Genomic DNA, 55,447 nt, shown 5'->3' with positions numbered 1-55,447 from the left:
TACAAGACCTTTTCGGTCGACCTTCGGGAGGATGGCTTCACTCCGATGAAGGAGGCCTTCGACATCATCTTCATGTTTCAGGTGTTCGAGCACATGGACCGGGTGGATGACGTCTTCGCGCGATTGAAATACCTTCTCAAGGCGCAGGGCTCTGTCTTCATCGCCGTGCCGAATGATATCCGAACGCACTACATGGAGGGCCACAGATCGCTCATCGACATGCCGCCGAACCACATTGGCCGCTGGACGAAGGAAGCGTTTGACGCGGTATGTCGACGACATGGCCTGCAATTGAGCATTTGCGAGCGGGAACCATTCAACCTCCTGAAGTTTCTCAGGGAAGACATCGTGGACAGCTTTTTGCGCAGGGCGGAGAAACCGGGCAGCGTCAGCGAGTTCGTGCGCGGCCTGCCGCGAAGCCAAGCGCAGCGGATTGGGCAAGCCGTGATCGCACTTGCGCTTGCGCCATCACGCTTGCCGGCATGGGCCTACGCGGCCAGGAACTGCTCGACGCTGGGCAGTGCGCTCTGGGTCAAGATCGACAAGGCCGCGTGACGGGCGGCCACGGTCGAACGGGCCGCTCGCCGCCGCAGCGCCTGCTGACTCATCACCTGCTCTTCGGTCTGATGGCATCAACAGTTCCCTGTATGAAGGCCTGAAGTTTCCCGACGTCCCCTTCCGTCAACTTGCCGCTGAAATCCGGCATGCCCTGGTCGCGGAATGGACCGTGGAAGAGGATATGCCTCAGATTGGTGATCTCTTCGGCGCTGACGTAGCCGAGATTGATGATGTTGCCGCCGCGGCCGACGCCAGGCACGCCGTGGCAGGCGACGCAGGCTGCCGCGACATAGATCTCGCCGCCTTCCCTGATGTCCTTCGGATCGTACTTCACGCCCTGCAGCAGACCTTCGGTCTGATATTTGACGAACGCTGGCAGCTTCGCCGTGCCGCCGAGTGCGTATGTGTAGATCGTTCCCGGGTTCTGGTACTCGGTCGCGCGGTGCGTCAGGCCGTAGGAGCCGCCCCAGCCGACCGCAATCGAGATGTATTGCCTGTCGTCGACGATGTAGGTTGCGGCGGCCGCCACCGCGCCGGTGCCAGTCGGCATTTCCCACAGCTTGGTTCCGTTTGCCGCATCATAAGCGACGAAGCGGCCATCCGCCGTCCCCTGGAAAACCAGGTTGCCGGCGGTGGTCAGCGTCCCGCCGTTCCACGGCGACACGTGCTCGACGCGCCAGACCTCCTTTTGATGCACCGGATCCCAGGCGAGCAGACGTCCGAATGGGGCCGACTTCGGAGGGTTGAAAACGAAACCGATATTCCCGCCCAGCAAGCCGCCGAGCTTGCCTGGCGCAGCAGCATTCTGCACGAACGACTTTTCCGGCGACAGATTGACCGGGATGTGCTGCGCCGGAAGGTAGACGAGGCCGGTCAGCGGATTGAACGACATCGGCTGCCAATTGTGAGCCCCGTCCGGTCCCGGAATCGACTCGTATTGATCTGCGTCGCGCGCCGCCGGCAGCTCGATCGGCCGTCCGTTGGCGTCGTATCCCGTCGCCCAGTTCACATCGACAAAATTCTTCGCCGAGATGAACTTGCCGTTGGTGCGATCGATGACGAAGAAGAAGCCGTTTTTCGGCGCGTGCAGGATCACCTTCCGCGGCACATTGTCGATCTTGATGTCGGCCAGGATCATCGGCTGGGTCGATGTATAGTCCCAATTGTCGCCGGGCGTCTCCTGATAGTGCCAGACATACCGGCCCGTGTCGGCGTTGAGCGCGACGATCGAGCCCAGATAGAGATTGTCGCCACCCGACGGACTGCGAAGCTTGCGATTCCAGGGACCGCCGTTTCCCGTGCCGACATAGACCATGTTCAGATCGGGATCGAACGTGATCGAGTCCCATGGCGCGCCACCGCCGCCGTTGATCCAATACTTCCCGGCTGGATCCCAGGTCTTCGCCGCGGCTTCCATCGAGGCGTCTTCAAATGGCTTCGATGGATCGCCGGGCACGGTGAACCAGCGCCAGAGCTGATGACCGGTCTCGCTGTCGTAGGCCGTGACGTAGCCGCGCACACCATATTCGGCACCGCTCTGGCCGATCACGACCTTGCCGTTGAAGACGCGCGGCGCGCCGGTGATCGTGTAGGAATGATCGTGATCGATCAGCGTGTCCGTTTCCCAGAGCTTGGCTCCGGTCGCGGCATCGAGCGCGATCAGGCGCCCGTCATAGGCGGCTTCGAAGACCTTGCCCTTGTAGAGTGCGAGGCCACGGCTGACAGCGTCGCAACACCCGCGATAGGTCTTTGACCGGTCAACACCCGGATCGAACGACCAGATTTTTGTCCCGGTCCGCGCGTCAATGGCATGGACCACATTCCAGGGGGCCGACTGATACATGATGCCGTCGACGACGAGGGGCGTTGCCTCGATGCCGCGCGATGATTCCAGATTGTAACTCCAGACGAGCCCGAGATCCCTGACGTTGTCAGTGTTGATCTGATTGAGCTTGCTGAACCGCGTTTCGGCGTAGTCGAGGCCGACGGTCGGCCAATCCCTGGATCTCTTCGTATTGGCTTCAATGAAGGCGCTGTCGACTCTCGAGATATTCGCCTTGATGCGGTCCGGCTTCGCGTCGGTCCCACTCTGCGCCCATGCACTGGAAGGGAGAGAAAGACCCAGGAGAGCAGGAAAGAGAACAAGAACGGCACTGATCTCCCGGAAGGCAATCTGAATCCTGGACCGATTGCTCGACTTTTTTTCAGGCCATTGGCACTCTGTGTTGGATCGTCCCATGCCTCACCTTCCTCCGTGCATGTTGAGACCACGATGCGTGCGCATGCCTGCGCCCGCTTCCGTTGATATGAAGTCTCAAACCTGCCTCGACGGTGCTACTGAAGCATTTCAGTCCTGACATGCCCGATTGCAGTTGTAAGAAAGCGTCCCGCTTGGCCCACCGGCCCACGGCCGTCATCGGCGGAAATCTTTTCAACCCTCGGCAGTCAGGATCGGGCGTTTCGGCTAGCATTTGGCGGCGTGCAAGCATCGGGACGGAATGTCCGTCCTTGAAAGGACATCGCGAACGCCAATCGGACCGGAGTCATCTATGCGATCAGCGACCTTGCCGCAGCCGAGATCATCACCAGCCCGCCGGTGATGACAGCGACATCGAGGATCGCCGTGTGGATATGCACCGGCATGCGCTCGACGAAGGCTTTTGCCAGGAACGCGCCGGGGATCGCGATCGCGCCGATCAGCAGCGCAAAGGCCAGCACCTGCGCGGTGACGGCGCCGGCGAGGCCGAACACCGAGATCTTGATGAGGCCGGTGCCGAGCGAGATCATCGCATCGGTCGCGATCACGGCGGCGCCTTCGAGGCCCGCGGCCATCAAGAGCGAGAGCAGGATCACGCCGGAGCCGGAGGTGCCGCCGACCAGCACGCCATAGCCGACGGAACCGGCGGCAAGGCCGGTGTCGCCGATCCTGACCTGGCGGCGGCGGAGCACGCGGCGCAGCGGCACGCTCAGGATCAGCATGGAGCCGATCACGAGCGCGGCGCCCGCATTGGTCAGCCGCGTGTAGCCGTAGGCACCGAGCGCGGTCGTCAATGCCGCGCAGGCGAGCACGATCAGCGCGCGGCGGCGATCGGCATAGCGCAGATAGGCGAGCGCGCGGCTCGAATTGGTGAAGATCGCGGAGATCGCGATGATCGGCACCACGGGCTCGGCGCCGACCAGCGGCACCAGCACCAGCGGCATCAGGGCGCCGGTGCCGTAGCCGGCGAGACCACCGATGATCGAAGCAAACAACGCCATCAACGCGACCAGCAGGAGCTGAAGGATCGAGATGTCGGCGAAGCCTGAGACGATGGTCACGTTCTCTCATCGCGGCTGACGCGTGCCGCTGCTTGATCGGCAATGGAAGCGAGCGCGGCTTCCTCTAGGGGAAAATCCGCCGCAAGCCAAGCGTCCTCGGCAAGCGTCAGCACGTGCCCGAGCGCGGGTCCTTCGGCCATGCCGCGGGCGATGAAGTCGGCGGCGCGAAGCGGAAATTTCGGCGCAATCCAGCGCTGCGGCAACTCGGCGAGCGCACGCCAGCGCGACGATCCGACGTCGCCGCCGGCCCGCGCCCAGCCAAGCAACACGCGATCGTGATAGCGCTCCGCGCCGAGCCGATAGAGCAACCGCCGCGCATTGGCCTCGTCCTTGGTGGCGAAGCGCCACCAGCGATGCCCCATCGAATCCAGCGCCTTGCTTTCTACATTGGAGAGCCGCAAGCGCGTGGCAACGCGCTTGGCATCTTCGGTCACGGCGACCGTCAGCGCGGCGAGCCGCCGCGTGCCGCTTGCCGGCAAGCCAAGCTCGCCCTCGATCGCGATCATGGCCGACAGCGGCCCGGTATAGACGACGCCTCCGCTCAGCACTTGCAGCAACCCGCCATCGGCCATCGCGACCGCAGCGTCGGAGGCACCGTGAGCGACCAGCAGCTTCAGCATCTCCATGCGCACCCGCTCGGCCGACAGGCTCGCAAGACCCGCGCGGCCGCGGATGCAGGCGAGATAGCCGTCGCGGTCGGGCTCGCCGGCCCCGAAGGCGGCGTGGATGCGGAAGAAGCGCAGGATGCGCAGAAAATCCTCGGCGATGCGCTGGTCGGGATCGCCGATGAAGCGCACGCGCCGCGCGGCCGCATCCGCGATCCCGCCGACATAGTCGTGGACGACGCCCATCGCATCGGCCGAAAGTCCATTCATGGTGAAGTCGCGGCGCTCGGCGTCCTTCACCCAGTCGCGGCCGAACGCGACCTTGGCCTTGCGGCCGAAGGTCTCGGTGTCCTCGCGCAGCGTCGTGACTTCGTAAGGCGTGCTGTCGATGACCAGCGTGATGGTGCCGTGGTCGATGCCGGTCGGCACGCTCTTGATGCCGGCAGCCTTGGCGCGCCGCATCACCTCGTCGGGCCGCGCCGTGGTCGCGATGTCGATGTCGCCGGGCACGAGACCGAGCAACGCATTGCGCACGGCGCCGCCGACCACGCGCGCTTCCTCGCCGTTGCCGTTGAGCAGCGTCAGGACGCGCGCCGTCCCGCCGGAGGTCAGCCAGGGCGCATTGGCGAGTAACGGCTCTGCGCTCATGGTCCAGCCCCTATTTTTCCACGCCCGGCACGAGCCTGCCGTTCTCGATATGGGCGGGAACGTAGGTCGAATCCGGTGCGGCGCCGGAGAAATGCGCGAAGCCGATCAGCCCCGCGATGACAAGCACGAGCGCGGCCAGGACCAGGCGCGCGACGACGGTGACCGGCCAGGACGATCGCGCGAACAGGCCGGAGCGGGTGGCGGCCAGGAACAGCGCATAGACGGCAAAGGGGATGAGGAAAATTCCGATCTCGGTCAGAACCGGCCGGATCATGATGAGTAGATCCGCTCATACAGCACACGCAACATTCCGGCCGTCGCACCCCAGATGTAGCGTTCCGCGAACGGCATCGCGTAGTAAAAGCGCTCCATGCCGCGGAATTCCTTGCTGTGCACCTGGTGGTTCACCGGGTTCATCAGGAAGGATAGCGGTACCTCGAAGGCATCATCAACCTCCGAATGGTTGATGGTGAGCTCGAAGCCGGGCCGCACTTTGGCGACCGTCGGCAGGATGCGGAAGCCGAAAGCGGTGCCGTAGAGATCGAGATAGCCGATCGGCTCGACGAAGTCTCTGGACAGGCCGACCTCCTCCTCGGCCTCGCGCAAAGCCGCATCGAGCGGCGAGGCGTCGGTCGCGTCGATCTTGCCGCCGGGGAAGGCGATCTGGCCAGCGTGGTCGTTGAGATGCGCCGAGCGCTGCGTCAGCAGGATGGTCGGCTCGGGACGGTCGACCACGGCAATCAGGACCGCAGCCGGCCGCACCGGCTGTTCGCGCGCGACGATCTCGAGCATCTTATCGGTGCCGGGATCGCCCGAGGCGGGGATGACGTTCGGGTCGTAGAGGCCGGGCGGCACGTCGAAGCCGAGCCTCGCCCGGGATCGGGCGAAGAAATCGGCCGCGCCGATCACGACCGGACCACTCTTCAGGATAGGCTTGTTCAAAGTGCGGCCCTCACCTGCTCCGCGTCGGCCATGGCGAAGAATTCGCCGGCCGACTCGACGCCGAACATCGGCTGGCCATCGACCATCCGCTCCTCACCCATGTCAACCAGATCGTAGTAGAGCGCGCGGGTGACCTTGGCCCAGAGATCGGCGCGGACATGCAGATATGGCGTCAGCCCGCCCTCCCTGGCCTGCTCGAAGCGCAGCCGGTGCGCGGCATCGCAGGTGACCCAGTCGTCGACATTGGTGCGGAAGCGGAGCACGCGATGGTTGTCCTCACCGTCCTTCTGCATCTCGACCGCCATGAACGGCGCGTCGTCGACGCGGATGCCGACCTTCTCCACAGGCGTGACGAGAAAATGCTTGTCGCCCTCGCGCTTCAGGACGGTCGAGAACAGGCGGACCAGGGCGTGTCGTCCAATTGGCGTGCCCATGTAGAACCAAGTACCGTCGGAAGCGATTCGAATGTCGAGATCGCCGCAAAACGGCGGATTCCACAGATGCACCGGCGGCAGGCCCTTCTTGGCGCCTTCGGCATTGGCGGCACTTTTGGCGGCGGCAGTCAGCCCCTCAAGACCTCGATCGGCGCTCTGCCCTTGGTTCGCCATGGTTTGCCCTGACTTTGTCTGTTGGCACGATTGGTGCAGGTTTTACGTTGTACCCGGGTGCGCGGTTCCACACCGGATTAACCCGGTGTGGAGGTCGCCACTTCGTGATGCCCTACATATCCCTAAGCCGATAAGGTGGGGATAGGTTAATTCAACGAATACATGGCCTTCCTGCAAGTCTAGCATAGGGCCCATGTGCGACTTGTGATGATCTGACGACGCAAGCGGGCCGCGTGGCGGACTTAAGGAGCTGACGGATGGCGGAAAGTGTCGAGAAACTGGAAGACGGAATCGTCCGTTCGGCCGAGCAGGTGTCGAGCCAGATTCGCGCGGCGAAAGACGCAATCGCGTCCGTCATCTTCGGCCAGGATCGGGTGATCGAGAACACGCTCGTCACCATCCTCTCCGGCGGTCATGCGCTGCTGATCGGCGTGCCCGGCCTCGCCAAGACCAAGCTGGTCGAGACGCTCGGCATCACGCTGGGCCTCGACGCCAAGCGCATCCAATTCACGCCCGATTTGATGCCGTCGGACATTCTCGGCGCCGAAGTGCTCGACGAGAGCACCGCCGGCAAGCGCTCCTTCCGCTTCATCTCCGGTCCCGTGTTCGCGCAGCTGCTGATGGCCGACGAGATCAACCGCGCCAGCCCGCGCACGCAGTCGGCGCTGCTCCAGGCGATGCAGGAGCAGCACATCACCGTCGCCGGCGCGCGTCACGACCTGCCGAAGCCGTTCCACGTGCTCGCCACGCAAAACCCGCTGGAGCAGGAAGGCACCTATCCGCTGCCGGAAGCCCAGCTCGACCGCTTCCTGATGGAGATCGACGTCGACTATCCCGATCGCGACGCCGAGCGCCGCATCCTGTTCGAGACCACGGGTGCCGAGGAGACGCTGGCGAAGGGATCGATGAACGCAGATGCGCTGATCACCGCGCAGCGGCTGATCCGCCGTCTGCCGGTCGGAGATTCCGTGGTAGAGGCGATCCTGTCGCTGGTCCGCTCGGCCCGTCCAGGCGAGGAGAGCGGCGAGACCGGCAAGTTCATCGCCTGGGGTCCCGGCCCGCGCGCCAGCCAATCCTTGATGCTCGCCGTGCGCGCACGTGCGCTGATCGACGGACGCCTGGCGCCCTCGATCGACGACGTGCTCGACCTCGCCGAGCCCATATTGAAGCACCGCATGGCGCTGACGTTCCAGGCGCGCGCCGAAGGCCGCACGATTCCGGACGTGATCAAACAATTGAAGGCTCGGATCGGTTGATGGCCGCAGACAACGGGCACACAGCGAAGGAGATCATCGCGATCCGACGTGCCGATGGCGAAAGCCGTACGCTCGCCGCTTCGCTGCCGCGCCTGGTGCTCGAAGCCCGCCGTATCGCCGCCAACGTCATCCACGGCCTGCACGGAAGGCGCCGCGCCGGTTCCGGCGAAAATTTCTGGCAATACCGCCGCTTCGTCTCCGGCGAGCCGGCGCAGAACGTCGACTGGCGCCGCTCGGCGCGTGACGACCATCTCTATGTGCGCGAGCTTGAATGGGAAGCCTCGCACACGGTCTGGATCTGGCCCGACCGCTCGCCCTCGATGGCGTTCGCTTCAAAGCAGGCGCGCGAATCCAAGCTCGAGCGGACGCTGATCGTTGCCTTCGCGCTGGCCGAGCTGCTGGTCTCGGGCGGCGAACGCGTCGGCATTCCCGGACTGATGGCGCCGACCGCGAGCCGCAGCGTCATCGACAAGATGGCGCAGGCGATGCTGCATGACGATGCCGACCGGCTGAGCCTGCCGCCGTCCTTCGTCCCTTCCGCGCTCGCCGAGATCATCGTGCTGTCGGATTTCTGGTCGCCGATCGCGGAGATCAAATCCACGCTCGCGGGCCTGTCCGGCTCCGGCGCGCATGGCACGATGGTGCAGGTGGTCGATCCCGCCGAAGAGTCGTTCCCTTATTCCGGCCGCGTCGAGTTCGTCGAGCCCGAGGGCTTCGGCGTGATCACGGCGGGCCGCGCCGAGAGCTGGGCGCAGGACTACACCGCGCGGCTCGCGCTGCACCGCGACCAGATCCGCGCCGAGACCAGCAGGCTCAACTGGCTGTTCACCACCCACGCGACCGACCGCTCCGCCGCCGAGCTCTTGCTGTTCCTGCATGCCGGCATGCAGGTGAGCAAGTCGGGCACCCGCACCACGACGATCAAGGTGGGGCCGGCCGCATGATGGGATTGCCGCTCGCCTTCACCGAACCGCTGCTCCTGATCGGCCTCGTCAGCCTGCCGGTGCTGTGGTGGCTGCTGCGCGTGATGCCGCCGCGGCCGCGCCGCATCGAGTTTCCGCCGACGCGCCTGCTGTTCGACATCGCGCCAAGGGAAGAGACGCCCTCGCGGACGCCGTGGTGGCTGACCGCGCTGCGGCTCCTGGCTGCGGCCCTCGTCATTTTCGCCGCCGCCGGCCCGATCTGGAATCCGCAAACGGGCGCCGCCGGCAGCAAGGCGCCGCTCATGATCATGTTCGATGACGGCTGGAGCGCCGCATCGCACTGGGATGTCAGGGTCAGGGCCGCCGACGAGCTGATCGCCAATGCCAACAACGACCGCCGCGCCATCGCGCTGGTGCCGCTGTCCGAGCCGAACCGCGACATCACCCTGATGCCGGCGGGTGCGGCGCGCGTCGCATTGCGCCAGCTCGCGCCAAAGCCCTACTCGATCGATCGCGTTGAAACCCTGACCGCCATCGACCGTTTCCTGAAGGCCACCGGCGACTGCGAGATCGCCTGGCTCTCGGATGGCGTCGATACCGGCCGTGGCGAGGATTTCGTGCAGGGCCTTGGCAAGACCATCGGAGATCGCAGCTTGACGGTGTTCGAAGGCGGCACGTCCTCCCCGCTGGCGCTCGTCGCCGCCGAGAACGCCGCCGCCAAGATGACGGTGAAGGTGCTGCGCACCGACAGCGGCATCGCCGTCGGCACCGTGCGCGCGCTGGACCAGAAGTCCTCACCGATCGGCGAAGCGCGTTATTCGTTCGGCCCGCAGGACAAGGAAACCGAAGCCTCGTTCGACCTGCCGGTCGAGCTGCGCAACGACATCACGCGGCTCGATATATCGGGCGAGCGTTCGGCCGGCGCGGTGCAACTGCTCGACAAGCGGTGGCGCCGCCGCGCCATCGGCATCGTCACCGGCACGACCAGCGAGACCGCGCAGCCGCTGCTGGCGCCGACCTTCTACCTGACCCGTGCGCTGGCGCCGTTCGCCGACGTGCGGCTCGCCGACCGGGGCTCGCCGCAGCAGGGCATCACGCAATTCCTCGACCAGAAGCTGCCGATGATCATCCTCGCCGATGTCGGCACCGTCGCCCCTGAAATCCGCGAGCGCCTCAACGCCTGGATCGACCAGGGCGGCGTATTGGTGCGCTTCGCCGGTCCAAGGCTCGCGCAGGCCGAGGACGATCTCGTGCCGGTCAAGCTGCGCAAGGGCGGCCGCACGCTCGGCGGCAGCCTGACCTGGGAGAAGCCGCAGCATCTCGCCGCCTTCGCGGCGAACGGCCCGTTTGCCGGCGTCGCAGTCCCCAAGGACGTCACCGTGAACCGCCAGGTGCTGGCCGAGCCCGACGCGGTGCTCGCCACCAAGAGCTGGGCCTCGCTGGAAGACGGCACGCCGCTCGTCACCGGCGAGCATCGCGGCAAGGGCCTGGTCAGCCTGTTCCACGTCAGCGCCGACATGCGCTGGTCTGACCTGCCGATGTCGGGCACCTTCGTCGAAATGCTGCGCCGGGTCGTCGACATGTCCGGCTACACCGCCAAGCCCGGGCCCGGGGTCGCTGCCGAGGCGAGCACCGAGACGGTGGCGCCGCTGCACATCCTCGACGGCTTCGGCGCGTTCGGTCCGCCGCCGTCCACCGCAAAGCCGCTGCCCGCGGATTATCGCGACCGCGCTACGCCTGATCATCCGCCCGGCTTCTATGGTCCGGCAGAAGGACCGCTCGCCGTGAACACGCTCGCCGCTTCCGACCGCATCGCCGCGCTGAACACCGCAGGCCTGCGCGCCCGGCACGCGACCTACACCAATGCCGAACCGCGCGACCTGCGCGGCTGGCTGCTGTCGACGGCGCTCGCGCTGTTCCTGATCGACGCCATCATCGTCGCGGTGCTCGGCGGCGGGATCGCCGCGCTGCTGCGGCGGCGCGCCGCGACAGCCATGATCGTCGTCGGGCTGGCGCTTGCAGGCCTGGTGTCGCTTGCGCCCGCGCCGTCGCGCGCCGATGGCGCGTCCGACGAGTTCGCCATGAAGGCGGTGTCGCAAACCCGCCTCGCCTATGTCGTCACCGGCAATGCCGACGTCGATTCCATCGTCAAGGCCGGCATGTCCGGTCTGACGCAATTCCTGGCGCAGCGCACCGCGCTGGAGGCCGGCGATCCCGTCGGCATCGATCCCGGACGCGACGAGCTCGCCTTCTTCCCACTGATCTACTGGCCGATCGTGCCGGGCGCGCCCAAGCCGCCGCAGGATGCCATCAACAAGATCGACGCCTACATGAAGCAGGGCGGCACCGTGCTGTTCGACACCCGCGACGCGATCGAGGCGCCGCCCGGCGAGAACGGCGCCGCACAGACCCCGGGCATGCAGACGCTGCGCGAGATCCTGTCGTCGCTCGACGTGCCCGAGCTCGAACCGGTGCCGCGCGAGCACGTGCTGACCAAGACTTTTTACCTGCTGCGCGACTTCCCGGGCCGTTTCAGCACCGGCCAGACCTGGGTCGAGGCCTTGCCGCGCGATGAGGACGACGACAGCGCGCAGCGGCCTGCCCGTGGCGGCGACGGCGTCTCGCCCATCATCATCACCTCGAACGATCTGGCCGGCGCCTGGGCGCAGCGGCTCGACGGTCAGTTCATGCTGCCGATGTCCGGCGGCGACGCCCGCCAGCGCGAATTCGCCTACCGCGCCGGCGCCAACATCGTGATGTACACCCTGACCGGCAACTACAAGGCCGACCAGGTGCACGCACCGGCCCTGATCGAACGGCTGGGGCAATAGGATCGACATGAATTACGGCATCGCGTTCACGCCGCTTGTTCCCGCGATCGTCCTGTGGCTCGCGCTCGCCGCGATCGTCGTCGTTGCGCTCGTGCTGCTGGTGGCGCGTGCGCGCGGCGCAGCCGTGCGCGTGGCCGCGCTGGCACTATTCCTGCTGGCGCTCGCCAATCCCTCCTTCACCCGCGAGGACCGCGATCCCCTCACCTCGGTCGCCGCCGTCGTGGTCGACAAGAGCCCGAGCCAGAATTTCGGCAACCGCAATCGCGAGGCCGCGCAAGCGCAGGAAGCGCTGGTCGACAGCCTGAAGAAGATCAAGGGCCTCGAGGTCCGCGTCGTCGACGCCGGACAGGCCGATGGCGAGACCGACGGCACAAAACTATTCGGGGCGCTGGCCACCGCGCTGTCGGACGTGCCGGTCGACCGCGTCGCCGGCGCGTTCCTGATCACCGACGGCCGGGTCCACGACATCCCGGCCAACACCGCCGGGCTCGGCTTCCAGGCGCCGGTGCACGCGCTGATCACCGGGCAGAAGGACGAGCGCGACCGCCGCATCGCGATCACGGCCGCGCCGCGCTTCGGCATCGTCGGGCAGACCCAGACCATCACCTACCGCCTCGACGACCAGGGCGTCTCCGGCGAGCGCGCCAAGGTCACGATCCGCAGGGACGGCGAGGTCCTGGGCGAGCGCACGCTATCGAGCGGCCAGAGCGCAAGCGTCGACGTCGACATCAAGCACGCCGGCCCGAACATCGTCGAGATCGAGGCCTCGCCGCTCGAGAAAGAGCTGACGCCGGTGAACAACCGCGCGGTCGTCGCCATCGACGGCGTTCGCGACAAGCTGCGCGTGCTGCTGGTCTCGGGCGAGCCGCATTCCGGCGAGCGCACCTGGCGCAACCTGCTGAAGTCCGACGCCAGCGTCGACCTCGTGCACTTCACCATCCTGCGTCCGCCGGAGAAGCAGGACGGCACGCCGATCAACGAGCTGTCGCTGATCGCGTTTCCGACCCGCGAGCTGTTCCAGCAGAAGATCAACGAATTCCAGCTGATCATCTTCGACCGCTATGCCCGCCAGGGCGTACTGCCGATCGCCTATTTCGACAACATCGCGCGCTATGTCCGCGCGGGCGGCGCGGTGCTGGTCTCGGCCGGCCCGGACTATGCTTCCAACACCAGTATCTGGCGCACGCCGCTGGATTCGGTGCTGCCGGCTGAGCCGGTCGGCGTGACGGAAAAGCCGTTCTATGCGCATCTGTCGGAAATCGGCAAACGCCATCCGGTCACGCGCGGCCTCGAGGGCTCCGCGAGCGAACCGCCGCGCTGGAGCCGCTTCTTCCGCACCGTCGACACCCGCAATGCGGTCAACCCGCCGGTGATGACGGGCGTCGACGGCAAGCCGCTCCTGTTCCTGTCGCGCTTCGGCGAGGGCCGCGTCGCGCTCTTGCTCTCCGACCATATCTGGCTGTGGGCGCGCGGCTATGAAGGCGGCGGCCCGCATCTTGACCTGCTGCGGCGGATGTCGCACTGGCTGATGAAGCAGCCGGACCTCGATGAAGAGGCACTGCGCCTCCAGGTGCAGGGCAAGGACATCGTCGTGGTGCGCCAGACCATGTCGGACAGCGTCCAGCCGGTCAGCGTGACCTCGCCGTCGGGCGTGTCGCAGGACCTGACGCTCGCGCCTGCCGATCCCGGCGAGTGGCGCGCCAGCCTGCCGGCCAGCGAGCTTGGCCTGTGGCAGGCGACCGACGGCACGCTGAAGGCGCTGATCAATGTCGGTCCGACCAATCCGAAGGAGTTTTCGGAAGTCACCTCGACGACCGAAACGCTGAAGCCGCTGACGCAGGCGACCGGCGGCAATGCCGTGCGCGTGGTCGACGGCACCAGCGTCGAGCTGCCGCGCATCGTGCCGGTGCGTTCGGCGAGCGTCTTCGCCGGCGATGGCTGGATGGGCGTGCGGATGCGTGACGCCAGTGTCGTGAAGGGCGTCGGCGTGCTGCCGATCTTCGCCGGCCTGATCGGCCTGCTGCTGCTGCTCGGCGCGTTTGCCGCGACCTGGGTCCGCGAAGGGCGCTGAAGCATGGGTCGGCCCTCAACTACGTTCTGGTCGCATTTCGGCATATCGCCCCGATCCCTGACAGGCGGCCAACAGCAGCATGGAGCCGCGCTCCGCGCCCAGCGTGATGGCGTTCGAGCTTTATCTCAGCTACGTGGAGGCTCGACCGCGGAGTAGAACACCTGTCCTGAAGCGTTCAAAAGCTCTAATTCGCTTTGAGGGCGACGACTTTGCTGTCACCCGCAGGCTTCTTCTGTTGAAGGAACTGTTCGTCCTGGTTGAGCGTTGCGCCGCTCCTCTGCTCCTCACCCCGGGCGAACTTGAAGGAATGGTTGTAGGCAAATACTTGCCGGGAAGCACCGGCGATGATCTGATCATTTATCTCTGCGACCATCGCAGCGTCAGCAGTTACCACGCCCTCTGCGCCCTCTGGGCGGCCCCGAAGAGTCAACATAGTCGACAGTGGGAAGACAATCTCAGAATTGGGATCGGCAATGCCGGGCCGGTCAGCGTGCTCTTGCCCATCCGTCCAGCGAATGGTGACCGGATCATCGGTCGTTACGAACCCGCCGGAATCATCAGACGCGACCATCACCTGCCACTTCTTATTCCACAGTAGCTCGGTCACATGATCATGTTGATCGATCTCGGCAGCCATGATTCCTTCCTTCGACGGAGCAAAGTTCGTGTTCTTCAGTTCGTTGCGCAATTCTCGGAGGGAAAATTCCGGCTGTTTTCCGGCAGCTTTCATCTTGGCGACGTAGGCGTCGTACCGTTCTGTCTTTCCGAGCAAATGGCGCGTCGCTCGATCCATTGCGCCACTCATCTCCTTCCTTCGCTTCGGATTGCGTATCGTCATTGCAGCCATCAGATTAACGATTGCTGACCGGTCCTTTTCATCTGCAAGAGACATTCTTTCTATGACATTGGTCAAATGAGGAGCAGTCTCCCCCTCGAACTCCGCCATTAACTTTTCGACGGCGTTGACTTCCAAGCCCTCGACTTCAATCCGGTTGAAATCGCGCTGTGCCGCGACGCCATGAGGCTTGGAGCGGTACGGCTCTTTGGTCTGTCGGTCAAAGACGAGCAGCATATCCTTCTCGCCTACAAAATTGCGCAGATAATACTGCGGGACATAGTGATGCTTCCTTGGCTCGGCTTCCTTCGCCACTATCGGTAGCCCTTCGTTTCATTCAGGCGAGATGTTACTGCATTCCCACAGCAACTGGTAATCAGTCTAATGCCGCGTGCGGCGCGAGTGCCGGTTGAAGAGCTGCCGCTCCGTATCAAAGTACTGGACGCTCCAAGACTAATGAAAACGGGGGGCCCTTAATGAGGACCCGCCGATTCGTCGAGATACTAAGATCAGTCCTTGCGTTGAAGTCCTGTGATCTTCCAGCCAAGCGCGTCAATTGCGGCAAGGTGGTGGTCCAACGTCTGCTTCTCGTCAAAAGCGGGCGCATGCGGTGCTGAACCGTTCTGATGCTGGGGCTTGTTCAGTCCCAATTTCTTCGCGTGCTTCACCTCGCCTTCCTCGATCGCGCGGACAATACGCTCGATGTGCTTACTGTCCACACGTGCGGGGTTTTTCTCGTTGAGGAGTTGACTGACGAACGGTCCACTGAATTTTAGGGTGTCGCCAATTTCAGCCAGCGTGAAGAAGCTACGGAAGCGCCTAAGACGATCGCGCAGGTCCTTTTTCAAGGGACCGTTCTTTTCGTCCTGATACCTAGAGTCAAAATCCATTCAATTTTCCTTTCGTTCTGAAATCGCGTCGGCCAGTCCGAAGCGTGATTCATATATAATCCAACAATCCTAACATTTCAAGCAAAATCTCGTAAATATTATTGAAAATATTTGTGACGCCGGTGCACTAACCCTCCGGCAGCCCAGTCGCGACATACGCGCGTCGATCCACTCGGAAGTTGCCAGAAATGTCGTGCTCGCTTTCTTCGGCGGGAGCGCGATACTGGCGAGACTTGAATCAGGCCGCAGAGGGGTGTGACCCGCAGCTACGCGAGCAAAGGGACGGCTCGTTATGCGTGGTGAACTGGGATGCTCTCGAGTGCTGGTGATGAAGCGATGCAATGCGGAGTGCCGGGAGCATGGTCGTCGTTTTATCTCGCCGCCCTAGTCAGGCGCTGTGGGTGCTATTAGACCGTTGCCCGAACGACACATCGGTTCGGCTGCCTGCGCGCGTTGGTCCGCTCGCTGTTGACATCCGCTGATCGATACTGCGATGTTACATTATAACATCGCGAGATCAGGGGAATTGATCCTCGCGATGTGGGGTGGCTTTTCCAGATGAAGTGGTTCCGGTCGAATATCAGGCACGGCGCCCGGCTCGCGTTGTTCGCGATGCTGGTGCAGTTCGCGTTGACGTTCGGCCACAGCCATTGGTTCGCCCAGGCCGCGCCCCTCGCACAGTCCTCGCTCCAGCAGACCGACAGCGGCAAGAGCATCGCTTCGATCGACCGCGCCGCGGTCCAGAAGCAATCGCCCGCCGGCCCCGACCGGGAGCAGCCGGGAGAGGACAATTGCGCGATCTGCGCCGTGGTCGCGATGGCGGGTACCGTCGTATCCGCGACGCCGCCTGTGCTCCTGCTGCCGCAGGCGATCGAGCTGCTTCAGCTCACCACCGATGCCGAATTCGTCCATCTGAAATCGGCCGGCACGGCGTTCCAGCCCCGCGCCCCTCCCGCGTCCTGACTCCAGACATCACTTGATCACGCCCGGCTCGCCGCTTTCAGGCGAACGCACGGGAGAAGTTGAAGTCGAATTCCGTCGCGCTGCGACGGCAGGCTGCCTCCGATCAGCACCAAATCTTGCGGACGGCGCCTGACTGGAATCAGGACTATGTCATTTGAATTGCGACGCGCGCAGCGTCTGGGTGGAGCAAGCCTGCTCCTGCTCGGCGCCGCCGCCACATCGGCGCTCGCCCAAGAGCCGGTACAACAGCCTGCGCAAGATAAATCATCGACCGAGATCCCCGCCGTCACCGTGACGGCGCCGAGCCCGATCGTGCGCAGGGTAGTGCCGACCCGCAGCCCGGTCCATGTCGCGCGCACCGGACGGTCGCGCGGCCAGCAACGCGCGGCGGAAGCAACGCCGGCGGCGCCAGCGACGGCCGCCACGCCCCAGCAGGGCGTGCTGCCAATCGTCACCAACCAGTTCGCCACCGTCACCGTGGTGCCGAACGAGGAGATCCGCCGCGAGGGCGGCGGCCAGCTCGGCGATCTGCTGTTCTCCAAGCCTGGCATCACCGGCTCGAGCTTTGCGCCCGGCGCCTCCAGCCGGCCGATCATCCGGGGCCTCGACGTCAACCGTGTCGGCATCGTCGAGAACGGCACCAATGCGAACGGCGCATCCGATCTCGGCGAGGATCACTTCGTCCCGATCGATACGCTCGCGACCAACCAGGTCGAGGTGGTGCGCGGGCCGGCCGCCTTGCGCTACGGCTCGACCTCGATCGGCGGCGTCGTCAGCGCGACCAACAACCGGATTCCGGACGCGCTGCCAACCTGCGGTGCCCAGCCGTTCCAGAGTTATGGCATGCCGGTGAAGGCGCCACTCGCAACCGCCGGGACATCGCCCTGCGTCACGGCCGAGACGCGTTCCGCGTTCAGCTCGGTCGATCGCGGTGTCGAGAGCGGCGTGCTGCTCGACACCGGCGCCGGCAATTTCGCGTTCCATGCCGACGTCTACGGCCGCAACACGACGGATTACGGCATCCCGAGCTACCCCTATTTGACCGACCAGACCCGGACCATCACAAACGGGCGCCAGCCCAATTCGGCGTCGCGCACGGACGGCGCCTCGATCGGCGGCTCCTACTTCTTCCAGGGCGGCTATATCGGCGCGTCGATCACGCAGAACGACTCGCTCTACCATATCCCCGGCATCGACGGCGCCGACCACAACACCCGGATCGACGCGCACCAGACCAAGATCAACGTCAAGGGCGAGTACCGGCCCGATGCCGCCGCGATCGACACCATCCGCTTCTGGGCTGGCGCCACGGATTATCGACACAACGAGATCGGCCTTGCCGATCCCGCCGATCCCAACACCGACGGCGTGCGGCAGACCTTCACCAACAAGGAGCAGGAGATCCGCACCGAGGTGCAGTTGATGCCGTTCAACGCGCGCTTCGCCGAGGTGACGACGGCGCTGGGCTTTCAGGTCGGCCATCAGGAATTGACCGCGCCGAGCCCTGACAATCCCGGTACGCTGTTCAACGGCCTGTGGGACCCCAACAACAACACCCGCGTTGCCGCTTACGCCTTCAACGAGTTCAAGTTCACGGACGCGACGCGAGCCCAGATCGCCGGCCGCATCGAGCATGTCGAGCTGCACGGCACGACGCCGAACTTCCCGCCGGATTATCTACCCGACGGCACGCCGCAGGTGGGCATCGCACGCAATCCGTCCTTCACGCCGAAGAGCGGCAGCATCGGCCTGTTGCAGGACCTGCCGGGCGGCATGGTCGGCAGCATCACCGCACAATATGTCGAGCGCGCGCCGAAGCCGGCCGAACTGTTCTCGCGCGGTGCGCATGATGCGACCGCGACGTTCGACATCGGCAATCCGAACCTCACGATCGAGACCGCTGAGTCGGTCGAGGTTGGACTGCGCAAGGCGACGGGGCCGTTCCGGTTCGAGGCGACCGTCTACTACACGCATTTCGACAATTTCATCTTTCGCCGCCTCACCGGCGTGATGTGCGACGACAGTTTCGCGTCCTGCGGCACGCCGGGCGCCGAGTTGAACCAGGCCGTCTATTCGCAACGCAATGCCAATTTCCGCGGCGGCGAATTCCAGTCGCAGCTCGACGTCGGCGCATTCCAGGGCGGCATCTGGGGCATCGAGAACCAGTTCGACGTGGTGCGCGCCACCTTCACCGACGGCACCAACGTGCCGCGTATTCCGCCGCTGCGGATAGGCGGCGGCGTGTTCTGGCGCGACGACAACTGGCTGATGCGCGTCAACCTGTTACACGCTTTCGCGCAGAACAACGTCGCCGTGATCGCGGAGACGCCAACGCCGGGCTACAATTTGCTGAAGGCCGAGGTCAGCTACAAGACCAAGCTCGATCCGCGTCTGTTCGGCGCGCGCGAGATGACGGCCGGCATCGTCGGCAACAATCTCCTCAACGAAAACATCCGCAACTCGGTGTCCTACACCAAGGACGAGGTTCTGATGCCCGGCATCGGCGTGCGGGCGTTTGCAAACTTCAAGTTCTAGCCTTTTCAAGTTCTAGCCTTGCGACAGCCGGGGCCCGCGGGCCCCGGCAAAGGCGCGTTGAGTGAGCCGTAGCCCGGATGGAGCGGAGCGAAATCCGGGCTACGGGCTGCGCGTCAGCCGCTTCTCGAAGCGCCATTGATCGACGGGGAACGGCCCGTTCGAGGTGTCCGTCATCATCACGAAGGTGCCGGCGTTGCGCCAACCGCTCTTCTCGTAGAACCGCGCAGCGCGCGCGTTGCCGACGGCGCAGGCCAGCCACGCCAGCTCCACGCCGCGCGCAGCAAGGCGGGCCTCTGCGTCGGAGATCAGCGCCGCGGCCACGCCCGCGCCGTGCGCCTTCGGCGATACGAAGAGCTGATACAATTCGTCAGCCCTGACGACGCAGAAGCCGAGCGGCGCGCCGGCCGGGCCGACGACGCGGATGTCGGGAAGCATGACCGCCAGCCGATCGCGAAAATTCGGGAGCGTGCGGAGGCGGACCAGTTCTGGCGGTGCAAGCGAGGCATGCGACCCATGCCAGGCATCGTGCCAGAGCTGAGCGAGATGATCGACTTCACCGGGATCAGCGGGCCGCACCTGCATCATGGATACTCCGCAAGAGGTATCGTAGCCCTAGCCTCGCGCCTTGCTCCAGTCGGGCGTTACCTGCCCCGACACGCCCTCGAAAGCGCCGTCGACGAGCTCGAACACCAGCACGCGCGCGGCGTCGACCGGGCCCGGCATGGTGACGCGGCCCTTCGGCACCGGCTTGAAGCCGACGCGGCTGTAATAGGGCTCGTCGCCGACCAGCAGCACCAGACGGTGCCCCTTCTCCTTGGCGTCCTTCAGCGCGCGCTCCATCAGGAGACGGCCGATGCCGCGGTCGCGGAACGGCGGCTCGACGGTGAGCGGCCCGAGCAGCAGGGCCTGCGTCTCGCCGACCAGCACCGGCAACTGCCTGACCGAGCCGACCAGCAGCGTGCCGATGCGGGCCGTGAAGGACAATTCGAGCAGATGGTCGACGTGCTCGCGAATGCGGTAAGCGCTGAGCACGAAACGGCCGGGGCCGAAGGTGCGCTCGTGCAGCCGTTCGATCGCCTGGGCGTCGCCGGCGGCTTCCGGAAGGATGGTGAGCGAGAGATCGGTCATGTCGGCATGCGCGAAGTGGTTTCAGGTTCGCGTCAGGAAAACGCGTCAATGCGAGATGCGGGATAACATCTCAGACGGCCGCGGTCCATCGGCCTCGTGGGCGATAAAACCCTGTGCCGGGCCGCGGCTGAGGACGGCCGCGAACAGCAGCGTCCAGAGCGACAGCATCAGGATCGGGATGACGTAGTACTGCGTGAAGACCGGATGCGTGGCAAAGAACGCCAGATTCAGCGCGAGATTGCCCGCCACCAGCAACGCGAGTTTCCTGACGCCGCCAGGGCCGGCGAAGCGCCACAACAGCGCGGTCCCGACGCAGGCGATCACGATCAACGGGAACTGCGTGTCGCGGAGATAGGCCAACAGCACGGCCGGGTCGAGGCTCCGCGGGGCCGTATCCTGGCCGCCATAGGCCGAGACCAGCGGATTGCCTGAGTTGACCAGGTTCGCCGCGAACACCGGCAACAGCCCGACGAGGAACGAAAGGCCGAGCGCGAGTCCTGAAACGAACGTCTCGCGGGTACGCCAGATCAGGAACGACAATCCGAAGAACAGGAAATAGCCGGCCGACAGAACCACGTTGGCGATCCGAAAGCTCGCGGACAGGCCGAGCAGCACGCCGACGGCAGCGACCATCAGCAGGCGGCGCCGGCCTTCATCGACGAACAGTCTTGCGGTGAACAGACCCGCCAGCGCGCAGACGACCATCGTCGGCGCCATCGAATAGCTCGCCTTGGTCGGATTGATCATGAAGTAGATCGAGAGCGCGCCGAGCAACGCGGCGAGCGTCAAGCCGACCTTCTCCTGCGCCCGCCACAAGCCGAACAGCGCGAGGCCGGCGACGATCGCGTTGGCCAGCATATAGAGCGGAACGACCTGGAACCCCTCCGGGAACAGCGCCAGCACGAAGCCCGTGCCCGGCGGCGGCGTCATCACCCATTTGCTGCCGTCGGCAGTTTCGGTGTGGCAGGGTGCCCGCGTCGGTTCGTTCCAGTTCGGAAAATCGATACTGCGCAACTTGGCCGCGAGATAGCCGTCGGTTTCACGGGCGAGGCTGGTGTCGAGCCCTTGCCAGCCGAAGCGCTGGAACAGATGCGCCTGCCTGAGATAGCAGATGTCGTCATAGACGCCGCGGCTCTCGCTCCAATGCGAGGTCAGCCTGATGTTGCTGGCCAGAATTGCCAGAAACACAATTGAAAAAAATACTTTGACAGCTCTCATCGGCATTCGCCGGGCGGCCCCCGCAGCTTGAAATGGCCCGCCGCCTGTACAGGAAAAGCACCGGCAAGTATAGCAAAGTGGGGATTCTGGAGGTGAGGCAGACGTGGCCGATACGGGACTGGGCTTGGGTTCAACTGACACGTGCCGCAGCGGTGCTGCCGCACCGCAGCAGGGCACGTCGCGAGTCCTCATCATCATTCCCTGCTTCAACGAGGAGGCCTCGGTCGGCGGTCTCCTGAGCGAGATCGCAGCAACCGGCCGCGGCTACCACACCCTGGTCGTCGACGACGGCTCGTCGGACGCGACATCCGCGGTGGCAAGCTGCCGCTCGCCGGTCGCCCGCCTCGCGCAGAATCTCGGCATCGGCGGCGCCGTGCAGACCGGCATCAAATACGCGGCGCGTCAGGATTTTGATTTCTGCATCCAGATCGACGGCGACGGGCAGCATGATCCGCGCGCCATCGAGACGCTTCTGGAGGCCTATCGCAACGACCCGACCAACATCACCATCGGAAGCCGCTTCATCGACCATGCCGGTTTCTGCTCCACGCGCATGCGGCGCGCCGGCATCAGGCTGATCGTGCTCGCGCTCAACGGCCTCTTCAGCGGCGGCCGCATCACCGATCCGACCAGCGGCATGCGATTGCTCGACCGTTCCGCCATCGCCTTCTTCGCAAAAGCGTATCCGACGGATTTTCCGGAACCGATCTCGCTGGCCTGGGCCATGCGCGCAGGCCTCACGGTCAGCGAAGTTCCGGTCGAGATGCGGGCGCGGGAGACCGGCGTCAGCTCGATCGACGGATTGAAGTCGGCGAGCTACATGATCCGGGTCCTCGGTTATATCCTGCTCGCGCGCCTCGTGAGGGCGTCATGACGCCGAGCGTCCCCGCCCCGATTTGTGGTCTCATCATCTCGTCGAACATTCTGAGGAGGCAGCCGTGACAGATGCCCTTCCAAGTCCGGAGACGGTCGTCGTCATCTCCGCCTTTGCGCTGATCTACATGCTGGTGCTGCTGCGCAAGACGATGCAGGGCAAGTTCGATCTCTATGACTTCCTGATGCTGTCCATGGTGGCGATCATCCCCGCGGGCTTCACGCTGTTTCCAACACTGGCTTATCTCGTCAGCCATCTGACCGGCGTCGTGTTTCCGTTCGTCGTGATGTTCGGCGCCCTGTTCCTGGTGGTGTTCGCGTTCATGCACAACATGACGGCGCGACTGCACAGGCTGGAGCGGCAGAACTGCGCGCTGATCCAGGAACAGAGCCTGCTGGTGCTGGAGCTGCAGGCGAAGCAGGGCCGTCAGGGCGTCGAGTCATGACCGCGTAGCCGAAGAAATCCAGCGTCGTCGCGAGGCAAAGACAGGGAGAGCGGGCATGCTGAAGAACGCGAAAGTGGCAACCCGGCTTCCAGCCAAAGACCTCGACCGCGCGCGGGCGTTCTATTCGGAAAAGCTCGGGCTCGAGCCGGTCGAACAGCGCGAGGGTGGGCTCCGTTACGTCTGTGCGGCCGGCGAGTTTGCGATATTCGTCTCGGCCGGCACGCAATCCGGCACGCACACGCAGATGGGGTGGGAAGTCGAGGATATCGAGGCAACCGTTCGCGAACTTCGCACACGCGGCGTCGCGTTCGAGGACTATGATTTGCCCGGCTTGAAGACCGTCGATGGAATTGCGGAGATCGCGGGAAACTATCCGAGCAAGGGTACTGGCGAGCGGGGCGCCTGGTTCCGCGACAGCGAAGGTAACTTGCTGGGGATCGGGCAGCCGGTTCGGGCTTGAGGATTCGGCCAGGCCGCTTCGACGTCACATCGTTTCAACGTCACATCGCTAAAGTGGCAAATTCCTTTAACGCCACGTCGCGGTCGGCGTCTTGCCATCCAGCACTTCCGCGAGCCTTTGCCGCGTGCCGTGTGTGGTGCCCTCGGGCAGCGCATTGATCGCGAAGAATCCGCATTCGACGATCTCGTGGTTGGGCTCAGGGAGGCGATCCTGCTTGAACTGCCTGACGACATAGACCGCGACGTGGTCGCGGCGGGAGACGTGGCTGTTGAGGAAGATGCCGTGCAGCACCGCGTCACCGGTGAGATCGATGTCCCCCTCCTCCTTGAGCTCGCGCCGCATCGCCTGCTCCATGGTCTCGCCGAGATCGACGCCGCCGCCGGGCAGATACCAGCCGGTGATGTAGCTGTGCCTGACCAGGAACACCCCGTTCTCGGAATCCAGCACCACCGCGCGGACGCCGAGCGTCATGCCGCGGACAAGCAGGAAATAGGCGTGGAAGATTCGCCGCAGCAGCGGCTCGAATGTCCGTCGGACGCTGTTCAGACGATCCCCCATCAGGCTCCCAAAGAAACTCCCAAGAAAACTCCCGAGAAGACTCCCAAGAGGCCCCTGCCCGGGCCCCGCTTGCACAGTCCTCGCGACCTTGCCATTACAGCGGACGAATAGCGAGGCAATCGCGCGCCATGGCCCCCTTCACGCTCGCCCATCTGTCCGACCCGCATCTGCCGCCGTTGCCGAAGCCACGGCTGATCGAGCTCGCGGGCAAGCGCGCGCTCGGCTACGTCAACTGGACGCGCAACCGGCACAAGTACCAGCGCCGCGAGGTGCTCGACGCGCTCGTCGCCGACGTCCAGGCGCAGACGCCCGACCACATCGCGGTCACAGGCGATCTCGTCAATCTGGCGCTGGAGGCGGAGTTCGCGCCGGCGCGCGCCTGGCTCGACGGCGTCGGTCCGCCCGACCGCGTCACCACCATTCCCGGCAATCACGATGCCTATGTCCGCGCCACCTCTCACCGCTTCGGCGAGACGTTTGCACCCTATCTTGCGGGCGACGACGGCAGCATCGGCTTTCCGGGCGTACGCCGGCGCGGGCCGCTCGCGCTGATCAGCCTGTCCACGGCGGTGCCGACCCTGCCGCTGATGGCGACGGGCACGCTCGGCCGCGATCAGCTCGCGTCCCTCGAGGCGGTCCTCGACCGCCTCGCCGCCGAGGACGCCTTCCGCGTGCTGCTGGTACATCATCCCCTGAAGTCCGGCGCGCGCCAGAAACGGATGACCGATGCGGCCGCGCTGCTGGCACTGATCAAGCGTCACGGCGTCGAGCTGATCCTGCACGGGCACGACCACATTCATTCGACCATGTGGTTCGAAGGCCCCAACGGCAACATCCCCGCGGTCGGCGTGCCGTCGGCCTCCGCGCTCGCCCACGGGCGTTACCCGGCGGCAGCGTATAACCTGTTCACGATCGAGAAAGACAATGCCGGCTGGCGCTGCGAGCAGACGGTGCGGGGCCTCGGGTCCGGATTTCAGATCCGACAGATCACGCAGGCAAGGTTGATCTAGTTCGCCATCATTGCGAGCCAACGGGTCCGCGCGAAGCGCGGCCCGATGACAGGCTCCGCGAAGCAATCCAGAGTTTCTCCGCGGAAAGATTCCTGGATTGCTTCGCTGCGCTCGCAATGACGACGGCGAGCGTCTCACCAGCTCCGCAGGGCCGCCAGCACGGCGAGGCCGAACAAGGCGGCCGCGCCGAAAATGAATCCGAACACGAACGGCCAGAGGCGCGAGCGGCGCGGCGGCTCGGCGGCCGCGGGCTTCGGCTCTGATGGCACCACCATGGCGTGCTCGCGCTCGATCATGCGGCGGGCGACGTAGTCCGTCACGGCTTCGACGATCGCGGCGGTGTCGTGCGATTCGGCGAGCACGATGCGGCCGAAGCGGGTGTCCTGGACGAAGCGGTACATCCGCTTGTCGCGCCCCATCATGATGTGTGCGACGACATCGATCCAGAGTCTGGGCGTATCGCCCTGGCTGATGCCGCGATCGAACAGGTCGATCTTGTCGGGCACCTGCGCGAACAGGGGATCGAGCGCGTCGTTGAGGATCTCCAGCCGCGCCACCTCGGCATCGCGCAAATCGACGACCACACCGGTCCGGTCGGCGGCCTCGATCCGTGCGCGCAGCAGCGCGTCGCGCAGCCGCACCGGGCGCGGCTGGCTGGGATGGGTCCCGCTGGTCTCAGGCTCTGACATTGTCGGCCTCGTCCTCGACTTTACGCCATTAACCTATCAGCAACCACACCCTCCGCAAAGGGTCCACAATTCCAGAGACTTACGGCGCCCACAGCCGATTGACCTGTCCCAGAAACAGACGATCCCACCCGGCTTGCGCCGGATGGGACCCTCCGTCCTTGGACGTCTTCTTAGTTCAGATTGTCAGGCCGAAACCCGCGACGGCTCTTCCACGATCGAGAAGCGGACGCCGGCCTTGTGGCGGTTCTCTTCCGAGACCGAGCGCCAGGCATCCTCGGCTTCCTTGCGGGTCTTGAACGGACCCTGCACCTGGGCCGAGCCTTCCACGAGCTTGTGGAAGTTCATCGAACCGAACTCGCCGCCGATCACCCAGAAATTGCTGCCTTTGGTCATTGTCAGTCTCCTGTCGAATAGCGTGGTACGTTAGCCGAACTGGTTCATCGTATTGTGGGCGCCGCCCGCCTTCAGGGCAGCCTCGCCGGCGAAGTATTCCTTGTGGTCGTCGCCGATGTCGGAGCCGGCCATGTTCTGATGCTTGGCGCAGGCGATGCCCTGGCGGATTTCGGCGCGCTGCACGTTCTTCACGTAGCCGAGCATGCCCTGGTCGCCGAAATATTCCTTGGCCAGATTGTCGGTCGAGAGCGCTGCCGTGTGGTAGGTCGGCAACGTGATCAGGTGATGGAAGATGCCGGCACGCTTGGCTGAGTCGGCCTGGAAGGTGCGGATCCGCTCGTCGGCTTCCTTCGCCAGCGGCGTGTCGTCGTATTCCGGCTTCATCAGCTCAGCACGGTTGTACTTGCTGACGTCCTGGCCGGCTTCCTTCATTGCGTCGTAGACCTGCCAACGGAAGTTGAGGGTCCAGTTGAACGACGGCGAGTTGTTGTAGGCCAGCTTCGCGTTCGGAACCACCTTGCGGATCCGGTCGACCATCTTGGCGATCTGCTCGATATGCGGCTTCTCGGTCTCGATCCAGAGCAGGTCGGCGCCGTTCTGCAGCGAGGTGATGCTGTCGAGCACGCAGCGGTCTTCGCCAGTGCCGGGACGGAACTGGTAGAGGTTGCTGGGCAAGCGCTTCGGACGCATCATCTTGCCGTTACGGTTGATGATGACGTCGCCGTTGCGGGCGTTCTCCGGCGTGATCTCCTCGCAATCGAGGAAGCTGTTGTACTGATCGCCGAGGTCGCCAGGCTTGTGGCTGACGGCGATCTGCTGCGTCAGGCCGGCGCCGAGCGAGTCGGTACGGGTCACGACGACACCGTCTTCGATGCCGAGCTCGAGGAAAGCATGGCGGCAGGCGCGGATCTTCGCCAGGAACACCTCGTGCGGCACGGTGACCTTGCCGTCCTGGTGACCGCACTGCTTTTCGTCCGAGACCTGGTTCTCGATCTGGAGCGCGCAGGCGCCCGCTTCGATCATCCTCTTGGCGAGCAGATAGGTCGCCTCCGCGTTGCCGAAGCCCGCGTCGATGTCGGCGATGACGGGCACGACATGGGTCTGGAAGTTGTCGATCTTCTCGATCAGCTCCTTCTCCCTGGTCTTGTCGCCTTCCTTGCGCGCCTTATCGAGGCTGCGGAAGATGTCGTTCAGCTCACGCGAGTCGGCCTGGCGCAGGAAGGTGTAGAGCTCTTCGATCAGCGCGGGCACCGAGGTCTTCTCGTGCATCGACTGGTCGGGCAGCGGGCCGAATTCGGAGCGCAGCGCCGCGATCATCCAGCCGGACAGGTACAGATAGGTGCGATCGGTCTTGCCGCCGAAGTGCTTCTTGACCGAGATCAGCTTCTGCTGGGCGATAAAGCCGTGCCAGCAACCCAGCGACTGGGTGTACTTGGTCGGATCGTTGTCATAGGCCGCCATGTCGGCCCGCATCAGCGCCGCGGTGTAGCGAGCGATGTCCAGACCGGTCCTGAAGCGATTCTGCAGGCGCATGCGCGCGACGGCCTCGGCGGACACCCCGTTCCAGGTCGGCTGGGTCTTGAGGAGCGCCTGGGCTGCCTCGACCTCGCTCTGATACGAGGCCGGGCTCTGCAGGGCGTTGATGCCACGGGGCTGGTAATTCATCTGCTCGATCCTTTCGCTGATGACAACTCAACTTGTCATCGACATTTTTGACAGTGCATTGCGAAATGCGTGTCATGAGCTAAACGCCAGAAAGCGAAGTTCGTACAGAGGCCTTGTATTCAAATGGTGATGTCATGTAACATCAGAACATGTAATATATGTTATTTTGTAAATCTTGTAAAGAATATAGGTCAATAAGACTGTCCTTGATGCGCTTGTCGTACCCTTGGGAGATCAGAAAATGCCCGCCGTCTCGGGGAAAAAGCTGTTCGTCGGCCCGCGCTTCCGGCGGATCCGGCAGCAATTGGGGCTGTCGCAGACGCAGATCGCCGAGGGGCTCGGGATCTCGCCGAGCTATGTCAACCTGATCGAGCGCAACCAGCGCCCGGTGACGGCGCAGATCCTGCTGCGGCTGGCCGAGACCTATGACCTCGACCTGCGCGACCTCGCGACCGCCGACGAGGACCGCTTCTTCGCCGAGCTGAACGAGATCTTCTCCGATCCGCTGTTCCGCCAGATCGACGTTCCCAAGCAGGAACTGCGCGACCTTGCCGAGCTCTGTCCCGGCGTCACCCATGCGCTGCAACGGCTCTATGCCGCCTATGCCGAGGCCCGCCAGGGCGAGACCTTGGCCGCGGCGCACATGGCCGACCGCGACGTCGGCACGCGCTATGAGGCCAATCCCGTCGAGCGCGTGCGCGAGCTGATCGAGGCCAACCGCAATTATTTTCCGGAGCTGGAGCAGGCCGCGGAAACGCTTCGCGACGAACTGAACGTGCCGGCCGAAGGACTCTATGCCGCGCTATCCGCACGCCTGCGCGAAAAGCATTCGATCCAGACCCGCATCATGCCGGTCGACGTGATGCGCGAGACGCTCAGGCGTTTCGACCGCCATCGCCGCCAGCTCCTGATCTCCGAGTTGGTCGATCCACCGGGCCGCGCGTTCCAGCTCGCCTTCCAGCTGGGCCTGGGCGAATGCGCGCAAGCCCTGGAGACCATCATCGGCCGTGCCGGCCCGCTCGACGACGCGCCGCGCCGCCTGTTCCGCATCACGCTCGCCAACTATTTTGCGGCGGCCGTGATGATGCCCTACCCGGCCTTCCTCGCCGCGGCGGAGGCCTTGAACTACGACATCCACGTGCTGGCGCAGCGCTTCAATTCCGGCTTCGAGCAGGTCTGCCACCGCCTCACCACCCTGCAACGGCCGAACGCGCGCGGCATTCCGTTCTTCCTGCTGCGCGTCGACAATGCCGGCAACGTGTCAAAGCGCTTTTCCTCCGGCACGTTCCCGTTCTCGAAATTCGGCGGCACCTGTCCGTTGTGGAACGTGCACTCGACCTTCGACACGCCGGATCGCCTGTTGAAGCAGGTGATCGAGCTGTCCGACGGCACGCGCTATTTCTCGATCGCGCAGATGGTGCGACGCCCCGTCGCGCCGCATCCGCTGCCGCAGCCCCGCTTCGCCATCGGCCTCGGCTGCGAGATCCGTCACGCCGCCCGCCTCGTCTACGCCTCCGGCCTGGATCTGGAGAAAACGGAGGGCACGCCGATCGGCGTCAACTGCCGCCTCTGCGAACGCGAAAACTGCGCCCAGCGCGCCGAGCCGCCGATCACGCGCACGCTGATCCTGGACGAAACGACAAGACGGGTGTCGAGTTTCGCGTTCTCGAATGCACGGGAGTTGTGAGGCACACCGCTGTCATGCCCCGCGAAGACGGGGCATCCAGTACGCCGCGGCTTATCGGTTCGATCACAGCCGTCTCGGAGTACTGGATCGCCCGGTCAAGCCGGGCGATGACAGTTGAGTGTGAGGCGAGAGCGATCCGTCCAACTACGCCAGCGTATGCACGATCACCGGCCCGGCTGCGGCGCTCGCATGCCCTGCGAGCAGCGGGCCGAGATCCTTCTCGATCCAGGCGATCGCGCGCCGGTTCGCCTCCTCCGCCTGCTCGAACTTGTCGAAGATCGAGATCGCGGTGACCGTGTCGTCGCCGGCATAGACGACGTAATAGGCACGGAAACCGTCGACGTCGCTGATGATCGGAACGGCGCCGTCCTTGATGCGGCGCGCCAGCTCTTCGGCGCTCCCGCTTTTCGCCTTGGCCTGACGGATGGCGGCATACATGGCATCCTCCTCCGGCTATTGCTGTCGGGCATGTGCCCGGCTTCGATCCTACGCCGAAGCGCGCGACCAATCCACGCTTGGTTAACCCGGCACTAATCCATTCCCGCGATCTGCAACCAACGGTTAAGCACGCCTCAACATCGGTGCCTTAGTCTCGCCCCACTCACTTTTCGCAAACGGCGACGGCCTATTCTGCCGGGTGAAGTGACATCAGGGGGTTCATCATGCGCGTTGCGCTGCTGCTGACCGCGACCGTTGTGGGCGCGCTCTTCGCCAATCCATCCCATGCCGGAGCGCTCGACGCGTCGGCCGGGGCAGCGCAGGCGCTGCCGCCGGGCTTCCAGAGCTACCGCGGCTACATGTTCGACCTGACGGAGAATTCCGAGCGCAAGGACGTCGACAAGCTCACCGACAATCTGAAGCAGCAGATCGACGTCGTCGAAGCTTCCGGCCTGTCGCCGCGCGTGCTGCGCTTCTTCCACACCGTTCCGATCGTCGCGAGCGAGCTCGCCTGCCTCGACGAAGGCGCCGCGACCGCATGCTACGGCCGGGTCACGCCGGACATCCAGCGCACCGCACCCCGGACGCTGACGGTCTGGGACCCCGACAAGCAGCGCTGGACCAATCCGAACGCCGTCGACCTCGCGGTCGATTCGGGCCTCGGCGTGATCATGCTGCGGCCGGACATGATGCGCTACGAGAAGGAAGCCGTGCTGCTGCACGAGCTGCTGCACGCCTATCACGCGCGGCTGCTGCCGGACGGCTACGCCAACAAGGGCGTGATCGGCTATTTCGCCCTTGCCAAGTCCAAGGATATGTTACCCAAGGAATCCTATGCGATGAAGAATCCCATGGAATTCTTTGCCGTGACAGCCAGCATCTTCCTGGCCGGCAAGAGCGAATTCCACGACCCGAAGTCGCGCGAGGCGCTCAAGGAGAAGATGCCGGACTATTACAAATATCTGGTCGGCGTGTTCGGCTTCGACCCCGATCCGGCACCGGCGAGCGGACCGGTTGCCTCGCTGAAATAAGGCGTCTGCGCCAAGCCACCCCAGAAAGCCGCGCAAAAATGCGCGGCTTTTTTGGTTTGGTAACCGGAAGCTGCGGATGACGCACCGCCGGGAATTGCCAAGGCGGGGCCCGATCTGCATAGTCCCGCCCGCATCGATACCGTTTTAAGAGGATAGAACAACATGGCGGACGCCGACCTGGATGTCGTGATCCGGCAACTGGCCAGACAGCTGCATACGGGCCTTTTGACCCGCGCCAAGGAGCGCCGGGATCGCTTCAACGGCCTTGCGGCCAAGGCCAAGGGCAAGGAGACCGGCGACCGCTTCAAGATGATGGCCAAGGCCACGATGGAGCAGGCCACCGCCGCCGCCAAGCGCCTCCAGATGTCCGCCGACAACGTCGCCGACAGCTACGCCCGCTCGATGCGCCTCGTCGCCAGCACGCCGATCCCGGCGAAGGTGGAGAAGAAGGCGAAGGAGAAGCCGGTGAAAAAGGCGAAGAAGGCCAAGAAGGCAAAAGCCAAGAAGGCGAAGTAAGCGCGCACGCTTCACCTCGCCCCGCTTGCGGGGAGAGGTCGGATTGCATCGCAGATGCAATCCGGGTGAGGGGGTACAGGTACCGCGACAGTCGCGCATGTGGATAGAGCCCCTCACCCCAACCCTCTCCCCGGAAGAACGGGGAGAGGGAGAAGAGCTCCTCTACCGCCTCGGCGCCCTCACCCCAACCCTCTCCCCGGAAGAACGGGGAGAGGGAGAAGAGCTCCTCTACCGCCTCGGCGCGGGGGCCTGGTTCGGCTCGGCGCTCGCGAGCTCGGCGAGCTTGGCGCGGGCTGCGTCGCGGGTGCGGCCGTCCTTGCCGGCCGGCAGCGCGAGAGCCGCTTCGAAATCGGCGCGAGCGTCGTCGGCCTGGCCGCGGGCGAGGAATGCAAGGCCACGGTCGAGGCGGGCCTGCGCATCCGACGGGTCGAGACGGACCGCCGTGTTGTAGCTCAGGATGGCGCGATCGAGATCGCCGGTGGCGGCGAGCGCGAGACCGCGCTGGTGATAGGGCGCGGCGTGCCTGGGATCATGCGCGATCGCCTCGTCGTAATCCTCGATGGCAAGCTCCAGGTCGCCGTTCTGCCGGCGCGCCTGCGCCCGGTCGCGATACAGCGAGGCGCGGTTGGGATTGAGGTGGATGGCCTCGTCGAAATCCGCGATCGCCCGCCGCCAGTCGCCGTGGCGCAACGCGATCCGACCGCGCCCTTCATAGGCGAACGCGATCAGCGATCCCCGCAGCGGCGAGAATCCGATCACCGCCGAGCAGATGTCGGGCTCGTCCTCGTCCCCGCAATTGACGACCGTGTGCGTGGACAGGCCAATGAGCACGCCCAGGACGATCAACAATGGTACCGCAGCTTTGGTCATCTTCGACCGTGGCAGGCAGAGGACCGGCCACGCATCCCCTTTCGAAGGAACAGTCTCGCCATGGTGTTAACACCGGCCGGGACCATCCTGTGTGCGCCAGGTCACAAAAGCTGGCACAAAGCCGGGCGCGATTCCGGCCGGTTCCGCATCAGCCCCAAGGGCCACGGGAAGGACCAGGTGAAGGGCCGCGTGAGGACGACTGCCCCCACGGGCTCCGCGGCGGATAGTTTTCGTTGGCACCGACCGACGGAGATGCCTGCGCGCCGAGCTCGGCCGCGAGCTGTTGGAGCGCCGCGATGCGGTTCTGCGTCGAAGGATGGGTGGCGAACAGATTGTCCACACCATGGCCCGACAGCGGGTTGATGATGAACATGTGCGCCGTCGCGGGGTTTCTCTCGGCATCGTAGTTCGGGACCTGATGCGCGGCGCCTTCGATCTTCAGCAGCGCCGACGCCAGCCACATCGGCTGGCCCGCAATGCGCGCGCCGAGATTGTCCGCGGCATATTCGCGGGTGCGGCTGATCGCCATCTGCACCAGCATGGCGCCGATCGGGGCGAGGATCATCATCAGGATCGAGCCGACGATGCCGGGGCCGTTGTTGTCGCGATGGCCGCCGAAGAACATGCCGAACTGCGCCAGCATCGAGATCGCGCCGGCAATGGTCGCGGTAACAGTCATCAGCAGCGTGTCGTGATGCTTGATATGCGCGAGCTCGTGCGCAATCACGCCGGCAAGTTCCTCGCGGCTGAGCTGATGCACAAGGCCGGTGGTGACGGCGACCGCGGCATTCTGCGGGTTGCGCCCGGTCGCGAACGCGTTGGGCTGCGCCTCGTCCATTACGAACACACGCGGCATCGGCAGCGAGGCGCGGCCCGCAAGCTCGGCGACGAGCCCGACCAGCTCCGGCGCGCTGGCGCGGTCGACCTCATGGGCGCCGTACATGCGGAGCACCATGCGGTCGGAGTTCCAGTAGGTGAAGAGATTGGTCGCGGCGGCAATGACGAGCGCGATCATGGCGCCGGTGGCGCCGCCGATCAGATAGCCGACGCCCATGAACAGGGCGGTGAGGCCGGCGAGCAGCATTGCGGTACGCAGATAGTTCATGGCCGTCTCCCAGGGCGGCCGCGGGCAAACCTCTGGCCGGCGCTATTCAGGTAGGGATGACCCCGGCCCGGGTGCAAGGTTTCAAGGTGCGTCGCGGGGCCGCGGCTATGCCCAACATTGCATTTCCGTCATGCCCGGGCTTGTCCCGCCTGCGCGGCCGAAGCCGCTTCGGCGCGGCGAAGGCCCGGGCATCCACGTTCTTCCTCTACCCAAGGCCCGAAAGGCGTGGATGGCCGGGACAAGCCCGGCCATGACGAAGGGATGGTTTGAGGCGCTCAATTCACTTAAGCTTTAGCAAGATTCCACACGCGCCCTTCTCCCCGCCGGAAACCTCATGCTCCAGACCCGATTTGCGATCGCGGCCGCCGCTCTGCTCGCCTTCGCCCTCCCCGCCTCCGCCCAGTTCGCGCCACCACCCGCCAAGCCCATCGCGCCCAAAGCCACAACCCCGTCGCCGCGCGCGGCCTCGTGCCACAATGGCGCGAGCTTCGATCGCTTCCTGGCCGACGTGAAAAAGCAGGCCGTTACCGCCGGCGTGTCGCAGCGGACGATATCGGAAGCCTCGCCCTACCTCGTCTACGACCAGGGCATCGTCAATCGCGACCGCGGCCAGCGCGTGTTCGGCCAGCTCTTCACCGAATTTGCCGGCCGCATGGCCGCGCCCTATCGCATGCAGAACGGCCAGCAGCACATCAAGAGCCACGCGGCTGCGTTCGCACGCGCCGAAAAGGAATACGGCGTGCCGCCGGCGGTGATCGCCGCGTTCTGGGGCCTCGAGAGCGATTTCGGCGTCAACATGGGCAATCTGCCGACGCTGAAATCGTTGGTGTCGCTGGCCTATGACTGCCGCCGCTCGGAGATGTTCGTGAACGAGACCATCGCCGCGCTGAAGATCATCGACCGTGGCGATCTCACACCCGACGAGATGGTCGGCTCCTGGGCCGGCGAGCTCGGGCAGACGCAATTCCTGCCCGTGCATTACGTCAACTACGCCGTCGACTATGACGGCGACGGCCGGCGCGATCTCTTGCGCAGCGAGGACGACGTGATCGGCTCGACCGCGAACTACATCGCCAACGGATTGAAGTGGCGGCGCGGCGAGCCGTGGCTCGAAGAGATCAAGGTGCCGCAGAACCTGCCCTGGGATCAGACCGACCTCACGGTGCAGCAGCCGCGCGCGAAATGGGCGCAGTTGGGGGTCACCTATCCCGACGGCCGTCCGCTGCCAAACGACAATCTCGCGGCGTCCGTGCTGCTGCCGATGGGACGCAATGGACCTGCCTTCATGGCGTATGCGAATTTCGCGGCCTACACCGAGTGGAATAATTCGCTGATCTATTCGACCACCGCGGGTTATCTCGCCACCCGCATCGCGGGCGCGGCTCCGATGCGCAAGCCGGCCCAACCGGTCGCGCAACTGCCGTTCAACGAGCTGAAGCAATTGCAGCAGCTCCTGGTCCAGGCCGGCTTCAACGTCGGCAAGGTCGACGGCGTGCTGGGCCAGCAGAGCCGCGCCGCCGTGAAGGCGATGCAGATCAAATACGGCCTGCCCGCCGATTCCTGGCCGACCGCCGAGCTGCTCGCGCGGATGCGCGGCGGCACGGCCCAGGCGCAGCCGGCGGGGATGATCCGGTAGAATTTTCGCACCGCACAAGCCGCTCTCGCGATTGTAATTTTCCGTGATGCTCCCATGTGAGTGGCTCAGGTTTCTCCTGAGATTTCCCATTCACAAGCGAGCATCACATGTCCTTCCACGACGCCGTCGTCCCCGCGTACTTGCAAATGCTGAACAGCCTGACCGGCCTGCTCACCAAAGCCGAGGCGCATTGCGCGGCCAAAAAGATCGACCCGGGCGTCCTGCTCGGCTCGCGCCTCTTCCCGGACATGCTGCCGCTGTCGAAGCAGATCCAGCTCGCCAGCGATTTCGCCGCCAAGGGCTGCGCCAGGCTGACCCATAGCGAGGTGCCTTCGATGCCCGACACGGAAAAGACGTTTGAGGAGCTGAAGCAGCGGCTCGCCAGGACGATCGACTACGTGAAATCGTACAAGCCGGAGCAGTTCGAAGGCGCCGACACCAAGGACGTGACCTTCCCGGCGGGCCCGGACCGGACCATGACGCTCAAGGGCCAGCAGTTCTTCAGCGGGGTCTCGCTGCCGAACTTCTATTTCCACGCCACCACCGCCCACGGCATCATGCGTCACAACGGCGTCGAGATCGGCAAGCGCGATTTCCTCGGCGCGAACTGAGGGATCGCAGGCCGTGGCAGCGCAAACCCGCTGTCATGGCCGGGATTGCACATGAATCATGCTACGCGGGCCAGGCCGCGTAGCTCGCCTGCACTTTCCGTATGGCTCCTCCCTTGCGCTGATTGTCGCGATGCACAAGTGTTCGTGATCTGTCACCGCCTGGAAGCATTCCCATGAGCCGTCCGACCAAATTGCTAGAGACCTACAAGCTCGGCCCGATCACGCTGGCCAACCGCCTCGTGATGGCGCCGCTGACGCGCAACCGCGCCGCGCCCGGCACGTTCGTGCCGAGCCCGCTTGCCGCCGATTATTACGGCCAGCGCGCCTCCGCAGGTCTCCTGGTCACCGAAGCGAGCCAGATCTCACAGCAGGGCCAGGGCTACCAGGACACGCCCGGCATCTACAGCAAGGACCAGGTCGCCGGCTGGCGCAAGGTCACCGACCGCGTGCATGAGCGCGGCGGCAAGATCTTCATCCAGCTCTGGCATGTCGGCCGCATCTCGCATGTCGATCTCCAGGCCAATGGCGCAGCCCCGGTGGCGCCGAGCGCGATCCGCGCCAAGGGCAAGACCTTCGTCAACGGCACCTTCGCCGACGTCTCCGAGCCCCGCGCGCTCGAGCTGTCTGAAATTCCCGGTATCATCGACGACTTCAAGCGCGCCACGAAGAATGCGATCGAGGCCGGTTTCGACGGCGTCGAGATCCACGGCGCCAACGGCTATCTGCTCGACCAGTTCGCGAGGGACGGCGCCAACAAGCGCACCGACGCTTACGGCGGCTCCATCGAAAACCGCGCGCGGCTGATGCTGGAGGTCTCCAGGGCCGTCGCCGCCGAGGCCGGCGCCGACCGCACCGGCATCCGCATCTCGCCGGTGACGCCGGCCAACGATCTCTCCGACTCCGATCCGCAGGCCTTGTTCGATCACGTCGTCGACGGCCTCAGCGCGCTCAAGCTGGTCTATCTGCACGTTGTCGAAGGCGCCACCGGCGGCCCGCGCGACATCGCCCCGTTCGACTATGCGGGCCTGCGCAAGCGCTTCACCGGCGCCTACATCGCCAACAACGGCTACGACGTCGATCTCGCCACCAAGGTGCTGGACGCGAACGCAGCCGATCTCATCGCCTTCGGCAAGCCGTTCATCTCCAACCCCGACCTGGTCGAGCGGCTGAAGACGGGCGCGGCGCTGAACGATTGGGACAAGAACACGTTCTACGGCGGCGGCGCGAAGGGCTACACGGATTATCCGACTCTCGCGGCCGAGCCGGCGGAGTAAGGCTGCGCCGTCGCTCCATCCTCCGTCATTGCGAGGAGCTCGTGACAAAATTGCAAAGCAATTTTGCACTGTAGCGACGAAGCAATCCAGACTGCCTCCGTGGAAAGACTCTGGATTGCTTCGCTGCGCTCGCAATGACGATGCGGGGACAGCGCCTAACTCACCAAAAGAAAAAGGCCGGGATCGCTCCCGGCCTTTCGTGTTGATGACGCTACGCGCCGCTTACTTCGCTTCCGCGCGCTTGGGCGGGGACGCCGGCCACGACTTGATCAGCGTGTCGTAGTCGACCGTCTCACCCTTCGGCTTCTCGTTGGCGAGCTTGCGCTGCGGCGCGATGGTGCCGTCCTTCTGGGCCTTGGCGTACCAGAACTCGGCGGTCTCCTTCTTGTGCAGCTTCGGACCGCAGGCGCCCTGCACGCCGGACTTCTCGAGGCGCTCCATGACGGAGTCCTGAGCAGCCGCGAGTGCATCCATCGCGGCTTGCGGCGTCTTCGCACCGGACGACGCATCGCCGATGTTCTGCCACCAGAGCTGCGCGAGCTTCGGATAGTCAGGCACGTTGTTGCCGGTCGGGGTCCACTGCACGCGCGCGGGCGAGCGGTAGAACTCGATCAGGCCGCCGAGCTTCGGCGCACGCTCGGTGAACGACTTGTCCCAGATGTCGGATTCACGAATGAAGGTGAGACCGACATGGCTCTTCTTCAGCGACACCGTCTTGGAAACGATGAACTGGAGATAGAGCCAGGCCGCCTTGCGGCGGTCAGCCGGGGTCGACTTCAACAGCGTGAGCGAGCCGGCGTCCTGGTAGCCGAGCTTCATGCCTTCCTTCCAGTACGAGCCGTGCGGCGACGGAGCCATACGCCACTTCGGCGTACCGTCCGCGTTCATCACGGCGATGCCGGGCTTCACCATGTCGGCGGTGAAGGCGGTGTACCAGAACATCTGCTGGGCGATGTTGCCCTGCGCCGGCACGGGACCGGATTCGGAGAAGGTCATGCCCTGAGCCTGCGGCGGGGCATACTTCTTCATCCACTCCAGATACTTCGTGATCGAGTAGACCGCGGCCGGACCGTTGGTGTCGCCACCGCGATCGACCGAGGAGCCGACCGGACGGCAGCCTTCCATGCGGATGCCCCATTCGTCGACCGGCAGACCGTTCGGGATGCCCTTGTCGCCGTTGCCGGCCATCGACAGCCAGGCGTCGGTGAAACGCCAGCCGAGCGAGGGATCCTTCTTGCCATAGTCCATATGGCCGTAGACCTTGACGCCGTTGATCTCCTTGATGTCGTTCGTGAAGAACTCGGCGATGTCTTCATAAGCGGACCAGTTCACGGGCACGCCGAGCTCGTAGCCATACTTGGCCTTGAACTTGGCTTTGTAGTCCGGGTTGGTGAACCAGTCGTAGCGGAACCAATAGAGGTTCGCGAACTGCTGGTCGGGCAGCTGATAGAGCTTGCCGTCCGGCGCGGTGCCGAACGACTTGCCGATGAAGTCGTTGACGTCGAGTTGGGGATCGGTGACGTCCTTGCCCTCGCCGGTCATGTAGTCCGACAGTGCGATGGTCTGGCCGTAACGGAAGTGCGTGCCGATCAAGTCGGAGTCGTTGATCCAGCCGTCGTACACGTTCTTGCCGGACTGCATCTGGGTCTGCAGCTTCTCGACGACGTCACCTTCCTGGATGATGTCGTGCTTGAGCTTGATGCCGGTGAGCTCGGAGAACGCCTTTGCCAGCGTCTGCGACTCGTATTCGTGGGTCGCGATGGTCTCGGAGACGACGTTGATCTCCATGCCCTTGAAGGGCTCGGCGGCCTTGGCGAACCACTCCAGCTCCTTCTTCTGCTCGTCCTTTGACAGCGTCGAGGGCTGGAATTCCGCAATCCACTTCTGGATCGCGGCGTCGTCGGCGGCGCGGACCGGCGCCGAGACGGCGAACGACACCGCCACGATGGCGGCGGCGCTGGACATGGTCAGAAAGCTATTCTTGGTCAATGGACCTTTCCTTCTCCTAAACTGTCGCATGTTGTTCCTCCGTTGCAGCGACAAAATTTTATACAGGCCCGGGTTGCCCCCGGATCTGGCCGTCCCTTCGCGAGCTTCAGACCGTGCGAAAAATGAGCACGGCCGTGGCCAGCGAAATTCCACTTGCGAGCCAGAGGCTCGAAATCTCAAACCCTTCCTCGCCGATCGGCAGGGTGGCGAGTGTATCGGTGCCGGCGAAGGCGATCCACAGAAGGTGAATGACGGCCGCCGTGATCAGGGAGATGAAGAGGCGGTCGCCCCGCGTCGTCGGAATGCTGAGCACGCCGACGCGCTCGGCTTCGGGATAGACTGCGGCGAGGTACGTCATGACCGCGAGGGTGGAGGCGAGCGCCACGAAGAAGATCGCCGTCGGCAGCGTCCAGGCCATCCATGCAATAGATTCCATCGATGCCTCCCTAGACCCGACCGAGCGCGAAACCGCTCGCGATGTAATTGCGGACGAACCAGATCACGAGGGCGCCTGGGATGATGGTAAGCACGCCGGCCGCGGCCAGCAGGCCCCAGTCCATGCCCGCAGCCGAAACCGTACGCGTCATGATCGCCGCGATGGGTTTCGCCTGCACCGAGGTCAGCGTCCGCGCGAGCAGGAGCTCGACCCAGGAAAACATGAAGCAGAAGAAGGCGGCCACGCCGATGCCGCTCGCGATCAGCGGCACCAGGATCCTGATGAAGAAACGCGGAAAGGAATAGCCGTCGAGGAAGGCGGTCTCGTCGATCTCGCGTGGCACGCCGGAGACGAAGCCTTCGAGGATCCACACCGCCAGCGGAACGTTGAAGATGCAATGCGCGAGCGCGACCGCCCAGGGCGTATCGAACAACCCGATCGCCGAATAGAGGTTGAAGAACGGCAGCGCATAGACCGCGGCCGGCGCCATGCGGTTCGACAGCAGCCAAAAGAACAGGTGCTTGTCGCCGAGGAAGCGGTAGCGCGAGAACGCGTAGGCCGCGGGCAGCGCCACCGAGATCGAGATGATGGTGTTGAGGACGACGTATTTGAGCGAGTTGATGTAGCCGGAGTACCAGCTCTCGTCGGTGAAGATGCGCTTGTAATGCTGCAGCGTCGGCGCATGCGGCCACAGCGTCATCGTCGAGACGATTTCTGCGTTGGTCTTGAAGCTCATGTTGACGAGCCAGTAGATCGGCAACAACAGGAAGATCAGAAACAGCGCCATGATGACGCGGCGGCCGGGAATTGAGTGCATCAGGCCACTCCTTCCTTTGGCTTGAGTGCAGTCACGGGCTTGAGCACGGCCGAAGGCTTGAGCTCCGTCGCCGGCTCGGTCTCGGCCTGGACTTTGCGTTCGGCGCCGGCATTGGTCATGACGGTATAGAAGATCCAGCAGACGATCAGGATGATCAGATTATAGACCAGCGAGAGCGCCGCGGCCTTGCCGAGGTCGAACTGGCCGAGCGCGATCTTGACGAGCTCGATCGACACGAAGGTCGTCGAGTTGCCGGGTCCGCCACCCGTCACCACGAACGGCTCGGTGTAGATCATGAACGAGTCCATGAAGCGCAGCAGCACGGCAATCAGGAGCACGCGGTTCATCTTCGGCAGCTGGATCGCCTTGAACACGGCCCAGCGCGAGGCGCCGTCGATCTGAGCTGCCTGGTAATAGGCCTCGGGGATCGACTTGAGGCCGGCGTAGCACAGCAGCGCGACCAGGCTGGTCCAGTGCCAGACGTCCATCACGATGACGGTAACCCAGGCATCGACGGCGTTGGAGACGTAGTTGTAGTCGATGCCGATCGCATTGAGCACATAGCCCATCAGACCGATGTCGGGCCGGCCGAAGATCTGCCAGATCGTGCCGACCACGTTCCACGGAATCAGCAGCGGCAGCGCGAGGATGACGAGGCAGGCCGCCACCGTCCAGCCCTGACGCGGCATCGACAGCGCGATGACGATGCCGAGCGGCACCTCGATCGCGAGGATCACCATCGAGAAGAACAGATTGCGACCGAGCGAGGCGAGGAATCGGCCGCCGAGATCGGTCGAGGGATCGAGCAGCTCCTTGAACCAGCCGACGCCGTTCCAGAAGAACTGGTTGTTGCCGAAGGTGTCCTGCATCGAATAGTTCACGACCGTCATCAGCGGCAGTACCGCCGAGAAGGCCACGACCAGGAACACCGGCAGCACCAGGAACCAGGCTTTTTGGTTGACGGTCTTGTCCATCAGGCGGCTCCCTCCACCAGAAGGCTGTCGGCATAGACGTGGACATGCGCCGGATCGAACTTCAGCCCGGCGGTACCGTCCGCGCTGGTGAAGCCCGCCGGCGCGCGCGCCGCGATCTTGGCCTCGCCGATGCGGACGCGCGCGAAGCGGATGCGGCCGAGGTCGTCGATGCGGTCGATCTTCGCACTGAGCAATCCGGGTGCGGGCGCGACGGCGTCGACAAACTCCGGACGCACGCCGATCTCGATCTTGGCGCCGGCAGGCAGGCTGTCATAGCTGCGGTTGAGCGCGATGACATTCCCGCCGATGCGCGCCTCGCGACCCTTCACCTCGGCCGGCAGGATGTTCATGCCGGGCGAGCCGATGAAATAGCCCACGAAGGTGTGCGCCGGCTTGTCGAACAGCTCGGCGGGCGTGCCGCTCTGCACCACGCGGCCATCATGCATGACGACAACGGTGTCGGCGAAGGTCAGCGCCTCCGTCTGGTCGTGGGTGACGTAGATCATCGTCAGGTCGAGCTCGCGATGCAGCGCCTTCAGCTTGGAGCGGAGCTGCCATTTCAGCTCGGGGTCGATCACGGTCAGCGGCTCGTCGAACAGCACGGCGGCGACGTCGGAGCGGACCAGGCCGCGGCCGAGCGAGATTTTTTGCTTGGCATCCGCCGTGAGGCGCGTCGCCTTGCGATTGAGATAGGGCTCAAGGTCGAGCAGGCGGCCGATCTCGGCGACGCGCTTGTCGATCTCGGCCTTCGGCACGCCGCGGTTCTTAAGCGGGAACGCCAGGTTCTGCCCCACCGTCATGGTGTCGTAGATCACCGGAAACTGGAACACCTGGGCGATGTTGCGCTTCTGGGTTGACAGCGGTGTGATGTCCTGGCCGTCGAACAGGATTTTCCCCCGCGACGGCGTGATGATGCCGGAGATGACGTTGAGCAGCGTGGTCTTGCCGCAACCGGACGGGCCGAGCAGCGCGTAAGCACCGCCCTGCCGCCAGGTCATGGTCACCGGCTTCAGCGCAAAGCTGTCCTGCGGCGCATCATTGCCGCCGTAAGAGTGGGCGAGATCGACGAGGTCAATGCGGGCCATGTCGCATCTCCCCCTTACGAGCTCGGCGCGGCGACCAGACGGTCGGCCGCGTCGAAGACGAAGATATCATTGGGATCGAGCACGGCATCGATGGTCTGGCCGGGCTCAAACTCGTGCACGCCGTGCAGCACTGCCACCCAGTTCGATCCGTCGCGGGTCAGATGCACAAAACTCTCCGAACCGGTGATCTCGGTCACCGTCACCGTGGCGTGGAAGGCGTGGCGGTCGGTCTCGCCATTGGCGAGGGCGAGCTGATGCGCGCGGAAGCCGACGCGATAGGCGCCGTCGGCGAGCGATGAATAGAGCCCGGAGGCCGGCGCGGCGATGCCGCCTGCATATTGCACAGAGCCGTTCTTTTTCTCGATGCCGACGAGGTTGAGCGGCGGATCGGAGAACACCTGAGCGACACGCAGCGACTGCGGACGGCGGTAGACGTTCGGCGTCTCGCCGATCTGGAGCGCCTGCCCCTCCCACATGCAGACCGTGTTGCCGCCGAGCAGCAGCGCCTCGGTCGGCTCGGTCGTGGCATAAACGAAGATCGCGCCGGACGCCTCGAAGATGCGCGGCAGCTCGGTACGCAGCTCCTCGCGCAGCTTGTAGTCGAGATTGGCGAGCGGTTCGTCGAGCAGCACGAGATCGGCGCCCTTCACCAGCGCGCGCGCCATCGCGGTGCGCTGCTGCTGGCCGCCGGAGAGCTGGAGCGGCGTGCGTTTCAGGAACGGCTCGAGCCGGAGCAGCCGCGCGGCTTCCGCCACGCGCTTCTCGATCTCTTCGCGCGGCTTGCCCTGCACGCGCAAGGGCGAAGCGATGTTCTCGTAGACCGTGAGCGAGGGGTAGTTGATGAACTGCTGATAGACCATCGCGACCGAACGCTTGCGCACGTCGACACCGGTGACGTCCTTGCCGTTGACCAGCACCTTGCCCGTCGTCGGCTTGTCGAGGCCGGCGAGCAGCCGCATGATCGAGGTCTTGCCTGACAGCGTCGGCCCGAGCAGCACGTTAAGCGTGCCGCTCTCGAGCGTCAGCGAGACGTCGCGGATGTGCGGTATCCCCTCGACGGTCCGGGTCACATGATCGAGCGTCACGGTCATGAGCGTCCTCCCGCTTCCAGCAGGGGACTTTGCGGCACAGCGTGGGTTGCAATCCAGTCGTTCAATGCAGCAACCTCGTCGGCAGATAGTCGCAGGCCAAGTTTGGAGCGGCGCCAGACGATGTCTTCCGCCGTGACCGCCCATTCATTGGCCATGAGGTAGCGGACCTCGCGTTCGGTCAGTGTCGCGCCGAAGGCCTGGCCGAGATCGGCGGCCGACTTGGCATCGCCAAGCAGCTTGATGGCGCGGGTACCATAGGCGCGCGCGAGGCGCCGCGCATGCTCATGGCTGAGGAAGGGATAGCCGCGCTGGAGTTCGGCGATCAGGCCGTCGACGTCGGACACGCCCATGTCGCCGCCGGGCAGCGGCCATTTGCCGGTCCAGCCTTCGCGCGCTTTCGCACTGCGAAGATAGGGTGCGAGCCGTTCCAGTGCCTCTTCGGCGAGCCGGCGGTAGGTCGTGATCTTGCCGCCATAGATCGAGAGCAGCGGCACGCCGCCGGGTGTGTCGAGCTCGAACACGTAGTCGCGCGTCGCGGCCTTGGCTTCGCTGGCGCCGTCGTCATAAAGCGGTCGCACGCCGGAATAGGTCCAGACCACGTCCGCTGAAGTCACCGGCTTGGCCAGATATTCGCTCGCGGCGGCGCAAAGGTACTCGATCTCTTCGGGCGTCGCCTTCACCTTGGCGGGATCGCCGTCATAATCGCGATCGGTGGTGCCGATCAGCGTGAAATCGTCCTGGTACGGAATCACGAAGATGATGCGGCCGTCGGCGTTCTGGAACATGTAGGCGCGGTCGTGGTCGTAGAGCTTTTTGACTACGATGTGCGACCCCTGCACCAGGCGCACCTTGGCCTTCGCGTTCACGCCGGCGCCGCGGCCGAGCACATCCTCGACCCAGGGGCCGCCGGCATTGACCACCGCGCGGGCCTGGACCTGCGAACGCTCGCCGGTCAGCGTGTTGACCATGCTGACGGTCCAGATGCCGCCGGACTGCTTGATATCCGTCGCGCGGGTGCGGGTGCGGATCTCGGCGCCCTTGTCGGCGGCATCGCGTGCGTTGAGCACGACGAGACGGGCGTCGTCGACGAAGCAGTCGGAATATTCGAACGCGCGGCTGTAGCGGTTCGGGATCAGCGGACGACCAACCTCGTCGCGCCTGAGATCGACCGAACGCGTCGCCGGCAACAGGTGCCGGCCGCCGATATGGTCATAGAGGAAGAGGCCGAGGCGCAGCAGCCAGGCCGGGCGCAGGCCGGCGTGATGCGGCAAAACGAAACGCAGGGGACGGATGATATGGGGCGCGATGCCCCAAAGGATCTCGCGCTCGATCAGCGCCTCGCGGACCAGGCGAAACTCGTAATATTCGAGATAGCGCAGGCCGCCATGCACCAGCTTGGTCGACCAGGACGAGGTCCCGCTCGCCAAATCGTTCATTTCGCACAGGAAGACCGTGTTGCCACGGCCCACTGCGTCGCGCGCGATGCCGCAGCCGTTAACACCGCCTCCGATAATGGCGAGGTCGAAAATACGCTCCAACAGACGCATCCCCCGGCGACCGCTCGTTCCTTCGAGCGACTACTTTCGTTTTTGATTAGATCACACCGAAAAACGAAAGCAAGATGAAAGAGAGGCGAAAGGAAGTGAAAGAGGAACTTTTTTAACGCCAATGCGGCGGAGAAATCGGCAAGCGAACGGGCACGTTTGGAGGCAAAAGGCTCGATCGAACAGCACCGCAGGACTTGAATGTAGCAACATGCCTACATATAATTTTGGCCAGCAAGGCATTGCCACGGCGAGAAGGCCCTTACGATGGTGACCACGCTGACCAGCCGGGAATTCAACCAGGATACGAGCGGCGCCAAGAAAGCGGCCTCGCAGGGGCCCGTCTTCATTACGGATCGCGGCCGCCCTGCCCACGTCCTGCTGACCATCGAGGATTATTTGCGCCTGAGCGGCGGGCACATGAGCCTTGCCGAAGCCCTTGCGCAGGCGAACGCGGACTTCGATTTCGATCCGCCTCGCATGGCAGGCGGGATTAAGACTGCCGATCTCGACTGATGTTTCTGCTGGACACCAATGTCATTTCCGAACTGAGGCGACCGAACAAAGCTGATCGCAATGTCGTCGCCTGGGCCAATGCAATTCCCGCGGCGAATTTTTTCATATCCGTCATCTCGATTCTCGAAATCGAACTGGGTGCGCGCCTGATCGAGCGCAAAGACGCGGTCCAAGGTGCCGTTTTGCGCACGTGGATCGACGATCACATTCTTGCCCGCTTCGAGGGGCGGATCATGGCTATCGATACGGCCGTGGCACAGCGCTGTGCACAACTTCACGTTCCCAACCCGCGGGCCGAACGCGACGCCCTCATCGCAGCGACCGCGCTTGTTCACGGCTTGACCGTTGTTACGCGCAACGTGGGGGATTTCGAACCAACGGGCGTGACGCTGCTCAACCCGTGGAGCGGCGCATAGGCCTTAGCGCAGCCGCACCACCGGCGCGGCTTCCGGTGCCGCATCCTGAGCATCGGCCTGCGAGTCATCGATATCCGCCCCCTTCGGCATCGCCGCCATCACCTCGATGCCCTTGCTGTGGCAGATGGTGGCGAGGCGCTCGGGCAGCTCCTGGTCGGTGACGAAGGTCTGGATCTGGGTGATATGGGCGATGCGCACCGGCGCGCTGCGGCGCAGCTTGGTGGAGTCGGCAACCAGCATGACGCTGCGGGCATTGGCGATGATGGCTTGCGCCACCTGCACCTCGCGATAGTCGAAGTCGAGCAGCGCGCCCTCCTCGTCGATCGCGGACGCCCCGATGATGGCGTAGTCGACCTTGAACTGGCCGATGAGCTGCGTCGCGGTCGAGCCGACCACCGCGCCGTCGGCACGCCGCACCGTGCCGCCGGCGACCACCACCTCGATGCGGGGATGGCGGTAGAGCAGCATCGCGACGTTGAGATTGTTGGTGATGACGAGGAGGTCCTCGTGCGAGGTCAGCGCGCTCGCCACCTCCTCGGTCGTGGTGCCGATATTGATGAATAGCGAGCAGCCGTTCGGGATCAGCGAGGCGGCCGCAGCCCCGATCGCCTTCTTCTCGTCGGCAGCGACGAACCGCCTCGCCTCGTAGGCGAGGTTTTCGACGCCGGAGGCGATGATGGCGCCGCCGTGGATGCGAGTCAGCGAGCGGCGCTCGCAGAGATCGTTGAGATCCTTGCGGATGGTCTGCGCCGAGACCTCGAACCGGCGCGCGAGCTCCTCGACCATGACGCGCCCCGAGGCGCGCGCGATGTTGAGGATTTCGGCTTGGCGATGGGTCAATCCGGTCACGGCGATGGCCTCAAATCAGGAAAGCGCATGGTGCGGCGGTTCGCACGTTCGGTCAATGCGCTCAGCGATCACGGTTAACGGACAAAGCCTCTCACCATGCCATCGCGGCGGCGAGACGCGCGAGCAGTTCCGGATCGTCGAACGCGCTGGCGGAGGCAACCGCGCCGGCGCCAACAAGGTCGGCATGGCTGAGGCTCGTCCGGATGCCGATGGTCGGAATGCCGGCGGCCGTCGCCGACTGCACGCCGGAGCGGGAATCCTCGAACGCGATCGAAGCCGTCGCGCTGCCGCCGACGAAACGCAACCCCTCCTGATAGGGCAGCGGGTGCGGCTTGCCGTGCGGCAGCTCGTCGCCGATCACAAGCGCCCTGAAGCGGTGCGTGATGCCGAGACCGGAGAGCAACAGCTCGGCATTCAGACGCGGCGCGTTGGTCACGGCGACCATGGGAATGCCGGCGGCATCCGCGCGGTCGAGCAGCACCATCAGACCCGGAAGCGGCTCGATCTGTCCGGCGACAAGTGTGCGGAAGACGACCTCCTTCTCTCCGAGGATCACGGCGCGCCGTTCCACGGTTTCGTCGGGCAGAAAGCGCTCGCCGATCGACGCATTGGCGAAGCCTTGCAGCTCCCTCGAAAAGCGCGCGTGATCGAACACATGGCCCAGCGGCCCAAGCACCTGGTTGAACGCCTTGAGGTGCAGCGGGTCGGTGTTGGCCAGTGTGCCGTCGATGTCGAACAGCAGCGCCCTGCCCGTCACTTGCCCCTGCGCCTGCCCTTTGGCCTCGATCATTTCCGTACTTTCCCGAATGCACGATGCATCAATGCGAAACACGTATCAATGCAGCCCCGATCGCGCAATGACGCATCGACATGACCGCCACGCGACACTCGACAAAGTCGCGCGCGGCTGCAACACTCCGCGCAAGACCAAAAAGGAGGAAACTATGACGATCAACCGACGCGATCTGGCTCTCTCGACTCTTGCCGTCTCAACCCTTGCCGTCTCCGCGCTTGCTCTCGCAGCACCGGCGTTGGCGGCCGCGGCGGATGAGGAAGCCGTGGCGAAAAAGGTCGAGGCCTTCCGCCTTGCCCAGATCGCGGCCGATCCCAAGGCGCTCGGCGCGCTCTGCGCCGACGAGGTGAGCTACAGCCATTCCAACGGCAAGGTCGAGGACAAGGCGACCTTCGTCACCAACGCCACCGACGGCAAATCAAAATTCCTGTCGATCGAGTACAAGGACCCGACCATCAAGGTCGTCGGCCCCGCCGCGATCGTGCGCTTCCACTGGATGGGCGAACAGGAAATGGCGGCCGATGGGAAAAAAGTATCGACCAATCTTCATATCCTGATGAACTGGCAGAAGCAGGGCGACGATTGGAAGCTGCTGTCCCGGGCGGCAACGAAGTTGTAATTGGCGCTCTTACCCTCTCCCCCTGTGGGAGAGGGTGGCATAGGCGGCCTTCGGCCGCCGTTCTTGAGAACGCCGATGCTTTGCATCGGCTATGGCGCCAGCGGCGAGACGGGTGAGTCCCTCCGCGAGCAGACCTCTCACAATTGAATTCGCAGATTCAGGCTCCCCTCATCCGACGCTATAGCCGAAGCTTTGCTTCGGCGTTCTCTTAGCAACGGCCGCCGAAGGCGGCCTATGCACCTTCTCCCACATCCGCCTTCGCCAGGGCTTCGGCGGACATGAGGGGAGAAGAAAGAAGGCCGCAGCATCAAATTCCGACCACGCTTTGCGCGTCAGAAATCGCGCCACCTCTCGCAATGCAGCGTATTGCGACCTGACGCTCGACAAAATCAAGTGCGGCTGCAACAGTGGGCGCAAGATCAAGAACGGAGGACACGATGACACTGAATCGCGATCATGCCGCCATAACGGACCACGAGGCGGTGGCAAGAAACGTCGAGGCATTTCGTCTCGCCCAGATCGCGGCCGACCCGAAAGCGCTCAGCGCGCTATGCGCGGATGATCTGAGCTACAGCCACTCCAACGGCTTCCTCGAGGACAGGGCGGCCTTCGTCGCCAACGCCACCGACGGCAAGACGGAGTTCCTGTCGATTACGTACAAGGACCCGACCATCAAGATCGTCGGCCCCGTCGCGATCGTGCGCTTCCATTGGCTGGCCGAGATGATGACCGGCGGACAGAAAGTGGCAAACAGCCTTCATATCCTGATGAACTGGCTGAAGCAGGGCGACGATTGGAAGCTGTTGTCACGCTCCGCGACGAAGTTGTGATCGACGCTCTTACCCCCTCCCCCTGTGGGAGAGGGTGGCTCGCCGCGACAGCGGCGAGACGGATGAGGGGTTGCCCCCGCCGGCGACCCTCTCACGATTGAATTCGCGGAAACAACCCCTCATCCGGCGCTTCGCGCCACCTTCTCCCACATCCGCCTTCGCCAAGGCTTCGGCGGACATGAAGGGAGAAGGAAAAGGCAGCGGCATCAAGGGCTGCAAAAAATTCCGACCACGCTTTGCGCGTCAGAAATCACCAGCGGAAGGCGCCTACGCCGCTTCCTTCACATCGCCGTTAACCAGCTTGCGCGCGGCACGCTCGGCTTCGCGTGCGTTGCGGAAAAGCTGGCCTTCAAGGCGATTGAAGCGGTGCGACGAGGCGAAGAAACAATAGCCTCCCTGAGAACGAACGACGATACCTGCGGTTTGCGAGTCGACTTCGATAATGTAGCTGTCCGGCATGGTCCGTGGATTCCTCAGTGCGGGCAAATAACGGCAATCCTGCCCAAAGGTTCCTGAGCATTTGAGGCCGTCTCCACCCCGAATCGACACGCAATTGAGTACGCCGGGACCTCATCCGTTTTATGACTTGTTCTTGGCGAAGCCGCGACGCGATGACTCAGTCGCGCCGCGTTTGGCGTGCCGCAAGTTTGCGTGAGATGGGGCAGAGCGTCGCGCGCGATTACGTCGCGATCGGCGGATCGTTGCGCTGGATCGCTTGCGGACGGCCGTCATCATCGATCGAGACGTAGGTGAAATGTCCGTCGGTGACGAGGATCGGCTGGAGCTCCCTGCGCCGCAGCGCCCAGGCCTCGAGATGCACGGTCATCGAGGTGCGGCCCATGCGGACGAGATTGGCATAGACCGAAACGAGATCGCCGACATAGACCGCTTTGCGAAAATTCATCGCCTCGATCGCCACGGTGACCGTGCGCGACCTCGCGAGCTTCGATGCGAATACGCCGCCGCCGACATCCATCTGGCTGAGCAGCCAGCCGCCGAAGATGTCACCGTTGGCATTGGTGTCGGCGGGCATTGCCAGCGTGCGGATGCAGAGATCGCCGCGCGGCTCGGTGTCGGACGTTTCGGTCATGTCGGTCTCACCTAAAATTGTCCCAGCCCGGATCGGGCGCAAAGCGCCCGCCGAATCGCTCGGCCAGCGCGCGCAGGGTGGATACGACATTTTCCACGCCGCGCGTGCGCGCGTAGTTCAGCGGACCGCCGCGAAATGGTGCGTATCCGGTGCCGAAGATCATGGCGCCGTCGACCGCATCGGCATCGTCGACGATACCTTCTCGAAGCGCCGCGACGCAGACATTGGACATCGGCAGCACCAGGCGGTCGATCATCTGGTCGGTGACGCGCGGGCCGGTCTCGGACAACGGCGCCTTCTCCGCCTTGCCGTCCTTCCAGGTGTAAAAACCCTTGCCGGTCTTGCGGCCAAGCTCGCCCTTGGCGACCTTCTCGCGCAGCCAGGCGGGTGTCGGCGGGAGGAGATCGCCGAACTTGGTACGCAGCATGTCGCCGACGTCGAGGCAGATGTCGAGCCCGACCTGGTCGGCGAGCTCGATCGGCCCCATCGGCATGCCGAACTGCTCGGCCGCCGCGTCGATCAGGCGCTGGTCGATCCTCTCGTCCAGCATCACCATCGCCTCCAGCATGTAGGGCGTCAGCGCACGGTTGACGAGGAAGCCGGGCGAGCTCTTCACGGAGAGCGGCAGACGGTCGATCGCGCCGACGAAGGCGAGCGCCTCCTTCAGCACCTGCGCGTCGTTGCCGTCATGGCTGACGACTTCGACCAGCTGCAGCCGCGACACCGGGTTGAAGAAGTGCAGGCCGACGAGACGATCGGGCCGCGCCAGCGTGGTGCGCAGATCCTGGAGCGGAATGCTCGACGTGTTGGTCGCAAGGATCGCGCCCGGCTTCATTCGCGGCTCTAGGCCCGCATAGACCTTCTGCTTCAGCTCGAGCTTTTCCGGCACCGCCTCGATGATGAGATCGGCGTTGCGAACGCCCTCGCCGTTCATGTCGGGGACCAGACGATCCAGCGCGTCGCGCACCTCGGTCGGCTTGCGGATGATCTTGCCGTAGAGCTCGGCGGCACGCTTCAACGCGCCGCCGATCGGCTCCGCCTTCATGTCCGCGAGCGAGACGCGCAGCCCCTGCCCCGCACACCAGGCCGCGATATCACCGCCCATGGCGCCGGCGCCGATGACGTGAACATGTTTGACCGAATTGCCGTTGCCGGCCGCCTTCTTCATCTGCTCGCGCAGGAAGAACACGCGGATCAAATTCTGCGCCGTCGGCGTCACCATCAGCCTGGCGAACGAGGCCTGCTCGGCCTTCAGCATCGCGGCCTTGCTGCCGCCATGGGTCTCCCAGAGATCGATCAGCGCGTAAGGCGCCGGATAATGCTCGCGGGGCGCGGCCTTTGCCGCCTCCGAGCGCATGCGCCTGGCCAGCAGCCCGCGCACGGGACCGAAATTCGCTGCGTGAGTCAGAGGGCCCGGACGCGTCCGCTTCAAACGGCCGAACAGCGCATCCTTCACCGCGTTACGGACGTGGCGCTCCTGCGTCACGGTATCGACGAGGCCGAGCGATCTGGCGCGGCGCGCATCGATGGTGCGGCCGGTCAGCATCAGCGCCATCGACTGGGTCGGGTTCACCAGCGCGGTGAAGCGCGCGGTGCCTCCGAGGCCGGGATGCAGGCCGAGCATCACCTCCGGGAAGCCGAAGCGCGCGCCATCGATTGCAATGCGCGACTGGCAGGCCAGCGCGACCTCCAGCCCGCCGCCGAGGCAGAAGCCGTGGATGACCGCGACCGTCGGCAGCTTCAGCGCTTCCAGGTGATCGACCACGGCATGCGCAGCGCGAATGCGTGTCTCGACCATCTCGGGATCGCTGGCACCGCGGAATTCGTTGACGTCGGCGCCGGCAATGAAGCCGGACGGTTTTGCCGAGCGAATCACGAGGCCTGCGGGACGTTCGGTCTCGATCGCCGCGAGCACGGCATCGAACTCCTCCATCACGTCCGAGGACAGCGTGTTGGCGCTGGCATCTGCGCGGTCGAACAGCAGCCAGGCGACGCCGTCGGCATCGCGCGTCAGCTTGAAGTGCTTGTAGGGGCTGTCGGTCGCGGGCCTGGGCCCAAGCTCCAGCACGCGGTCGCCGAGCGCGGTCATGATCCTGGAATCCATGGTCACACCGCCTCGATCAGCATGGCGCCGCCGAGCCCGCCGCCGATACATTCGGTCGCAACGCCGCGGCGCGTGCCGAGCCGTTTCATCGCATTGACGAGATGCAGCACGATGCGGTTGCCGGAGGTGCCGACGGGATGGCCGAGCGAGATGGCGCCGCCATCGACGTTGAGCCTGTCACGGTCGATCTCGCCGGCCGCGCCGTCGAGGCCCAAGATGTCGCGACAGAATTTGTCGTCGTTCCAGGCGGCTAGACAGCCGAGCACCTGCGTCGCGAAGGCCTCGTTCAGCTCCCAGGTCTCGACGTCCTTGACGGTGAGGTCGTTGCGTTGAAGGAGCGGCGTCGCGGACATCACGGGACCCAGCCCCATGATGCTGGGATCGAGCGCCGCCCAGTGGCTGTCGACGATGACAGCCTTCGGCGTCAGTCTGTGCTTTGCGACCGCCGCGTCGGAGGCGAGGATCACCCAGGAGGCACCGTCGGTGATCTGCGACGAATTGCCGGCGGTGACCTGGCCCCAGGGGCGCTCGAACACCGGCCGCAGCTTTGCGAGCGTCTCGGCCGTCGAGTCCGGCCGCACGCCGTCGTCATGGTCGAAGAATTTTCCGTCGCGGGAGAACGCTGTCTCGACCTCGCCCTTGAGAAAACCTTCGGCCTGCGCATGCGCGAGCCGGCGATGACTCTCGGCGGCATAGGCGTCGGACTGTGCCCGCGTGATGCCGAAGAGATGGCCGACGACCTCGGCGGTCTGGCCCATGTTCAAGTCGGTGATGGGATCGGTCAGACCGCGCTCGAGCCCGATGATCGGCTTGAGATAGCGCGGCCGCAGCTTGAAGGCGGCAGCGAGCTTCGCGGCCACGCCCTTGGCGGTGGCAAGGCCGGCGAACCAGCGCACACCGGAGTTCGGCCAGACCAGCGGCGCGTGGCTCAGCGCCTCGGTGCCACCGGCGAGGACCATGTCGGCATGGCCCTCGCGGATGTAGCGGTAGGCCGTGTCGATCGACTGCATGCCGGAGCCGCAATTGATCTGCACGGTGAAGGCGACCATGTCCTCGCCCATGCCGAGCCGGAGCGCGGCGACGCGGGCCGGGTTCATCTCGTCCGCGATCACGTTGACGCAGCCGAGAATGACCTGGTCGAAATCATCGGGTGAAAACGGCTGACGCGCCAGCAGCGGCCGGCCGCATTGCACGGCGAGATCGACCGGCGTGAACGGTCCCGGCCCCGAACGCGCTTTGAGAAACGGCGTCCGGCTGCCGTCGACGATGAAAACCGGTCGTGCCATCAGCTCGCCGCCCTCTGTTCACCGAGTTCCTGGAAGAACTGATGCACATCTCCGGTTTTCTTGTAAATCGGCGACAGCGCTTCCGGCGCAAAATCATCGACCTCGATCACTTTTGTGACGGCCTCGTGAGCGGCAGCAAGCTGCTCGCCTTCGGCCTGCGTGATCACGCCCTTGGTGACGGCATCCTTCCAGTCGCGGATGTGCGCGGCACGCATGCGCTTGGCGATCGCATCGGTGCCCGCGACCAGCTTGAACGCGCGCTCCAGCCGGGCAAAGCCGCCGTCGTCGTCGACATGGGCGAGATCCGGCGTGAGACGCTCGCGCGCGGCCGATGGCTCCAGTACGAGGCTGGCGCATTGGTGCACGACGCGGTCGGACGGGCCGAGCACCCGCGCGCCGAAGGGCTGGACCACGAGCTTGAGGATTAAAGCGACAAAACGGTTGGGCAAATTGGCGAGGATTTCGGCAAGCCGGTTCTCGATGGTCTTGAAGCCGGTCGCCATGCACCATTCGAGCGCGGCAAAATCCTCTTTCTGGCGGCCCTCGTCCTGCCAGCGTTTCAGCGCGGCCGAGAGCAGATAGAGCTCGGAGAGGATGTCGCCAAAGCGCGCCGACAGCATCTCCTTGCGCTTGAGCGCGCCGCCGAGCGTGAGCAGCGCCATGTCGGCGCAGAGCGCAAAGGCCGCAGAGTAGCGCGCGAGCTGGCGGTAGAATGGCGTTGCATCGCCCGCATCCGGCGCAAGCGCGAAGGCGCCGAAGCTCCAGCTGCGGCCGAACGCACGCAACAGCGTCTGGAAGCTATGGCCGGCATGTTTCCAGAACGCTTTGTCGAACGCGGCGAGCCCGCGCTCGCGATTCGTGTCCGCAAGCGCGTTCATCTCGTCGAGCAGATAGGGATGCGCGCGGATCGCGCCCTGCCCGAACACGATAAGATTGCGGGTCAGGATGTTGGCGCCCTCGACCGTGATACCAACAGGCACGGCGCGGTGCAGATTGCCGAGATAGTTTTGCGGACCGTCGATCACGGCCTTGCCGCCATGGATGTCCATGGCGTCGTCGACCGCGGTGCGCATCCGCTCGGTCGCGTGCAGCTTCATGATGCCGGAGATGACGGCGGGATGGATGCCGGCATTCAGCGCCGCGCAGGTCAGCCGGCGTGCCGCGTCGAGCTGGTAGGCGGTGGCGACGATGCGCGCGAGCGGCTCCTCGACGCCCTCGAATTTGGAGATGGAGATGCCGAACTGCTCGCGGATGCGGGCATAGGCGCCGGTGGTGCGGGCGGCATAGGCGGCACCGGCCGCCGATAGCGACGGCAGCGAGATGCCGCGGCCGGCGGCGAGCGCCGTCATCAGCATCTTCCAGCCCTGCCCGAGTCTCTCCTTGCCGCCGATGACATAGTCGAGCGGGATGAAGACGTCGTGGCCCCAGTTCGGGCCATTTTGGAACACCTGCATCGACGGCAGATGACGATGGCCGATCTTGACGCCGGGCAGATTGGTCGGGATCAGCGCGACGGTGATGCCGAGCTCTTCCTGGCTGCCCACGAGATGATCAGGATCGTAGGCCTTGAAGGCGAGCCCGAGCAGCGTCGCGACGGGGCCGAGCGTGATGTAGCGCTTGTGCCAGTTGAGCCTTAGGCCAATGACCTCGCGGCCCTCGAAATCGCCCTTGCAGATGATGCCGGTGTCGACCATCGAGGCGGCGTCGGAGCCGGCTTCGGGGCTGGTGAGGCCGAAGCAGGGAATGTCGCGGCCGTCGGCAAGGCGCGGCAACCAGCGCTCCTGCTGCTCCTTCGTGCCGAAGCGCATCAGGAGCTCGCCGGGGCCGAGCGAGTTCGGCACCATCACGGTGACGGCCGCCGCGATCGAGCGGGTCGAGATCTTGCGCACCACTTCCGAATGGGCATAGGGCGAGAAGCCGAGACCACCGAATTCCTTCGGAATGATCATGCCGAAGAATTTCTCACGCTTGACGAAGTGCCAGACGTCTGGCGGCAGGTCACGCCATTCCCAGAAGATCTTCCACTCGTCGAGCATGGCGCAGAGCGCGTCGACCGGGCCGTTGAGAAAGGCCTGCTCCTCGGGGGTCAGCGTCGCCTGAGGCACCTTCAGCAGCTTCGACCAATCGGGGTTGCCGGTGAAGAGATCGGCATCCCACCAGACGTCACCGGCCTCCAGCGCCTCGCGCTCGGTGTCGGACATCGCCGGCAGCACGCCGCGCGCCCAGGAGAAGATCGGCTTTGTGATGGTGTCGCGGCGGAAGCTCATGGCTGACCTCATGCATCGGCGCGGTTATCGGCATTTTAGCGGAAAGTGGCCGGGGTAAGTGAACACTTCGCGAGCAAAAAGACGCGAATTGACGCGGCCGGACTGATCTGATCCAGGTTAAGCCACTCTCTCCGCATCGTCATTCCGGGG

53 protein-coding genes (1 of these 53 cut by a window edge) are annotated in these 55,447 nt (G+C 64.6%); 21 read left to right on the top strand and 32 right to left on the bottom strand.

The genetic code is table 11. The features are described 5' to 3' along the window. Window positions 1–555 carry the 3' portion of a class I SAM-dependent methyltransferase gene (locus IVB46_RS08845; RefSeq protein WP_247314359.1) on the top strand. It extends 453 nt beyond the left edge of the window, so 555 of the gene's 1,008 nt are visible here — the last part of the coding sequence; its start codon lies off the left edge, out of view; the stop codon is at window positions 553–555. A 52-nt stretch (window positions 556–607) separates the two neighbouring features. On the opposite strand, the gene IVB46_RS08840 is transcribed toward IVB46_RS08845, so the two are convergent. The 6 genes from IVB46_RS08840 to IVB46_RS08815 form a co-directional block, all read right to left on the bottom strand. Further along, a complete protein-coding gene (locus IVB46_RS08840; protein ID WP_247342508.1) occupies window positions 608–2,797 on the bottom strand; it encodes a PQQ-dependent dehydrogenase, methanol/ethanol family in 2,190 nt (729 codons plus the stop codon). Between the two features lie 308 nt (window positions 2,798–3,105). Continuing rightward, window positions 3,106–3,876: a sulfite exporter TauE/SafE family protein gene (locus IVB46_RS08835; RefSeq protein WP_028158256.1), complete on the bottom strand. Its 771-nt coding sequence runs from the start codon at window positions 3,874–3,876 to the stop codon at window positions 3,106–3,108. Then, window positions 3,873–5,129, bottom strand: a complete 1,257-nt coding sequence (locus IVB46_RS08830; protein ID WP_247314363.1) for a CCA tRNA nucleotidyltransferase — start codon at window positions 5,127–5,129, stop codon at window positions 3,873–3,875. Before IVB46_RS08830 ends, IVB46_RS08835 begins: the two co-directional genes overlap by 4 nt. Window positions 5,130–5,139: 10 nt before the next feature. Beyond that, on the bottom strand, window positions 5,140–5,403 hold the full coding sequence (locus tag IVB46_RS08825) for a DUF6111 family protein (RefSeq protein WP_014497409.1): 264 nt from the start codon (window positions 5,401–5,403) through the stop codon (window positions 5,140–5,142). Then, window positions 5,400–6,071, bottom strand: coding sequence for a CoA pyrophosphatase (locus IVB46_RS08820; protein ID WP_247314365.1), 672 nt, complete (start codon window positions 6,069–6,071; stop codon window positions 5,400–5,402). The genes IVB46_RS08825 and IVB46_RS08820 overlap by 4 nt, the downstream gene beginning before the upstream one ends. After that, a complete protein-coding gene (locus IVB46_RS08815; RefSeq protein WP_166085083.1) occupies window positions 6,068–6,679 on the bottom strand; it encodes a DUF1285 domain-containing protein in 612 nt (203 codons plus the stop codon). Before IVB46_RS08815 ends, IVB46_RS08820 begins: the two co-directional genes overlap by 4 nt. Window positions 6,680–6,936: 257 nt before the next feature. On the opposite strand from IVB46_RS08815, the gene IVB46_RS08810 reads away from it, so the two are divergent. From IVB46_RS08810 to IVB46_RS08795, 4 genes are read left to right on the top strand one after another with little or no spacing between them, the layout of a single operon-like run. Continuing rightward, window positions 6,937–7,935, top strand: a complete 999-nt coding sequence (locus tag IVB46_RS08810; protein ID WP_071916189.1) for a MoxR family ATPase — start codon at window positions 6,937–6,939, stop codon at window positions 7,933–7,935. Continuing rightward, window positions 7,935–8,879 (top strand): DUF58 domain-containing protein, encoded by a 945-nt coding sequence (locus IVB46_RS08805; RefSeq protein ID WP_071916190.1) that lies wholly within the window; start codon window positions 7,935–7,937, stop codon window positions 8,877–8,879. Before IVB46_RS08810 ends, IVB46_RS08805 begins: the two co-directional genes overlap by 1 nt. Next, window positions 8,876–11,689, top strand: a complete 2,814-nt coding sequence (locus tag IVB46_RS08800) for a DUF4159 domain-containing protein (RefSeq protein WP_247342505.1) — start codon at window positions 8,876–8,878, stop codon at window positions 11,687–11,689. The genes IVB46_RS08805 and IVB46_RS08800 overlap by 4 nt, the downstream gene beginning before the upstream one ends. A gap of 7 nt (window positions 11,690–11,696) precedes the next feature. Beyond that, a complete protein-coding gene (locus IVB46_RS08795) occupies window positions 11,697–13,760 on the top strand; it encodes a hypothetical protein (protein ID WP_247314369.1) in 2,064 nt (687 codons plus the stop codon). Window positions 13,761–13,944: 184 nt separating this feature from the next. Here the strand turns inward: IVB46_RS08795 and IVB46_RS08790 are convergent, their stop codons facing one another. Beyond that, window positions 13,945–14,910 carry a DUF4238 domain-containing protein gene (locus tag IVB46_RS08790; RefSeq protein WP_247342501.1) on the bottom strand — a complete coding sequence of 322 codons (966 nt, stop codon included), beginning with the start codon at window positions 14,908–14,910 and terminating at the stop codon, window positions 13,945–13,947. Window positions 14,911–15,104: 194 nt separating this feature from the next. Then, window positions 15,105–15,485 carry a hypothetical protein gene (locus tag IVB46_RS08785; RefSeq protein WP_247314371.1) on the bottom strand — a complete coding sequence of 127 codons (381 nt, stop codon included), beginning with the start codon at window positions 15,483–15,485 and terminating at the stop codon, window positions 15,105–15,107. A 558-nt stretch (window positions 15,486–16,043) separates the two neighbouring features. On the opposite strand from IVB46_RS08785, the gene IVB46_RS08780 reads away from it, so the two are divergent. Further along, window positions 16,044–16,448, top strand: a complete 405-nt coding sequence (locus tag IVB46_RS08780) for a DUF2946 domain-containing protein (protein ID WP_063985167.1) — start codon at window positions 16,044–16,046, stop codon at window positions 16,446–16,448. 147 nt (window positions 16,449–16,595) lie between these two features. Further along, window positions 16,596–18,983 carry a TonB-dependent receptor gene (locus tag IVB46_RS08775; RefSeq protein ID WP_247314373.1) on the top strand — a complete coding sequence of 796 codons (2,388 nt, stop codon included), beginning with the start codon at window positions 16,596–16,598 and terminating at the stop codon, window positions 18,981–18,983. A gap of 99 nt (window positions 18,984–19,082) precedes the next feature. Here IVB46_RS08775 and IVB46_RS08770 read toward each other — a convergent pair whose 3' ends face one another. Genes IVB46_RS08770 through IVB46_RS08760 form a run of 3 tightly spaced genes read right to left on the bottom strand, consistent with a single transcriptional unit; the run spans window position 19,083 to window position 21,329 of the window. Continuing rightward, window positions 19,083–19,565, bottom strand: coding sequence for a GNAT family N-acetyltransferase (locus IVB46_RS08770; protein ID WP_247314658.1), 483 nt, complete (start codon window positions 19,563–19,565; stop codon window positions 19,083–19,085). Window positions 19,566–19,595: 30 nt separating this feature from the next. Continuing rightward, window positions 19,596–20,111, bottom strand: coding sequence for an N-acetyltransferase (locus IVB46_RS08765; RefSeq protein ID WP_063986635.1), 516 nt, complete (start codon window positions 20,109–20,111; stop codon window positions 19,596–19,598). 45 nt (window positions 20,112–20,156) lie between these two features. Continuing rightward, window positions 20,157–21,329, bottom strand: a complete 1,173-nt coding sequence (locus IVB46_RS08760; RefSeq protein WP_247314376.1) for a hypothetical protein — start codon at window positions 21,327–21,329, stop codon at window positions 20,157–20,159. A gap of 124 nt (window positions 21,330–21,453) precedes the next feature. Here IVB46_RS08760 and IVB46_RS08755 point away from each other — a divergent pair, with 124 nt between their 5' ends. The 3 genes from IVB46_RS08755 (at window position 21,454) to IVB46_RS08745 (ending at window position 23,108) form a co-directional block, all read left to right on the top strand. Further along, window positions 21,454–22,203 carry a glycosyltransferase family 2 protein gene (locus tag IVB46_RS08755; protein WP_247314377.1) on the top strand — a complete coding sequence of 250 codons (750 nt, stop codon included), beginning with the start codon at window positions 21,454–21,456 and terminating at the stop codon, window positions 22,201–22,203. A 64-nt stretch (window positions 22,204–22,267) separates the two neighbouring features. Then, entirely contained in the window at window positions 22,268–22,648 is a 381-nt protein-coding gene (locus IVB46_RS08750; protein WP_247314380.1) for a DUF2304 domain-containing protein, read from the top strand. Between the two features lie 55 nt (window positions 22,649–22,703). Next, window positions 22,704–23,108, top strand: coding sequence for a VOC family protein (locus tag IVB46_RS08745; RefSeq protein ID WP_135216908.1), 405 nt, complete (start codon window positions 22,704–22,706; stop codon window positions 23,106–23,108). 66 nt (window positions 23,109–23,174) lie between these two features. Here IVB46_RS08745 and IVB46_RS08740 read toward each other — a convergent pair whose 3' ends face one another. Further along, the gene (locus IVB46_RS08740) at window positions 23,175–23,666 is read right to left on the bottom strand and encodes an NUDIX domain-containing protein (protein ID WP_247342497.1); all 492 of its coding nucleotides are present in this window, start codon (window positions 23,664–23,666) and stop codon (window positions 23,175–23,177) included. 128 nt (window positions 23,667–23,794) lie between these two features. Between IVB46_RS08740 and IVB46_RS08735 the strand changes: the two genes are divergently transcribed. Further along, complete coding sequence (locus IVB46_RS08735; RefSeq protein WP_247314384.1) at window positions 23,795–24,676, top strand: metallophosphoesterase; 882 nt, start codon at window positions 23,795–23,797, stop codon at window positions 24,674–24,676. A 134-nt stretch (window positions 24,677–24,810) separates the two neighbouring features. Here the strand turns inward: IVB46_RS08735 and IVB46_RS08730 are convergent, their stop codons facing one another. The 3 genes from IVB46_RS08730 to IVB46_RS08720 form a co-directional block, all read right to left on the bottom strand. Next, window positions 24,811–25,365 carry a hypothetical protein gene (locus tag IVB46_RS08730; RefSeq protein WP_247314386.1) on the bottom strand — a complete coding sequence of 185 codons (555 nt, stop codon included), beginning with the start codon at window positions 25,363–25,365 and terminating at the stop codon, window positions 24,811–24,813. Window positions 25,366–25,548: 183 nt separating this feature from the next. Further along, entirely contained in the window at window positions 25,549–25,758 is a 210-nt protein-coding gene (locus tag IVB46_RS08725; RefSeq protein ID WP_008137787.1) for a hypothetical protein, read from the bottom strand. A gap of 30 nt (window positions 25,759–25,788) precedes the next feature. Continuing rightward, window positions 25,789–27,423, bottom strand: a complete 1,635-nt coding sequence (locus IVB46_RS08720; protein ID WP_247314388.1) for an isocitrate lyase — start codon at window positions 27,421–27,423, stop codon at window positions 25,789–25,791. A gap of 241 nt (window positions 27,424–27,664) precedes the next feature. Here IVB46_RS08720 and IVB46_RS08715 point away from each other — a divergent pair, with 241 nt between their 5' ends. Continuing rightward, window positions 27,665–29,110, top strand: coding sequence for an XRE family transcriptional regulator (locus IVB46_RS08715; protein WP_063985175.1), 1,446 nt, complete (start codon window positions 27,665–27,667; stop codon window positions 29,108–29,110). Window positions 29,111–29,254: 144 nt separating this feature from the next. Here the strand turns inward: IVB46_RS08715 and IVB46_RS08710 are convergent, their stop codons facing one another. Next, window positions 29,255–29,548 carry an antibiotic biosynthesis monooxygenase gene (locus tag IVB46_RS08710; protein WP_014497428.1) on the bottom strand — a complete coding sequence of 98 codons (294 nt, stop codon included), beginning with the start codon at window positions 29,546–29,548 and terminating at the stop codon, window positions 29,255–29,257. 224 nt (window positions 29,549–29,772) lie between these two features. Here IVB46_RS08710 and IVB46_RS08705 point away from each other — a divergent pair, with 224 nt between their 5' ends. After that, window positions 29,773–30,579 (top strand): hypothetical protein, encoded by an 807-nt coding sequence (locus IVB46_RS08705; RefSeq protein ID WP_071916201.1) that lies wholly within the window; start codon window positions 29,773–29,775, stop codon window positions 30,577–30,579. Between the two features lie 162 nt (window positions 30,580–30,741). Then, entirely contained in the window at window positions 30,742–31,095 is a 354-nt protein-coding gene (locus IVB46_RS08700) for a hypothetical protein (RefSeq protein WP_247314390.1), read from the top strand. Between the two features lie 228 nt (window positions 31,096–31,323). On the opposite strand, the gene IVB46_RS08695 is transcribed toward IVB46_RS08700, so the two are convergent. Next, window positions 31,324–31,965: a tetratricopeptide repeat protein gene (locus IVB46_RS08695; RefSeq protein ID WP_028158277.1), complete on the bottom strand. Its 642-nt coding sequence runs from the start codon at window positions 31,963–31,965 to the stop codon at window positions 31,324–31,326. A 148-nt stretch (window positions 31,966–32,113) separates the two neighbouring features. Beyond that, window positions 32,114–33,070 (bottom strand): zinc metalloprotease HtpX, encoded by a 957-nt coding sequence (gene htpX / locus IVB46_RS08690; RefSeq protein WP_063985179.1) that lies wholly within the window; start codon window positions 33,068–33,070, stop codon window positions 32,114–32,116. Window positions 33,071–33,404: 334 nt separating this feature from the next. On the opposite strand from htpX, the gene IVB46_RS08685 reads away from it, so the two are divergent. From IVB46_RS08685 to IVB46_RS08675, 3 genes are all read left to right on the top strand, one after another. Next, window positions 33,405–34,706 (top strand): lytic murein transglycosylase, encoded by a 1,302-nt coding sequence (locus tag IVB46_RS08685; RefSeq protein WP_247314394.1) that lies wholly within the window; start codon window positions 33,405–33,407, stop codon window positions 34,704–34,706. A gap of 107 nt (window positions 34,707–34,813) precedes the next feature. Beyond that, complete coding sequence (locus tag IVB46_RS08680; RefSeq protein ID WP_247314396.1) at window positions 34,814–35,317, top strand: DUF1993 domain-containing protein; 504 nt, start codon at window positions 34,814–34,816, stop codon at window positions 35,315–35,317. 173 nt (window positions 35,318–35,490) lie between these two features. Beyond that, window positions 35,491–36,591, top strand: coding sequence for an alkene reductase (locus IVB46_RS08675; RefSeq protein ID WP_247314398.1), 1,101 nt, complete (start codon window positions 35,491–35,493; stop codon window positions 36,589–36,591). A gap of 222 nt (window positions 36,592–36,813) precedes the next feature. Here IVB46_RS08675 and IVB46_RS08670 read toward each other — a convergent pair whose 3' ends face one another. From IVB46_RS08670 to glpD, 7 genes are all read right to left on the bottom strand, one after another. Beyond that, window positions 36,814–38,556 (bottom strand): ABC transporter substrate-binding protein, encoded by a 1,743-nt coding sequence (locus IVB46_RS08670; protein WP_247314660.1) that lies wholly within the window; start codon window positions 38,554–38,556, stop codon window positions 36,814–36,816. Window positions 38,557–38,686: 130 nt separating this feature from the next. Next, window positions 38,687–39,016, bottom strand: coding sequence for a DUF2160 domain-containing protein (locus tag IVB46_RS08665; RefSeq protein WP_135216342.1), 330 nt, complete (start codon window positions 39,014–39,016; stop codon window positions 38,687–38,689). Window positions 39,017–39,026: 10 nt separating this feature from the next. After that, window positions 39,027–39,833 carry a carbohydrate ABC transporter permease gene (locus IVB46_RS08660; RefSeq protein ID WP_063985185.1) on the bottom strand — a complete coding sequence of 269 codons (807 nt, stop codon included), beginning with the start codon at window positions 39,831–39,833 and terminating at the stop codon, window positions 39,027–39,029. Further along, the gene (locus tag IVB46_RS08655; protein ID WP_247314400.1) at window positions 39,833–40,807 is read right to left on the bottom strand and encodes a sugar ABC transporter permease; all 975 of its coding nucleotides are present in this window, start codon (window positions 40,805–40,807) and stop codon (window positions 39,833–39,835) included. The genes IVB46_RS08660 and IVB46_RS08655 overlap by 1 nt, the downstream gene beginning before the upstream one ends. After that, window positions 40,807–41,892, bottom strand: a complete 1,086-nt coding sequence (locus tag IVB46_RS08650) for an ABC transporter ATP-binding protein (RefSeq protein ID WP_063985187.1) — start codon at window positions 41,890–41,892, stop codon at window positions 40,807–40,809. Before IVB46_RS08650 ends, IVB46_RS08655 begins: the two co-directional genes overlap by 1 nt. 14 nt (window positions 41,893–41,906) lie before the next feature. Beyond that, the gene (locus IVB46_RS08645) at window positions 41,907–42,983 is read right to left on the bottom strand and encodes an ABC transporter ATP-binding protein (protein ID WP_247314402.1); all 1,077 of its coding nucleotides are present in this window, start codon (window positions 42,981–42,983) and stop codon (window positions 41,907–41,909) included. Then, window positions 42,980–44,530, bottom strand: coding sequence for a glycerol-3-phosphate dehydrogenase (glpD, locus tag IVB46_RS08640; RefSeq protein WP_071916211.1), 1,551 nt, complete (start codon window positions 44,528–44,530; stop codon window positions 42,980–42,982). Before glpD ends, IVB46_RS08645 begins: the two co-directional genes overlap by 4 nt. A 264-nt stretch (window positions 44,531–44,794) precedes the next feature. On the opposite strand from glpD, the gene IVB46_RS08635 reads away from it, so the two are divergent. Together IVB46_RS08635 and IVB46_RS08630 are read left to right on the top strand one after the other, a co-directional pair. Beyond that, window positions 44,795–45,043, top strand: a complete 249-nt coding sequence (locus IVB46_RS08635; protein WP_247314404.1) for a type II toxin-antitoxin system prevent-host-death family antitoxin — start codon at window positions 44,795–44,797, stop codon at window positions 45,041–45,043. Continuing rightward, window positions 45,043–45,459, top strand: coding sequence for a type II toxin-antitoxin system VapC family toxin (locus IVB46_RS08630; RefSeq protein WP_247314406.1), 417 nt, complete (start codon window positions 45,043–45,045; stop codon window positions 45,457–45,459). The genes IVB46_RS08635 and IVB46_RS08630 overlap by 1 nt, the downstream gene beginning before the upstream one ends. 3 nt (window positions 45,460–45,462) lie before the next feature. On the opposite strand, the gene IVB46_RS08625 is transcribed toward IVB46_RS08630, so the two are convergent. Beyond that, on the bottom strand, window positions 45,463–46,308 hold the full coding sequence (locus IVB46_RS08625; RefSeq protein ID WP_247314408.1) for a DeoR/GlpR family DNA-binding transcription regulator: 846 nt from the start codon (window positions 46,306–46,308) through the stop codon (window positions 45,463–45,465). A 91-nt stretch (window positions 46,309–46,399) separates the two neighbouring features. Further along, entirely contained in the window at window positions 46,400–47,098 is a 699-nt protein-coding gene (locus tag IVB46_RS08620) for an HAD-IA family hydrolase (protein WP_247314410.1), read from the bottom strand. A 154-nt stretch (window positions 47,099–47,252) separates the two neighbouring features. Between IVB46_RS08620 and IVB46_RS08615 the strand changes: the two genes are divergently transcribed. After that, window positions 47,253–47,720, top strand: a complete 468-nt coding sequence (locus tag IVB46_RS08615; protein ID WP_247314412.1) for a nuclear transport factor 2 family protein — start codon at window positions 47,253–47,255, stop codon at window positions 47,718–47,720. 437 nt (window positions 47,721–48,157) lie between these two features. Next, window positions 48,158–48,550 carry a nuclear transport factor 2 family protein gene (locus IVB46_RS08610; protein WP_014497450.1) on the top strand — a complete coding sequence of 131 codons (393 nt, stop codon included), beginning with the start codon at window positions 48,158–48,160 and terminating at the stop codon, window positions 48,548–48,550. 267 nt (window positions 48,551–48,817) lie between these two features. Here IVB46_RS08610 and IVB46_RS08605 read toward each other — a convergent pair whose 3' ends face one another. The 5 genes from IVB46_RS08605 to IVB46_RS08585 all read right to left on the bottom strand — a co-directional run bounded on the left by IVB46_RS08605 (window position 48,818) and on the right by IVB46_RS08585 (window position 55,297). Then, window positions 48,818–49,009: a hypothetical protein gene (locus IVB46_RS08605; RefSeq protein WP_028134810.1), complete on the bottom strand. Its 192-nt coding sequence runs from the start codon at window positions 49,007–49,009 to the stop codon at window positions 48,818–48,820. A 220-nt stretch (window positions 49,010–49,229) separates the two neighbouring features. Beyond that, window positions 49,230–49,640, bottom strand: a complete 411-nt coding sequence (locus tag IVB46_RS08600; RefSeq protein WP_071916217.1) for an acyl-CoA thioesterase — start codon at window positions 49,638–49,640, stop codon at window positions 49,230–49,232. Between the two features lie 7 nt (window positions 49,641–49,647). Further along, the gene (locus IVB46_RS08595; RefSeq protein WP_247314414.1) at window positions 49,648–51,744 is read right to left on the bottom strand and encodes a 3-hydroxyacyl-CoA dehydrogenase NAD-binding domain-containing protein; all 2,097 of its coding nucleotides are present in this window, start codon (window positions 51,742–51,744) and stop codon (window positions 49,648–49,650) included. Between the two features lie 2 nt (window positions 51,745–51,746). Next, window positions 51,747–53,030, bottom strand: a complete 1,284-nt coding sequence (locus IVB46_RS08590) for an acetyl-CoA C-acetyltransferase (protein ID WP_166350148.1) — start codon at window positions 53,028–53,030, stop codon at window positions 51,747–51,749. Then, complete coding sequence (locus tag IVB46_RS08585; protein WP_247314416.1) at window positions 53,030–55,297, bottom strand: acyl-CoA dehydrogenase; 2,268 nt, start codon at window positions 55,295–55,297, stop codon at window positions 53,030–53,032. The genes IVB46_RS08590 and IVB46_RS08585 overlap by 1 nt, the downstream gene beginning before the upstream one ends. Window positions 55,298–55,447 lie beyond the last annotated feature (150 nt).

Source organism: Bradyrhizobium sp. 61 (assembly GCF_023073075.1).
In the GTDB taxonomy this organism is placed as follows: domain Bacteria; phylum Pseudomonadota; class Alphaproteobacteria; order Rhizobiales; family Xanthobacteraceae; genus Bradyrhizobium; species Bradyrhizobium barranii.
This window is presented reverse-complemented; position numbering and strand designations above follow the sequence as displayed.

Bases quoted from the DNA above. Each gene is read 5' to 3' on its own strand.
- IVB46_RS08840 (WP_247342508.1), bottom strand. From the start codon at position 2,797: ATGGGACGATCCAACACAGAGTGCCAATGGCCTGAAAAAAAGTCGAGC.
- IVB46_RS08830 (WP_247314363.1), bottom strand. From the start codon at position 5,129: ATGAGCGCAGAGCCGTTACTCGCCAATGCGCCCTGGCTGACCTCCGGC.
- IVB46_RS08825 (WP_014497409.1), bottom strand. From the start codon at position 5,403: ATGATCCGGCCGGTTCTGACCGAGATCGGAATTTTCCTCATCCCCTTT.
- IVB46_RS08815 (WP_166085083.1), bottom strand. From the start codon at position 6,679: ATGGCGAACCAAGGGCAGAGCGCCGATCGAGGTCTTGAGGGGCTGACT.
- IVB46_RS08810 (WP_071916189.1), top strand. From the start codon at position 6,937: ATGGCGGAAAGTGTCGAGAAACTGGAAGACGGAATCGTCCGTTCGGCC.
- IVB46_RS08805 (WP_071916190.1), top strand. From the start codon at position 7,935: ATGGCCGCAGACAACGGGCACACAGCGAAGGAGATCATCGCGATCCGA.
- IVB46_RS08800 (WP_247342505.1), top strand. From the start codon at position 8,876: ATGATGGGATTGCCGCTCGCCTTCACCGAACCGCTGCTCCTGATCGGC.
- IVB46_RS08795 (WP_247314369.1), top strand. From the start codon at position 11,697: ATGAATTACGGCATCGCGTTCACGCCGCTTGTTCCCGCGATCGTCCTG.
- IVB46_RS08785 (WP_247314371.1), bottom strand. From the start codon at position 15,485: ATGGATTTTGACTCTAGGTATCAGGACGAAAAGAACGGTCCCTTGAAA.
- IVB46_RS08780 (WP_063985167.1), top strand. From the start codon at position 16,044: ATGAAGTGGTTCCGGTCGAATATCAGGCACGGCGCCCGGCTCGCGTTG.
- IVB46_RS08775 (WP_247314373.1), top strand. From the start codon at position 16,596: ATGTCATTTGAATTGCGACGCGCGCAGCGTCTGGGTGGAGCAAGCCTG.
- IVB46_RS08770 (WP_247314658.1), bottom strand. From the start codon at position 19,565: ATGCAGGTGCGGCCCGCTGATCCCGGTGAAGTCGATCATCTCGCTCAG.
- IVB46_RS08765 (WP_063986635.1), bottom strand. From the start codon at position 20,111: ATGACCGATCTCTCGCTCACCATCCTTCCGGAAGCCGCCGGCGACGCC.
- IVB46_RS08760 (WP_247314376.1), bottom strand. From the start codon at position 21,329: ATGAGAGCTGTCAAAGTATTTTTTTCAATTGTGTTTCTGGCAATTCTG.
- IVB46_RS08745 (WP_135216908.1), top strand. From the start codon at position 22,704: ATGCTGAAGAACGCGAAAGTGGCAACCCGGCTTCCAGCCAAAGACCTC.
- IVB46_RS08740 (WP_247342497.1), bottom strand. From the start codon at position 23,666: ATGGGGGATCGTCTGAACAGCGTCCGACGGACATTCGAGCCGCTGCTG.
- IVB46_RS08735 (WP_247314384.1), top strand. From the start codon at position 23,795: ATGGCCCCCTTCACGCTCGCCCATCTGTCCGACCCGCATCTGCCGCCG.
- IVB46_RS08730 (WP_247314386.1), bottom strand. From the start codon at position 25,365: ATGTCAGAGCCTGAGACCAGCGGGACCCATCCCAGCCAGCCGCGCCCG.
- IVB46_RS08725 (WP_008137787.1), bottom strand. From the start codon at position 25,758: ATGACCAAAGGCAGCAATTTCTGGGTGATCGGCGGCGAGTTCGGTTCG.
- IVB46_RS08720 (WP_247314388.1), bottom strand. From the start codon at position 27,423: ATGAATTACCAGCCCCGTGGCATCAACGCCCTGCAGAGCCCGGCCTCG.
- IVB46_RS08715 (WP_063985175.1), top strand. From the start codon at position 27,665: ATGCCCGCCGTCTCGGGGAAAAAGCTGTTCGTCGGCCCGCGCTTCCGG.
- IVB46_RS08710 (WP_014497428.1), bottom strand. From the start codon at position 29,548: ATGTATGCCGCCATCCGTCAGGCCAAGGCGAAAAGCGGGAGCGCCGAA.
- IVB46_RS08705 (WP_071916201.1), top strand. From the start codon at position 29,773: ATGCGCGTTGCGCTGCTGCTGACCGCGACCGTTGTGGGCGCGCTCTTC.
- IVB46_RS08700 (WP_247314390.1), top strand. From the start codon at position 30,742: ATGGCGGACGCCGACCTGGATGTCGTGATCCGGCAACTGGCCAGACAG.
- IVB46_RS08695 (WP_028158277.1), bottom strand. From the start codon at position 31,965: ATGACCAAAGCTGCGGTACCATTGTTGATCGTCCTGGGCGTGCTCATT.
- htpX (WP_063985179.1), bottom strand. From the start codon at position 33,070: ATGAACTATCTGCGTACCGCAATGCTGCTCGCCGGCCTCACCGCCCTG.
- IVB46_RS08685 (WP_247314394.1), top strand. From the start codon at position 33,405: ATGCTCCAGACCCGATTTGCGATCGCGGCCGCCGCTCTGCTCGCCTTC.
- IVB46_RS08680 (WP_247314396.1), top strand. From the start codon at position 34,814: ATGTCCTTCCACGACGCCGTCGTCCCCGCGTACTTGCAAATGCTGAAC.
- IVB46_RS08675 (WP_247314398.1), top strand. From the start codon at position 35,491: ATGAGCCGTCCGACCAAATTGCTAGAGACCTACAAGCTCGGCCCGATC.
- IVB46_RS08670 (WP_247314660.1), bottom strand. From the start codon at position 38,556: ATGTCCAGCGCCGCCGCCATCGTGGCGGTGTCGTTCGCCGTCTCGGCG.
- IVB46_RS08665 (WP_135216342.1), bottom strand. From the start codon at position 39,016: ATGGAATCTATTGCATGGATGGCCTGGACGCTGCCGACGGCGATCTTC.
- IVB46_RS08660 (WP_063985185.1), bottom strand. From the start codon at position 39,833: ATGCACTCAATTCCCGGCCGCCGCGTCATCATGGCGCTGTTTCTGATC.
- IVB46_RS08655 (WP_247314400.1), bottom strand. From the start codon at position 40,807: ATGGACAAGACCGTCAACCAAAAAGCCTGGTTCCTGGTGCTGCCGGTG.
- IVB46_RS08650 (WP_063985187.1), bottom strand. From the start codon at position 41,892: ATGGCCCGCATTGACCTCGTCGATCTCGCCCACTCTTACGGCGGCAAT.
- IVB46_RS08645 (WP_247314402.1), bottom strand. From the start codon at position 42,983: ATGACCGTGACGCTCGATCATGTGACCCGGACCGTCGAGGGGATACCG.
- glpD (WP_071916211.1), bottom strand. From the start codon at position 44,530: ATGCGTCTGTTGGAGCGTATTTTCGACCTCGCCATTATCGGAGGCGGT.
- IVB46_RS08635 (WP_247314404.1), top strand. From the start codon at position 44,795: ATGGTGACCACGCTGACCAGCCGGGAATTCAACCAGGATACGAGCGGC.
- IVB46_RS08630 (WP_247314406.1), top strand. From the start codon at position 45,043: ATGTTTCTGCTGGACACCAATGTCATTTCCGAACTGAGGCGACCGAAC.
- IVB46_RS08620 (WP_247314410.1), bottom strand. From the start codon at position 47,098: ATGATCGAGGCCAAAGGGCAGGCGCAGGGGCAAGTGACGGGCAGGGCG.
- IVB46_RS08615 (WP_247314412.1), top strand. From the start codon at position 47,253: ATGACGATCAACCGACGCGATCTGGCTCTCTCGACTCTTGCCGTCTCA.
- IVB46_RS08610 (WP_014497450.1), top strand. From the start codon at position 48,158: ATGACACTGAATCGCGATCATGCCGCCATAACGGACCACGAGGCGGTG.
- IVB46_RS08605 (WP_028134810.1), bottom strand. From the start codon at position 49,009: ATGCCGGACAGCTACATTATCGAAGTCGACTCGCAAACCGCAGGTATC.
- IVB46_RS08600 (WP_071916217.1), bottom strand. From the start codon at position 49,640: ATGACCGAAACGTCCGACACCGAGCCGCGCGGCGATCTCTGCATCCGC.
- IVB46_RS08595 (WP_247314414.1), bottom strand. From the start codon at position 51,744: ATGGATTCCAGGATCATGACCGCGCTCGGCGACCGCGTGCTGGAGCTT.
- IVB46_RS08590 (WP_166350148.1), bottom strand. From the start codon at position 53,030: ATGGCACGACCGGTTTTCATCGTCGACGGCAGCCGGACGCCGTTTCTC.
- IVB46_RS08585 (WP_247314416.1), bottom strand. From the start codon at position 55,297: ATGAGCTTCCGCCGCGACACCATCACAAAGCCGATCTTCTCCTGGGCG.